This is a genomic window from Streptomyces sp. NPDC046881 (assembly GCF_040645015.1).
Taxonomy (GTDB): domain Bacteria; phylum Actinomycetota; class Actinomycetes; order Streptomycetales; family Streptomycetaceae; genus Streptomyces.
In genome coordinates this window covers 1-47,027 of the sequence record NZ_JBEYXJ010000068.1, presented here as the reverse complement: position 1 = coordinate 47,027, position 47,027 = coordinate 1, and the positions used below count along the sequence as shown (strand labels likewise).

Annotated in this window: 45 protein-coding genes and 1 tRNA gene; 25 read left to right on the top strand and 21 right to left on the bottom strand. The window is 71.4% G+C overall.

Going from position 1 to position 47,027, the window contains the following annotated elements; genetic code table 11:
• Positions 1-378: 378 nt before the first annotated feature.
• Complete coding sequence (locus ABZ923_RS27410; protein ID WP_361476472.1) at positions 379-873, top strand: DUF3145 domain-containing protein; 495 nt, start codon at positions 379-381, stop codon at positions 871-873.
• Positions 874-1,002: 129 nt separating this feature from the next.
• Here the strand turns inward: ABZ923_RS27410 and fabF are convergent, their stop codons facing one another.
• From fabF to fasR, 5 genes are all read right to left on the bottom strand, one after another.
• Positions 1,003-2,265 carry a beta-ketoacyl-ACP synthase II gene (fabF, locus tag ABZ923_RS27405; protein WP_361476470.1) on the bottom strand — a complete coding sequence of 421 codons (1,263 nt, stop codon included), beginning with the start codon at positions 2,263-2,265 and terminating at the stop codon, positions 1,003-1,005.
• Positions 2,266-2,372: 107 nt separating this feature from the next.
• Complete coding sequence (locus ABZ923_RS27400; protein ID WP_030341284.1) at positions 2,373-2,621, bottom strand: acyl carrier protein; 249 nt, start codon at positions 2,619-2,621, stop codon at positions 2,373-2,375.
• Positions 2,622-2,702: 81 nt separating this feature from the next.
• On the bottom strand, positions 2,703-3,734 hold the full coding sequence (locus ABZ923_RS27395; protein ID WP_361476468.1) for a ketoacyl-ACP synthase III: 1,032 nt from the start codon (positions 3,732-3,734) through the stop codon (positions 2,703-2,705).
• A 10-nt stretch (positions 3,735-3,744) separates the two neighbouring features.
• Positions 3,745-4,671: an ACP S-malonyltransferase gene (locus ABZ923_RS27390; RefSeq protein ID WP_361476466.1), complete on the bottom strand. Its 927-nt coding sequence runs from the start codon at positions 4,669-4,671 to the stop codon at positions 3,745-3,747.
• A gap of 89 nt (positions 4,672-4,760) precedes the next feature.
• The gene (gene fasR, locus ABZ923_RS27385) at positions 4,761-5,966 is read right to left on the bottom strand and encodes a fatty acid biosynthesis transcriptional regulator FasR (protein ID WP_361476464.1); all 1,206 of its coding nucleotides are present in this window, start codon (positions 5,964-5,966) and stop codon (positions 4,761-4,763) included.
• A gap of 177 nt (positions 5,967-6,143) precedes the next feature.
• Here fasR and ABZ923_RS27380 point away from each other — a divergent pair, with 177 nt between their 5' ends.
• Positions 6,144-6,797, top strand: a complete 654-nt coding sequence (locus ABZ923_RS27380; RefSeq protein WP_361476480.1) for a pirin family protein — start codon at positions 6,144-6,146, stop codon at positions 6,795-6,797.
• On the opposite strand, the gene ABZ923_RS27375 is transcribed toward ABZ923_RS27380, so the two are convergent.
• Both ABZ923_RS27375 and ABZ923_RS27370 read right to left on the bottom strand, forming a co-directional pair.
• A complete protein-coding gene (locus ABZ923_RS27375) occupies positions 6,794-7,615 on the bottom strand; it encodes a serine hydrolase domain-containing protein (RefSeq protein WP_361476463.1) in 822 nt (273 codons plus the stop codon). The genes ABZ923_RS27380 and ABZ923_RS27375 overlap by 4 nt on opposite strands.
• Positions 7,616-7,634: 19 nt before the next feature.
• Positions 7,635-8,111: a GNAT family N-acetyltransferase gene (locus ABZ923_RS27370; protein ID WP_361476461.1), complete on the bottom strand. Its 477-nt coding sequence runs from the start codon at positions 8,109-8,111 to the stop codon at positions 7,635-7,637.
• Positions 8,112-8,207: 96 nt separating this feature from the next.
• Between ABZ923_RS27370 and ABZ923_RS27365 the strand changes: the two genes are divergently transcribed.
• Positions 8,208-8,663 carry a MerR family transcriptional regulator gene (locus ABZ923_RS27365; protein ID WP_361476459.1) on the top strand — a complete coding sequence of 152 codons (456 nt, stop codon included), beginning with the start codon at positions 8,208-8,210 and terminating at the stop codon, positions 8,661-8,663.
• Here the strand turns inward: ABZ923_RS27365 and ABZ923_RS27360 are convergent, their stop codons facing one another.
• From ABZ923_RS27360 to ABZ923_RS27350, 3 genes are all read right to left on the bottom strand, one after another.
• Complete coding sequence (locus ABZ923_RS27360) at positions 8,664-9,512, bottom strand: DUF4429 domain-containing protein (RefSeq protein WP_361476457.1); 849 nt, start codon at positions 9,510-9,512, stop codon at positions 8,664-8,666.
• A 66-nt stretch (positions 9,513-9,578) separates the two neighbouring features.
• Positions 9,579-10,796, bottom strand: a complete 1,218-nt coding sequence (locus tag ABZ923_RS27355) for an alpha/beta hydrolase (RefSeq protein WP_361476455.1) — start codon at positions 10,794-10,796, stop codon at positions 9,579-9,581.
• Positions 10,797-10,921: 125 nt separating this feature from the next.
• Positions 10,922-11,548, bottom strand: a complete 627-nt coding sequence (locus ABZ923_RS27350; protein WP_361476453.1) for a TetR family transcriptional regulator — start codon at positions 11,546-11,548, stop codon at positions 10,922-10,924.
• 123 nt (positions 11,549-11,671) lie between these two features.
• On the opposite strand from ABZ923_RS27350, the gene ABZ923_RS27345 reads away from it, so the two are divergent.
• Together ABZ923_RS27345 and ABZ923_RS27340 are read left to right on the top strand one after the other, a co-directional pair.
• A complete protein-coding gene (locus tag ABZ923_RS27345) occupies positions 11,672-13,267 on the top strand; it encodes an MFS transporter (protein ID WP_361476451.1) in 1,596 nt (531 codons plus the stop codon).
• A gap of 215 nt (positions 13,268-13,482) precedes the next feature.
• Positions 13,483-13,788: a small hydrophobic protein gene (locus ABZ923_RS27340; RefSeq protein ID WP_361476450.1), complete on the top strand. Its 306-nt coding sequence runs from the start codon at positions 13,483-13,485 to the stop codon at positions 13,786-13,788.
• On the opposite strand, the gene ABZ923_RS27335 is transcribed toward ABZ923_RS27340, so the two are convergent.
• Entirely contained in the window at positions 13,742-14,599 is an 858-nt protein-coding gene (locus tag ABZ923_RS27335) for a potassium channel family protein (RefSeq protein ID WP_361476448.1), read from the bottom strand. The two genes, ABZ923_RS27340 and ABZ923_RS27335, sit on opposite strands and share 47 nt — an antisense overlap.
• 122 nt (positions 14,600-14,721) lie before the next feature.
• A complete protein-coding gene (gene aceE / locus ABZ923_RS27330; protein WP_361476446.1) occupies positions 14,722-17,469 on the bottom strand; it encodes a pyruvate dehydrogenase (acetyl-transferring), homodimeric type in 2,748 nt (915 codons plus the stop codon).
• A gap of 391 nt (positions 17,470-17,860) precedes the next feature.
• Between aceE and ABZ923_RS27325 the strand changes: the two genes are divergently transcribed.
• The 6 genes from ABZ923_RS27325 (at position 17,861) to ABZ923_RS27300 (ending at position 22,333) form a co-directional block, all read left to right on the top strand.
• Positions 17,861-18,298, top strand: a complete 438-nt coding sequence (locus ABZ923_RS27325; RefSeq protein ID WP_165951532.1) for a DUF3052 domain-containing protein — start codon at positions 17,861-17,863, stop codon at positions 18,296-18,298.
• A gap of 128 nt (positions 18,299-18,426) precedes the next feature.
• A complete protein-coding gene (locus ABZ923_RS27320; RefSeq protein WP_361476443.1) occupies positions 18,427-18,885 on the top strand; it encodes a peroxiredoxin in 459 nt (152 codons plus the stop codon).
• Positions 18,886-19,024: 139 nt separating this feature from the next.
• The gene (locus ABZ923_RS27315; protein WP_030341260.1) at positions 19,025-19,600 is read left to right on the top strand and encodes a calcium homeostasis/redox stress adaptation protein; all 576 of its coding nucleotides are present in this window, start codon (positions 19,025-19,027) and stop codon (positions 19,598-19,600) included.
• Between the two features lie 109 nt (positions 19,601-19,709).
• Positions 19,710-20,288, top strand: a complete 579-nt coding sequence (locus ABZ923_RS27310) for a TerD family protein (RefSeq protein ID WP_361476441.1) — start codon at positions 19,710-19,712, stop codon at positions 20,286-20,288.
• Positions 20,289-20,364: 76 nt separating this feature from the next.
• Positions 20,365-21,507 (top strand): DUF475 domain-containing protein, encoded by a 1,143-nt coding sequence (locus ABZ923_RS27305; RefSeq protein WP_361476439.1) that lies wholly within the window; start codon positions 20,365-20,367, stop codon positions 21,505-21,507.
• 88 nt (positions 21,508-21,595) lie between these two features.
• Positions 21,596-22,333, top strand: coding sequence for a Tellurium resistance (locus ABZ923_RS27300; protein WP_361476437.1), 738 nt, complete (start codon positions 21,596-21,598; stop codon positions 22,331-22,333).
• A 27-nt stretch (positions 22,334-22,360) separates the two neighbouring features.
• Here the strand turns inward: ABZ923_RS27300 and ABZ923_RS27295 are convergent, their stop codons facing one another.
• Positions 22,361-23,110, bottom strand: coding sequence for a TerD family protein (locus ABZ923_RS27295; protein WP_361476435.1), 750 nt, complete (start codon positions 23,108-23,110; stop codon positions 22,361-22,363).
• 174 nt (positions 23,111-23,284) lie between these two features.
• Here ABZ923_RS27295 and ABZ923_RS27290 point away from each other — a divergent pair, with 174 nt between their 5' ends.
• From ABZ923_RS27290 to ABZ923_RS27280, 3 genes are read left to right on the top strand one after another with little or no spacing between them, the layout of a single operon-like run.
• Positions 23,285-24,451 carry an HpcH/HpaI aldolase/citrate lyase family protein gene (locus ABZ923_RS27290; RefSeq protein WP_361476433.1) on the top strand — a complete coding sequence of 389 codons (1,167 nt, stop codon included), beginning with the start codon at positions 23,285-23,287 and terminating at the stop codon, positions 24,449-24,451.
• Between the two features lie 27 nt (positions 24,452-24,478).
• Positions 24,479-26,944 carry a phosphoribosyltransferase gene (locus ABZ923_RS27285; RefSeq protein WP_361476431.1) on the top strand — a complete coding sequence of 822 codons (2,466 nt, stop codon included), beginning with the start codon at positions 24,479-24,481 and terminating at the stop codon, positions 26,942-26,944.
• Positions 26,944-27,807, top strand: a complete 864-nt coding sequence (locus ABZ923_RS27280; protein ID WP_361476429.1) for an HAD family hydrolase — start codon at positions 26,944-26,946, stop codon at positions 27,805-27,807. The genes ABZ923_RS27285 and ABZ923_RS27280 overlap by 1 nt, the downstream gene beginning before the upstream one ends.
• A 96-nt stretch (positions 27,808-27,903) precedes the next feature.
• Here ABZ923_RS27280 and ABZ923_RS27275 read toward each other — a convergent pair whose 3' ends face one another.
• Entirely contained in the window at positions 27,904-28,125 is a 222-nt protein-coding gene (locus ABZ923_RS27275; protein WP_361476427.1) for a zinc ribbon domain-containing protein, read from the bottom strand.
• 294 nt (positions 28,126-28,419) lie between these two features.
• Between ABZ923_RS27275 and ABZ923_RS27270 the strand changes: the two genes are divergently transcribed.
• The 3 genes from ABZ923_RS27270 (at position 28,420) to ABZ923_RS27260 (ending at position 33,142) form a co-directional block, all read left to right on the top strand.
• The gene (locus ABZ923_RS27270; protein WP_361476478.1) at positions 28,420-30,516 is read left to right on the top strand and encodes a transglycosylase domain-containing protein; all 2,097 of its coding nucleotides are present in this window, start codon (positions 28,420-28,422) and stop codon (positions 30,514-30,516) included.
• A 42-nt stretch (positions 30,517-30,558) separates the two neighbouring features.
• Complete coding sequence (locus tag ABZ923_RS27265) at positions 30,559-31,851, top strand: hypothetical protein (RefSeq protein WP_361476425.1); 1,293 nt, start codon at positions 30,559-30,561, stop codon at positions 31,849-31,851.
• 187 nt (positions 31,852-32,038) lie between these two features.
• Positions 32,039-33,142, top strand: coding sequence for an amidase domain-containing protein (locus ABZ923_RS27260; protein ID WP_361476476.1), 1,104 nt, complete (start codon positions 32,039-32,041; stop codon positions 33,140-33,142).
• Here the strand turns inward: ABZ923_RS27260 and ABZ923_RS27255 are convergent.
• Both ABZ923_RS27255 and ABZ923_RS27250 read right to left on the bottom strand, forming a co-directional pair.
• Positions 33,130-33,741: a DUF4383 domain-containing protein gene (locus tag ABZ923_RS27255; protein WP_361476423.1), complete on the bottom strand. Its 612-nt coding sequence runs from the start codon at positions 33,739-33,741 to the stop codon at positions 33,130-33,132. The two genes, ABZ923_RS27260 and ABZ923_RS27255, sit on opposite strands and share 13 nt — an antisense overlap.
• A 98-nt stretch (positions 33,742-33,839) precedes the next feature.
• On the bottom strand, positions 33,840-35,234 hold the full coding sequence (locus ABZ923_RS27250; protein ID WP_361476421.1) for a hypothetical protein: 1,395 nt from the start codon (positions 35,232-35,234) through the stop codon (positions 33,840-33,842).
• Positions 35,235-35,454: 220 nt separating this feature from the next.
• Between ABZ923_RS27250 and ABZ923_RS27245 the strand changes: the two genes are divergently transcribed.
• Positions 35,455-35,526: transfer RNA gene (locus ABZ923_RS27245), tRNA-Val, on the top strand.
• Between the two features lie 45 nt (positions 35,527-35,571).
• Here the strand turns inward: ABZ923_RS27245 and ABZ923_RS27240 are convergent.
• Positions 35,572-35,910 (bottom strand): hypothetical protein, encoded by a 339-nt coding sequence (locus ABZ923_RS27240; RefSeq protein ID WP_361476419.1) that lies wholly within the window; start codon positions 35,908-35,910, stop codon positions 35,572-35,574.
• 63 nt (positions 35,911-35,973) lie between these two features.
• Positions 35,974-36,882: a 2-dehydropantoate 2-reductase gene (locus ABZ923_RS27235; protein ID WP_361476417.1), complete on the bottom strand. Its 909-nt coding sequence runs from the start codon at positions 36,880-36,882 to the stop codon at positions 35,974-35,976.
• A gap of 93 nt (positions 36,883-36,975) precedes the next feature.
• Between ABZ923_RS27235 and ABZ923_RS27230 the strand changes: the two genes are divergently transcribed.
• From ABZ923_RS27230 to ABZ923_RS27220, 3 genes are all read left to right on the top strand, one after another.
• On the top strand, positions 36,976-37,206 hold the full coding sequence (locus tag ABZ923_RS27230; RefSeq protein WP_361476415.1) for a DUF2277 domain-containing protein: 231 nt from the start codon (positions 36,976-36,978) through the stop codon (positions 37,204-37,206).
• A gap of 452 nt (positions 37,207-37,658) precedes the next feature.
• Positions 37,659-38,114, top strand: coding sequence for a DoxX family protein (locus tag ABZ923_RS27225; RefSeq protein WP_361476413.1), 456 nt, complete (start codon positions 37,659-37,661; stop codon positions 38,112-38,114).
• Positions 38,115-38,242: 128 nt separating this feature from the next.
• On the top strand, positions 38,243-38,854 hold the full coding sequence (locus ABZ923_RS27220; protein ID WP_361476411.1) for a VTT domain-containing protein: 612 nt from the start codon (positions 38,243-38,245) through the stop codon (positions 38,852-38,854).
• Between the two features lie 592 nt (positions 38,855-39,446).
• On the opposite strand, the gene ABZ923_RS27215 is transcribed toward ABZ923_RS27220, so the two are convergent.
• Positions 39,447-40,091: an HNH endonuclease family protein gene (locus tag ABZ923_RS27215; RefSeq protein WP_361476409.1), complete on the bottom strand. Its 645-nt coding sequence runs from the start codon at positions 40,089-40,091 to the stop codon at positions 39,447-39,449.
• Between the two features lie 383 nt (positions 40,092-40,474).
• Between ABZ923_RS27215 and ABZ923_RS27210 the strand changes: the two genes are divergently transcribed.
• Together ABZ923_RS27210 and ABZ923_RS27205 are read left to right on the top strand one after the other, a co-directional pair.
• A complete protein-coding gene (locus ABZ923_RS27210; protein WP_361476407.1) occupies positions 40,475-41,056 on the top strand; it encodes a TMEM165/GDT1 family protein in 582 nt (193 codons plus the stop codon).
• A 158-nt stretch (positions 41,057-41,214) separates the two neighbouring features.
• The gene (locus ABZ923_RS27205; protein WP_361476405.1) at positions 41,215-41,883 is read left to right on the top strand and encodes an HAD family hydrolase; all 669 of its coding nucleotides are present in this window, start codon (positions 41,215-41,217) and stop codon (positions 41,881-41,883) included.
• Between the two features lie 197 nt (positions 41,884-42,080).
• Here the strand turns inward: ABZ923_RS27205 and ABZ923_RS27200 are convergent, their stop codons facing one another.
• Positions 42,081-42,947: a peptidoglycan-binding domain-containing protein gene (locus ABZ923_RS27200; protein ID WP_361476403.1), complete on the bottom strand. Its 867-nt coding sequence runs from the start codon at positions 42,945-42,947 to the stop codon at positions 42,081-42,083.
• Between the two features lie 131 nt (positions 42,948-43,078).
• On the opposite strand from ABZ923_RS27200, the gene ABZ923_RS27195 reads away from it, so the two are divergent.
• The gene (locus ABZ923_RS27195; RefSeq protein ID WP_361476474.1) at positions 43,079-45,118 is read left to right on the top strand and encodes an MDR family MFS transporter; all 2,040 of its coding nucleotides are present in this window, start codon (positions 43,079-43,081) and stop codon (positions 45,116-45,118) included.
• Here the strand turns inward: ABZ923_RS27195 and ABZ923_RS27190 are convergent.
• Entirely contained in the window at positions 45,111-45,620 is a 510-nt protein-coding gene (locus ABZ923_RS27190) for a GNAT family N-acetyltransferase (protein WP_361476401.1), read from the bottom strand. The genes ABZ923_RS27195 and ABZ923_RS27190 overlap by 8 nt on opposite strands.
• 111 nt (positions 45,621-45,731) lie before the next feature.
• On the opposite strand from ABZ923_RS27190, the gene ABZ923_RS27185 reads away from it, so the two are divergent.
• Positions 45,732-46,412 (top strand): hypothetical protein, encoded by a 681-nt coding sequence (locus tag ABZ923_RS27185; RefSeq protein WP_361476399.1) that lies wholly within the window; start codon positions 45,732-45,734, stop codon positions 46,410-46,412.
• Positions 46,413-47,027 lie beyond the last annotated feature (615 nt).

The window sequence follows — 47,027 nt, the reverse complement described above, 5'->3', positions numbered from 1 at the left end:
GGGCGGCTTGGTGCGCTTCGGGGCCGGCACGTGCCCCGCGCCCCGGCACAGCCGGCGGCGCCCAGCACCACGGCCGCCACGACGGCGAGGCCGGCCCGCACACGGTGGGTTCGCTTCCGCATCCCTGCTGTTCCCCTCGCTCGACGGTCGGCACTTCCCTCCCATAACAACGTGCCGGGGTTCCCGGCCCCGCCTCCGGGAACGGCGCACCCCCGTACAAGCGTCCCCCTGGGTGAATGGCGGCGGTTTCCTGGCACCGGGACCGACGGTACGTCACACTCCTTGCGCCGCCGCAGGGTAGCCTCGCCATCAACGCGGCCGTCGCGCCACTGCCGCCCAGCCAGTCCGCAAGATGTCCCGCTCTGCCCGGAGGTTCCGGTGACGACACGTGGAGTTCTGTACGTGCACTCCGCGCCGCGCGCGCTGTGCCCGCACGTCGAGTGGGCCGTCGCGGGGGTGCTCGGCACGCGCGTCAACCTCGACTGGATCCGGCAGCCCGCGGCCCCGGGCACCTGGCGCTCGGAGTTCTCCTGGCAGGGCGAGGCCGGCACGGCCTCCAAACTCGCCTCCGCGCTGCGCGGCTGGCACCTGCTGCGCTTCGAGGTCACCGCCGAGCCCTGCCCCACCGCCGAGGGCGAGCGCTACAGCTGCACCCCCGACCTCGGCATCTTCCACGCCGTCACCGGCATCCACGGTGACATCCTGATCCCCGAGGACCGCCTGCGCGCGGCCCTGCTGCGCAGCCAGCGCGGGGAGACGGATCTGGAAGCGGAGCTGTCCAAGCTCCTCGGAAAGCCGTGGGACGACGAGCTCGAACCCTTCAGGTACGCGGGCGAGGGCGCACCGGTGCGTTGGCTGCACCAGGTGGTGTAGCCGGCCCGAGGGGCGCGGGAACCGCGCGACCGGCCACGACGCAGCCGCAACCGGCGACGAACCCGCACCGCATACGGCGAACGGCCCGGCCTCCACCACGGGAGGCCGGGCCGTTCGACGTCACGGGACTCAGATCGTCCGGAACGCCAGCACCACGTTGTGCCCGCCGAAGCCGAACGAGTCGTTCAGCGCGGCGATACGGCCCTCGGGGAGAGCCCGCGCCTCACCGACGACGACGTCCGCGTTGACCTCGGGGTCGAGGTTCTCCACGTTGATCGTCGGCGGCGCCGTACGGTTCACCAGCGCCAGGATCGACGCGACGGTCTCCACACCACCGGCACCGCCCAGCAGGTGACCGGTCATCGACTTCGTCGCGGAGATCGCCATGTGGTCGACGTCGTCGCCGAACACCTTGCGCAGCGCCTTGATCTCGGCGACGTCACCCTGCGGCGTGGACGTGGCGTGCGCGTTCACGTGCACGACCTCGGCCGGCTTCAGGTCGGTGTTGTCCAGCAGGTTCTGCAGCGCGTGCGCGATGCCGTTGCCGGACGGCTCGGGCTGCGTGATGTGGTGGGCGTCGGCGGAGATGCCCTGACCGACCGCCTCCACGTAGATCCGGGCGCCGCGGGCCTTCGCGTGCTCCTCGGACTCCAGGACGATCACACCGGCGCCCTCGCCGAGCACGAAACCGTCCCGGCCGGCGTCGTAGGGACGCGAGGCGCCCTGCGGGTCGTCGTTGTTCTTGGACATCGCCATCATGTTGCCGAACGCGGCGATCGGCAGCGGGTGGATGGCGGCCTCGGTGCCACCGGCCACGACCACGTCCGCACGCCCGGTGCGGATCATCTCGATCGCGTACCCGATGGCCTCCGCGCCCGAGGCGCAGGCCGAGACCGGGGTGTGCACACCGGCGCGCGCACCCAGCTCGATCCCGACGTTGGCCGCCGGGGAGTTGGGCATCAGCATCGGCACGGTGTGCGGGGAGACGCGGCGGACGCCCTTCTCCCGCAGCACGTCGTACTGGTCCAGCAGGGTCGTCACGCCGCCGATGCCGGAGGCGATGACGGCACCGAGACGGTCGGGGTTCACGGACGCGTCCTCACCGGCCTTGGCGGTGAAACCGGCGTCCTTCCAGGCCTCCTGAGCGGCGATCAGCGCGAACTGCGCGGACCGGTCCAGCTTGCGGGCCTGCGGGCGGGGGATGATCTCGCCCGGCTCGACGGCGATCTGCGCGGCGATACGGACCGGCAGCTGGGCCGCCCACTCCTGCTCCAGGGGGCCGACGCCGGACGTGCCGGCGAGGAGGGCCTCCCAGGTCGAGGCTGCGTCGCCACCCAGCGGTGTGGTTGCGCCGATACCGGTGACGACCACGGTGCGATTGGTCGGGCTCACGGGAATTCTTTCTCCAACGGATACGGGAGGACTACCCCCGCGTCAGCGGGGATTACGGCGCCACCGCCGGGTGGCGGGGCCTTGCAGCCTGTGGCCTAGGGGGTGGCTCAGGCCTGGTGCTTGAGGATGTAGTCGGTCGCGTCGCCGACGGTCTTGAGGTTCTTGACGTCCTCGTCCGGGATCTTCACGTCGAAGCGCTCCTCGGCGGCGACGACGACCTCGACCATGGACAGCGAGTCGACGTCCAGGTCGTCGGTGAAGGACTTGTCCAGCTGGACGTCCTCAACCGGGATGCCGGCGATCTCGTTCACGATTTCGGCGAGACCGGCGACGATCTCTTCCTGAGTGGCGGCCATGTCAGGCGCTCCTTCTTAGATATTCCAGACGGTTTGTGGCAGTTGTCCCCCTGCCGGACCGCATGATCCGGCACGGAGTGCCTAGGGGAGGGTAACGACCGTGGCGGCGTAGACGAGACCCGCCCCGAATCCGATGACGAGCGCGGTGTCGCCGCTCTTCGCCTCCCCGGTCGCCAGGAGCCGCTCCATCGCGAGCGGGATCGAGGCGGCCGAGGTGTTGCCGGTGGTGCGGATGTCACGGGCGACCGTGACGTGCTCCGGCAGCTTCAGTGTCTTCACCATCGAGTCGATGATCCGCACATTGGCCTGGTGCGGGATGAAGACGTCCAGGTCGTCCGCGGTGATTCCGGCCGCGTCCAGCGCCTGCTGGGCGACCTTCGCCATCTCGAACACGGCCCAGCGGAACACCGCCTGGCCCTCCTGCGTGATCGCAGGGAACTTGATGTTGCCCTGGCTGTCCACGGGCAGCTGGGAGACGTCGCCGATGGCGAACCGGTCCCAGGAGACGGTCTGCTTGATGGTCTCGGACTTGTCGCCCTCCGAGCCCCACACGGTCGGGCCGATCGCCGGCTCGTTCGAGGGGCCGACCACGACCGCGCCGGCGCCGTCACCGAACAGGAACGCGGTCGCCCGGTCCTCCAGGTCGGTCAGGTCGCTCAGCCGCTCCACGCCGATCACGAGCACGTGCTCGGCGGAACCTTCCACCACCATGCCCTTGGCGAGCGTCAGGCCGTAGCCGAAGCCCGCGCAGCCGGCCGAGATGTCGAAGGCGGCGGCCTTGTCCGTGCCCAGCTTGTCGGCGATCTCCGTGGCGACGGCCGGGGTCTGGCTGAAGTGCGAGACGGTCGAGACGACCACCGCGCCGATCTGCTCGGCGTCGATGCCGGCGTCCGCGATCGCCTTCCCGGAGGCCTCGATCGCCATCGCGGCCACGGTCTCCTCGGGACCGGCCCAGTGCCGGGTCTCGATACCGGAACGCGAGCGGATCCACTCGTCGGAGGAGTCGATCTTCTCCAGGATCACCTCGTTGGGCACCACCCGGGTCGGCCGGTAGCCGCCGACGCCGAGGATGCGCGCATACGGGGCGCCCTTGCTGGGCTTGATCTTCGCCATGTACGGCTCCTTAGGCGCCGGTGTGCTCTGCGAGGAGAGCGCGGGCCGCGTCGAGGTCGTCGGGGGTCTTCAGCGCCAGCGTCTTCACGCCGGGCAGGGCGCGCTTGGCCAGGCCGGTCAGCGTGCCACCCGGGCACACCTCGACGAGCGCGGTGACGCCCAGCTCCTTGAACGTCTCCATGCACAGGTCCCAGCGCACCGGGTTGGCGACCTGGCCGACCAGCCGCTGGAGCACCTCGGCTCCGGACGCGACGGTCCGGCCGTCCTTGTTGGAGACGTAGGGCACCTTCGGGTCGGCCGGCGACAGCTTCGCCGCGGCCTCGGCCAGGGTGTCCACCGCGGGCGCCATGTGGCCGGTGTGGAAGGCGCCGGCCACCTTCAGCGCGACGACCTTGCGGACGCCCTCGGGCTTGTCCTCGGCCAGCGCGGCCAGCTGCTCCAGCGTGCCGGCGGCGACGATCTGGCCCGCGCCGTTGATGTTCGCCGGGGTCAGGCCCAGCTTCTCCAGGTGCGGGAGGGTCACCTCGGGGTCCCCGCCGAGCAGCGCCGCCATGCCGGTCTCGGTGACCGCGGCGGCGTCGGCCATCGCCAGACCCCGGGTGCGGACGAGACCGAGGGCGGCCGTGTCGTCCAGGACACCCGCGAAGGCGGCGGCGGTGATCTCACCCACACTGTGACCCGCGACCGCGCCGGGAGCGATCTCGGACATGTCACCGAGTGCCGCGGCGGACAGGATGCCGGCGGCCACGAGCAGCGGCTGGGCCACCGCGGTGTCACGGATGGCGTCGGCATCGGCCTGGGTGCCGTAGTGGACGAGGTCCAGTCCGATGGCGTCCGACCAGGCGGCGACGCGGTCCGCGGCACCGGGCAGTTCGAGCCAGGGGGTCAGGAAGCCGGGCGTCTGAGCGCCCTGGCCGGGAGCGACGAGTACGAGCACTCTCACACTCTCTCTTGGGGACGGGCACGGCCGCCCGTGAGGACAGGGACGAAGAACACGAAGGGCTTTTGTGGGCCTCCGACAAAACCCTATGTCTGGGGTTCACCATCGGCCAGACGCCCCAGGATGAGCGCGATCCGTAGTGTGAACGCGGATCGTACATCCGAGGGCGACCATCCGGTGACATCAGTCACACGTCGGAGCCGGTAGCGCACGGTGTTCGGGTGAACGAAGAGCATCCTCGCCGCGCCTTCCAGGCTGCTCGCCTGCTCCAGGTAGACACTCAGGGTTTCCAGGAGCGCGGAGCCGGCCTCCTCCAGCGGTCTGTAGATCTCCTCCACCAGCTGCTCGCGGGCGCTCGGATCACCCGCGATCGCCCGCTCCGGCAGCAGATCGTCCGCGAGCACCGGCCGCGGCGCGTCCTGCCAGGCGGAACAGGCCTTCAGCCCCGCGGCGGCGGCCTGCGCGGACCGGGTGGCGGCGAGCAGATCGGGTACGACCGGACCCGCGACCACCGGTCCGGCGGCGTACGGGCCGATCAGCGACTTCGCGACGGCGAGCGGGTTGGGGCTGCCGCCGGCGATGACCACCAGCCGGTCCCCGAGCACCCCCGTGAGCACCTGCAGCTTGGCGTGGCGCGCGGCCCGCCGGATCGCCTCGACCGTCAGCTCGCTGTCCCCGTCGGGCGCGGTCCCGAGCACCACGCACACGTGCTCGGGGGAGTTCCAGCCCAGCGCGGCGGCCCGGCTGACCGCGCCCTCGTCCGCCTCTCCGCTCAGCACGGCGTTCACCACCAGGGACTCCAGGCGCGCGTCCCAGGCACCGCGTGCCTCGGCGGCCTGGGCGTACACCTGGGCGGTGGCGAAGGCGATCTCCCGGGCGTACACCAGCAGCGCCTCGCGCAGCACGCTCTCGTCACCGGGCGCGGCCACCTCGTCGATGGCGCTCTCCATGACCTCGATGGTGGTCCGCACCATCTCCACGGTCTGCCGCAGCGTGATGGCCCGGGTCAGCTCACGCGGCGCGGTCCCGAAGACGTCCGTGGAGATCGCCTGGGGCGCGTCCGGGCGCCGGAACCACTCGGTGAAGGCCGCGATGCCCGCCTGGGCGACGAGACCGATCCAGGAACGGTTCTCCGGGGGCATGGCCCGGTACCACGGCAGGGACTCGTCCATGCGCGCGATCGCCTGCGCGGCGAGACGCCCCGAGGACTTCTCCAGTCGCCTCAGTGTCGCGGCGTGCGGGTGGACGTCGTGGGCTGCGGGGTCACCGTTGTGGGATTCGGGTTCGGGCACGGGGACAAGACTGCCTTATCGGGCCGGACCCGTGCGCCGCCGGGTCTGTGCTTGACGGCTCGGTCGCCTCCGGGGGGCGCCTCCCTCGCGGCCGGCGCGTGGGGACAGTGGGCGTTGGTGGGCCCTTGCCCGCTTCTTCGGATCCTGTGTGCCGGGCGGGCTACCGTGGTGGCCGTGATGGACGTTCGGCGCGCCGGTGAGCGCTACCGCGGAGGGGATCCGGAGGCCGGGATCGAGACCCGGCACGCCTTCTCCTTCGGCCCGCACTACGACCCGGACAATCTCCGCTTCGGCGCGGTGATCGCCTGTAACGAGGAGCGGCTCGCCCCCGGCTCCGGTTTCGACGAACACCCGCACAGCCACACCGAGATCGTCACGTGGGTGGTCGAGGGCGAGCTGACCCACCGCGATTCCACGGGCCACGAGACCCGGGTCCGGCCCGGGGACGTGCAGCACCTGAGCGCGGCGGCGGGCGTGCGGCACGTGGAACGCAACGACGGGGACGTGCCGCTGACCTTCGTCCAGATGTGGTTGACGCCACGCGAGCCCGGCGGCGACCCCTCGTACGACCTCGTCCCGGGCATCGCCGACTCCACGCCGTACGCGGTGCCGGCGGCCGGCGCGATGCTCCACGTACGGCGCCTGGACCCCGGTGAGCGGACGGCGATCCCGGACGCGGCGTACGTGTACGTGCACGTCGTGCGGGGCGGGGTCCGGCTGGCGGGGGAGGAGCTGCACCCCGGGGACGCGGCGCGGATCACCGGGGCGCAGGGCCTGGAGGCGGTGGCGGCGGCCCCGGCGGAGCTGCTGCTGTGGGAGATGGCCGCCTAGCCGCGCAGTTCCGCGAGTACCGCGTCCGTGAGGACCGGCCACGCCTCGACCGCCCAGGGCCCGAACGCCCGGTCCGTAAGGGCGACGCCCGCCACGCCGGCATCGGGGTCGATCCACAGGAACGTACCGGACTGCCCGAAATGCCCGAACGTCCGGGGCGACGACGAACTCCCCGTCCAGTGCGGGGACTTCCCGTCGCGGATCTCGAAGCCCAGCCCCCAGTCGTTCGGGTTCTGGTGCCCGTACCCCGGCAGCACCCCCTTCGTCCCCGGGTACTGCACCGTCATCGCCGCCGCCACCGTCCGCGCGTCCAGCAGCCGCGGCGCCTGCACCTCGCCCGCGAACCGCAGCAGGTCCGCCACCGTCGACACCCCGTCCTTCGCCGGCGACCCCTCCAGCGACGTCGACGCCATGCCCAGCGGCTCCAGCACCCCCTGCCGCAGGTACTCCGCGAACGGAATGTCCGTCGCCTTGGCGATGTGGTCCCCGAGCTGCTCGAACCCGGCGTTCGAGTACAGCCGCCGCTCGCCGGGCGCGGCCGTCACCCGGTGCTCGTCGAAGGCCAGCCCGGAGGTGTGCGCGAGCAGGTGCCGCACCGTCGACCCGGGCGGGCCGGCCGGCTCGTCCAGCTCGATCGCCCCCTCCTCGTACGCGACGAGCGCCGCGTAGGCCGCCAGCGGCTTGGTGACGGAGGCCAGCGGAAAGCGGTGCCCGACGGGACCGTGCGTCCCGAGGACGGTCCCGTCGGCTCGTACGACACCCGCCGCGGCGGTGGGGACGGGCCAGTTCTCGATCAGCGCCAGGCTCTGCAACGACATGCGTCCGAGCCTATGCGGCTCACAACAGCAGCCGCATCGACGGGTCCGGATCCCGCGTGAAGCCGAGGGAGGCGTACAGCGGCTCGGCCTCCGGCGAGGCGTTGAGCAGCACGTGACCGGCACCCCGCGCGCGGAACCAGGCCAGCAGCTCCTCCATGCACGCGCGCGCGTGGCCGCGCCGGCGGGCGTCCGGGGCGGTCGCCACGCTGAAGACGTGCCCGACCCGCCCGTGCGGATTCCCGGCCTTGCCGATGCGGTACTCCACCGTCCCCGCCGCCAGCGCGGCCAGCACCCCCGGCCGGCCGGGGTGCTCCACGACGAACGCGGCGAAGTCGCCGTCCTCCTCCGCGAGCCGCCCCCGCAGCGTCGGCAGCGACTCGGCGTGCCACTCGGTCGGCCCGGCACCCCCCGTGCTCCACAAGGAATCGATCATCACCTGGCGCAGTCGCAGCACTTCGGCGGCGTCCCCGGGTCCGGCCCGGCGTGCAAGACTCATGGCCGCACGCTAGACGGCCGCCCCGGGCCGCGTCGTGCCGATTTCTTACCGAAGCCGCTTGCTTGGAGTGCACTCCAAGGCCATAGCGTTGGGGCCATGACGGTGATGCAGACCACGCAGACAGCCACCGAGCACGCCACCCCCACCGACATCTGCGCCGCCCCGCCGCGGCGCCATCCCCGCCCCGACGGCCAGGACCGCTACACGATCAGCGAGGTCGTCGCGTTCACCGGTCTGACCGCGCACACCCTGCGCTGGTACGAGCGGATCGGGCTGATGCCGCACATCGACCGCTCGCACACCGGCCAGCGCCGCTACAGCAACCGCGACCTGGACTGGCTGGACTTCGTCACCAAGCTCCGGCTGACCGGCATGCCGGTGGCCGACATGGTCCGGTACGCGGAACTGGTCAGGGAGGGCGACCACACCTTCGCCGAGCGCCGCCAGCTGCTGGAGTCGACCCGCACGGACGTCCTGGCCCGGATCGCGGAGCTCCACGACACCCTCGGCGTCCTGGACCGGAAGATCAGCTTCTACGCGCGCGAGCAGTAGCTACAGCTCGGCCAGCAGCTCGGCCTTCTTCGACGAGAACTCGTCGTCGGTGACCAGGCCCGCCTGGTGCAGCTCCCCGAGATGCCGGATCCGCTCGGCGATGTCCGCGGGGTCGCGCCGGGACACGGCCGGTGCCACCGGCACCGGCCCGCGCGTGCGCACCGCCGCAAGGACCGCGGCGGCGAACGGCAGCGACTCGTGCACCGGCCCGTACCCCAGGCCGAAGACCACCGACGCCGGATCCTGGTCCGGCTGCGCGGACCGCGCCGAGCCCGGGTCGCGGGGCACCAGCCGCAGATGCCCCTCGAAGATCTCCGGCGACCGCCACTCCACCCCGCTCAGCTCGGTCACCGGAAAGCTCTGGTCGCCGGCCTTCCACTTCGCCGAGGACGCCCCGGTCCAGGACCAGCGGAACTGCACGGTCGTCCCGTCGAAGGACGCCTTCCCGTCGTACGCCTTGAACTGCAGCGGCGCCTCGGGTGCCGCCACCAGGTGCCGCTCGGCGGGCCCGGACTCGGTCAGCAGCCCCTTCAGCTCGTCCGCGTAGTACTCGGCGAGGGTCTCCCGCTCGGCCGGCAGCACCAGCCGGTAGGGGTCGGCGCCCTCCTTGAGCTGGCCGTCGGCCGCCTCCATCAGCGGATCGGCGCCGGGACGCGGCTCCAGCCGCAGGACGACCGTGCCGCGCCTGCCCGGGGTGAGGGTCACCCCCTGGACCGCCGACAGCGGAATCCGGCGCTCACCGAGCGCCTGGAACAGCTTCGGTGTTCGAATCCCCCGTTCGTAACGGATGAGCACGGAGTCGGACTCGAACTCCCAGACGGCATGAAAACCCGCCAGTACGTCACCCATGCGGCTCATCGTATGCGGCACGTGCTCCTCCGTCGCCACCCGCGCAGACCGCACTTCCTGCTGTTTCTACGCGCGTCCGGCCGTCGTCGCGCCGGACAGACCGGACCGGCACGCATCGTTCTCCCGCGCGCACGTCACCGCGTCGTACGCGCCCACGCCGATGTCGGCGAGGTTGCGCAGGCTGTCCGTGCCGGGCTGGAAGTAACCGCTGTGGCCCTGGGCGTCCCGGGCCGACAGCACCCGCGCCCCGAACGCCGAGGACACCGGGTCGGCGCCGTGGCCGAGGCCGCCCAGCTCCAGGTACGGGACGTCCTGCACCCAGTCGCTGGCGTCCCGCATGGCCCACACCCGGGCCGTGGTGCCCAGGCGGGAGGCCCGGGTGACGCGCATGCCGGGGCTCGCGGCCACGGCTATGTCGGCGACCCGGCGGGGCATGCCGTGCGCGGCGACCCCGCAGACCACCGAGCCGTAGCTGTGACAGAACATCGACACCGGGGCCCGGCCGGGCAGGGCGCGCAGCAGCGCGTTCAGCCGTAGGGCGCCCTCCGCGGCGCGCAGACCGGTGGCCGCGTCCACCCCGAGCCCGTCGGGGGAGGTGTAGTCGGCCCAGGCGATCACCGCCGTGCGGGTCGTGGGGTCGGCCGCGCGCTCGGCCGCGTACAGGGCCTCGGCCATGCCGACCGGAGCGCTGTACTTGCGGTACGTCCGCTGGAAGGTGAGCAGATCGGTGTCGACCCCGGGGACGACGACCGAGATCCGCTCGGCGCGGTCGAGATCGCCGAACACCTCGGCGACCCGGCCCGAGCCCTCGGGGTCGAAGGCCAGGATGTGCCGGTCCGGGTCCAGCAGGGACTCGTAGCGCTCCATCCGGTCGGCCGCGTCCTGCTGGCCCGCCGAGCTGAGCCGGCTGTCGTGCATGCGCCGGTGCTCGACCTTGCGGGCCTGGTCCAGCGCGATGCGGTTGGCCCGGTAGCGCAGGGAGGCGGGGGCGCCGTTCATGTTGCCGACCGCGAGCGGGTAGCGGTGGGCGAGGCGGTCGCGCTCGTGCGGGGTGAGCGAGCCGAAGAAGCGGGCGAGGCGTGCCGGGGCGGCCTCGGGGTCGGGCAGGTGGAGGCCGTGGATGCTGCCGTGCTCCCACCGGGTGAGCGAGGCCTGCAGCGCTGTCGACTCCCGGTGACTGCGCAGGGCGGTCCAGCCGGTGGTCGCGAGCATCACGAACACGACGGCCAGCGCCAGCAGTGCGCGCCAGACGTTCAATTGCGGGGAGGTGTCGAAGGAAGTCACTGGGAGGACACACTAGGAGAACGAGAGGGTCTCGCGGTAACCGAGTGACAGGGATCACGTTTCGTCGGTTACCGAACACCGCGCCGGTGAGCCGCCGTTGATCTCCCCGCGATCCGCCGGTGGTCTCAGGCGGTGCGCCAGTGTCCCGTGAGCGCCGAACCCACCTGATCGAGGTACGACGCGGTGAGCGTGCGGATGGAGTCCAGGCCGAAGTCCTCGCTGGTGCACCACTGCCGTTCGCTGACCCGGATCACCCCGCCGAAGACGGCCACCGCCAGCCGGGGCCGCGGGTCGGTGTCGACGTCGACGCCCTCCCGCTCGGCCAGCACGCGCGCGATGGTCTCCTCCGTCGCCGCCGACCGGCGCAGATGGACGGCGAGCAGCGCGGGCGTGGACTCGATCGTCCGGTACATGCGCAGGTACAGCTCGACCGGCACCACCGACTCGACGGTCTCCCGGATCGTCTCCCAGCCCTCCAGGAACGCCTGCCGCAGCGCCTTCATCGGCGCCTCGTGCGGCGGACGCGCGCGTACGGCCGCCACGAACGCCGCCTCCGTCATCTTCTGCACCGCGAAGGCCACGTCCTCCTTGCCCGCGAAGTAGCGGAAGAAGGTGCGCTGCGAGACGTCGACGGCCTCGGCGATCTCGTCGATGGTGGTCTGCTCGTACCCCTGGCTGGTGAACAGTTCGAGAGCGGCCCGCAACAGCGATTCCCGCGTACGCCGCTTCTTGCGCTCCCGCAGCGTCTCCATGGCCTCTCTCCCCTGTGTGCGTCCGTCCTGACCGGCCCCTGAAGCCTATGCGCCGATGTCGTGTCAGTAACCGACTTGTGGATCTGTTTGTCAACTGTCAGTGACTGTCACTAGCCTGAGTTCATGACTAGTCAGACCACCGTCGACGCACCCGCGTCGGGGCCCCAGCGCCCGGCCGCCGGCCTGCGCGGCCATCCGTGGCTCACCCTCATCACCGTCGCCGTAGGGGTCATGATGGCGGCCCTCGACGGCACCATCGTGGCCATCGCCAACCCGGCCATCCGCGACGACCTGAACGCGTCCTTCGCCGACGTGCAATGGGTCTCGAACGCCTACTTCCTCGCCCTCGCGGTCACCCTGATCACCGCGGGCAAGCTCGGTGACCGCTTCGGCCACCGGCAGACCTTCCTCATCGGCGTGACCGGCTTCGCCGCCGCCTCCGGCGCCATCGGGCTGTCCGGCAGCATCACCGCGGTCATCGTCTTCCGGGTCTTCCAGGGCCTGTTCGGCGCGCTGCTGATGCCGGCCGCGCTCGGCGTGCTGCGGGCCACCTTCCCGGCCGAGAAGCTGAACATGGCCATCGGCGTGTGGGGCATGGTGATCGGCGCGTCCACCGCGGGCGGCCCGATCCTCGGCGGTGTCCTCGTCGAACACGTCAACTGGCAGTCGGTGTTCTTCATCAACGTGCCGGTCGGTGTCCTCGCGGTGCTCCTCGGCACGCTGATCCTGCTCGACCACCGCGCCGAGAACGCCCCGCGCTCCTTCGACCTGCTCGGCATCGCCCTGCTGTCCGGCGCGATGTTCTGCCTGGTCTGGGCGCTCATCAAGGCCCCGACCTGGGGCTGGGGCGACGGCAAGACGTGGCTGTTCATCGCCGCGTCCGCAGTGCTCTTCGCCGTCTTCTCCTTCTGGGAGACGAAGGTCGCCGAACCGCTGATCCCGCTGGGCCTGTTCCGCTCGGTGCCGCTGTCGGCGGGCGTCGTACTGATGATGCTGATGGCCATCGCCTTCATGGGCGGCCTGTTCTTCGTGACGTTCTACCTGCAGAACGTCCACGGGATGAGCCCCGTCAAGGCCGGCGCGCACCTGCTGCCGCTCACCGGCATGATGATCATCGGCTCACCGCTCGCCGGCTCGGCGATCACCAAGCTCGGCCCGCGCGTCCCGCTGGCTTTCGGCATGGCCGTGACCGCGGTCGCGCTGTACGGCATGTCGACGCTGGAGAGCGACACCGGCAGCGGTGTCATGTCCCTCTGGTTCGCCCTGCTCGGCCTCGGCCTCGCGCCGGTCATGGTCGGCGCCACCGAGGTCATCGTCGGCAACGCGCCCCTGGAGCTGTCCGGTGTGGCGGGCGGTCTCCAGCAGGCGGCCATGCAGATCGGCAGCAGCCTCGGTACGGCGGTGCTCGGTGCCGTGATGGCCTCCAGGGTCGACAGCGAACTGCCGGGCAACTGGGCCGACGCGGGGCTGCCGAAGCTGACCCCCGGCCAGCTGGACAAGGTCTCCGAGGCGGTCCAGGTCGGCGTGGCCCCGGTGGCGAAGGGCATGCCGGAGCCGGTCGCCGCCAAGATCACGGCGGTCGCCCACGACACCTTCCTCTCCGGCATGAGCCTGGCGTCCCTGGTCGCGGCCGGGGTGGCGGTGGCCGCCATCTTCGTCGCGCTGCTCACCAAGCGGGGCACGAACGCGGAGGCGGGCGCGGGCGTCGGCCACGTCTGAGCGGAGTTCCCCTATCAGGGTGACTCCGCTAAAGATCCCTCGCCCTCGGCACGCGCCGCAGGTCACAGTGGGTCAAGTCCTCCGCAGGGCATGGGGGGACGGACGGGCCGCGGCGCGCGCTGCTGGAGGGGGGCAGCGCGCGCAGGTCTGTCCCGGCGGAACCGGGGTACCCGCAGTCCGAAGCCGAACTGTCCGCCAACCTCAGGGAGTTGATGATGGCAGGCTTCGGGCACGGAACGCGCGGGTACCCCCGGTCACGTGGCCGGACGTGGCAACGGACAGGGCCGGACCGCGCGACACTCGCGATCATCGGCGCGATCTGCGCGGTGGCCGGCTTCTTCGCGCTGGGCATCGTGCTGGGTCCGGTGGCGATGTTCTGCGGTTGGCAGGCCATGGGCCGCAAATGGTCGAACGACCGCAACGTCCCGGCCCTGGTGGCCCTGATCCTGGGTGCGATCGACACGTTGCTGGCCATCATCGCCCTGGCGGGCGCGGCGACCTGGGGCCACGGTCTCCTGTAGCCGACAGCCCCTCCCCGTCGAGCGGGGGGTGCGCTCGCGGCTGCGGCTGCGCGGTCGCTGATCGCACGGCCGCCGGCCCCTCCTCGGGGTGCCCGGCCAGGCGAGCCACCTCCGCCCGGAGCAGCCGTACCTCCTCGGTCAGCGAGGTGATCGCCTCCGTCTGGCGCCGCTCCTCCACGTCGTCCTTCTCGAAGCGCGAGATGAACCACGCGGCGATGTTCGCGGTGACCACACCGAGCAGCGCGATCCCGGACAGCATCAGCCCGACCGCGATCATCCGCCCGAGTCCGGTGGTCGGCGCGTGATCCCCGTACCCCACGGTCGTCATCGTCGTGAACGACCACCACACCGCGTCACCCAGCGTCCGGATGTTCCCGTGCGGCGACTCCCGCTCCACGGACAGCACCGCGAGCGACCCGAACATCAGCAGACCGATCACGGCCCCGACGACATAGGTGGTCAGCCGGATCTGCGGAGCCATCCGCGCCCGCCGGCCGACCAGCATCAGCGTGGACACCAGCCGCAGCAGCCGCAGCGGTTGCAGCAGCGGCAGGACCACCGCGCACAGGTCGAGCCAGTGCCGGCGTACGAAGTCCTTCCGGTGCGGGGTGAGGGCCAGCCGTACCAGGTAGTCGACGGCGAACGCCCCCCACACCACCCACTCCACCGCGGTGCAGACGGCCGTCAGGGAGTGACCGGCGGAGTCGTCCACGATCGGCACCGCATACGCGACGGCGAACGCCACCGCGAGCGCCAACAACGGCCGCTGGGTGTGCCGCTCCCACCGCACCTGCGCCGAGCTCTGGTCCATGAGCGCAATCGTAAAGAAACCGTAAGGACAGCGCCCGTAAGGGGCGCGGGGAACTGCGCGACCAACCCTCCCCGACCCGCAGATCCCCACGACCCTTTGTCGGCCGAAGCCCAGCGCAGCGGCTACGCGTCGCCGCCCGCCACCCCCGGATCCGCCGCCGTGACGTCCAGCAGCCGGTACCGGTCGATGGCCTGCTTCAGCGCCGACCGGTCGACCTTGCCCTCGCGGGCCAGTTCGGTCAGCACCGCGACGACGATCGACTCGGCGTCGATGTGGAAGAAGCGGCGCGCGGCGCCCCGGGTGTCGGCGAAGCCGAAGCCGTCGGCGCCGAGCGACTGGTACGTCCCGGGCACCCAGCGCGCGATCTGGTCCGGAACCGATCGCATCCAGTCGGACACGGCCACGAACGGACCCTCGGCGCCGCTCAGCTTCCGCGTCACGTACGGCACCCGCTGCTCCTCCTCCGGATGCAGCAGGTTGTGCTCCTCGCACTCCACGGCCTCGCGGCGCAGCTCGTTCCAGGAGGTCGCGGACCACACGTCCGCCCTGACGTTCCACTCCTCGGCGAGGATCCGCTGGGCCTCGAGGGCCCACGGGACCGCCACGCCCGACGCCATGATCTGCGCCGGGACCGAGCCGCCCGTGCCCTCGCTCAGCTTGTGGACGCCCTTGACGATGCCCTCGACGTCCACGTTCGTCGGCTCGGCCGGGTGCTGGATGGGCTCGTTGTAGACGGTCAGGTAGTAGAAGACGTCCTCGCCGTGCGGGTGCTCGGGGGAGCTGCCGTACATCCGGCGCAGACCGTCCTGCACGATGTGCGCGATCTCGTACGCGTACGCCGGGTCGTAGGCCACGCACGCCGGGTTGGTGGAGGCCAGCAGCTGGGAGTGGCCGTCCGCGTGCTGCAGACCCTCACCGGTCAGCGTCGTACGACCCGCGGTCGCACCCAGGACGAAACCGCGCGCCAGCTGGTCGGCCATCTGCCAGAACTGGTCGCCGGTGCGCTGGAAACCGAACATCGAGTAGAAGACGTACACCGGGATCAGCGGCTCGCCGTGCGTGGCGTACGCCGAGCCCGCGGCGATCAGCGAGGCCGTGCAGCCCGCCTCGGAGATGCCGTCGTGCAGCATCTGGCCGGTCGGCGACTCCTTGTAGGCCAGCAGCAGCTCGCGGTCGACCGACTCGTACTGCTGGCCGAGCGGGTTGTAGATCTTCGCACTCGGGAAGAAGGAGTCCATGCCGAACGTGCGGTACTCGTCCGGCGCGATCAGCACGAATCGCTTGCCGATCTCCTTGTCCCGCATGAGGTCCTTGAGGAGGCGCACAAAGGCCATGGTCGTCGCGATGGACTGCTGGCCCGTGCCCTTCTTCACGGTCGCGTACGCCTTGTCGTCCGGCAGGGCGAGCGGCTGGGAGCGGACCACGCGCGTGGGCACGTAACCGCCGAGGCCCTTGCGGCGGTCGTGCATGTACTGGATCTCCTCCGAGTCCCGGCCCGGGTGGTAGTACGGCGGCGCGCCGGACTCCAGCTCCTTGTCGGAGATCGGCAGGTGCAGCCGGTCGCGGAAGCGCTTGAGGTCGTCGACCGTCAGCTTCTTCATCTGGTGCGTGGCGTTGCGGCCCTCGAAGTTCGGGCCCAGCGTCCAGCCCTTGATCGTCTTGGCCAGGATGACCGTCGGCTGGCCCTTGTGCTCCTTGGCCGCCTTGAAGGCCGCGTAGATCTTGCGGTGGTCGTGGCCGCCGCGGCCCAGGTGCAGGATCTGGTCGTCGGTCATGTTCTCGACCATGGCGCGCAGCCGGTGGTCGTCGCCGAAGAAGTGCCGGCGGATGTAGTCGCCGGTCTCGGTGGCGTACGTCTGGAACTGCCCGTCCGGCGTGATGTTCATCTTGTTGACCAGGATGCCGTCCCGGTCCTGCGCGAGCAGCGGGTCCCAGGTGCGGTCCCAGATCAGCTTGATCACGTTCCAGCCGGCGCCCCGGAAGATCGACTCCAGCTCCTGGATGATCTTGCCGTTGCCGCGCACCGGCCCGTCGAGGCGCTGCAGGTTGCAGTTGACCACGAAGGTCAGGTTGTCCAGGCCCTCCCGGGCCGCGATGGACAGCTGGCCGAGCGACTCCGGTTCGTCCATCTCGCCGTCGCCGAGGAACGCCCACACGTGCGACCTGGAGGTGTCCGCGATCCCGCGCGCCTCCATGTAGCGGTTCATCCGCGCCTGGTAGATCGCGCCGAGCGGGCCGAGGCCCATGGAGACCGTCGGGAACTCCCAGAAGTCCGGCATCGAGCGCGGGTGCGGGTAGCTGGACAGGCCGTTCGGGTACTTCGACTTCTCCTGGCGGAAGCCGTCCAGCTGCTCCTCGGTGAGCCGGTCGAGCAGGTACGCGCGCGCGTAGATGCCAGGGGAGGCGTGGCCCTGGAAGAAGACCTGGTCGCCGCCGTCGCCCTCGTCCTTGCCGCGGAAGAAGTGGTTGAAGCCGACGTCGTAGAGCGAGGCGGAGGAGGCGAAGGTGGCGATGTGGCCGCCGACGCCGATGCCCGGGCGCTGGGCACGCGAGACCATCACGGCCGCGTTCCAGCGGGTCGCGTTCAGGATCCTGCGCTCGATCTCCTCGTTGCCCGGGAAGAACGGCTCGCTCTTGGTGGGGATCGTGTTGACGTAGTCCGTGCTGCGCATCTCGGGCACGGCCACGCGCTTCTCGCGGGCGCGCTCGATGAGGCGCAGCATGAGGTAGCGGGCCCGCTCCCGCCCGCGCTCGTCGACGGCGGCGTCCAGGGAGTCGAGCCACTCCTGGGTTTCCTCGGGATCGAAGTCAGGAACCTGACTCGGAAGGCCGCCAATGATGATCGGATTGCGATCGGATCCGGAAGCCACGCTGTTCCTTACCTGTCAGAGGGCCAGTTTCTGCCTGCCTACACCGTCCCCATCGTGTACCTCGGGAAGGCGTACGTCATCCGCACTGTCGTCTGCATCGGTCAAAACGCAACGATACGCCCGGGGTGTGACGTGCTTGGCAAAGTTGTTCGAGCGACGTAACACTGGATGATTCCGAACGGCATAATCCGGGCACATCGGTGTGATGTGGGTTCCGCGGAAACGGGATACGGTGCCAGAAGTTGCGGCGACACGGCCGGGATCGTCACCGTTTCGACGGTCCCGACGGCCGGGTACTTGCGCGATCCGCCCCGCCCGTGTGGACTACGGCCAATGCTTCGCGCACGCGCGTGGCTGAGATACTCACCAAGAAATGATCAGGAGGCAACCCGTGAGCGCGACCGCGGACCACGCGGAGGAGCGGACGAACCCTGCCGCCAGGCTGGGGTTCCAGCCCGGGCAGGTGGTCCAGGAGATCGGCTACGACGACGACGTCGATCAGGAGCTCCGCGAGGCCATCGAGGAAACCATCGCAGGCGACCTCATGGACGAGGACTACGACGACGTGGCCGACGCCGTTGTGCTGTGGTTCCGTGACGACGACGGCGACCTGACGGATGCGCTGGTGGATGCCACCACGTACATCGAAGAGGGCGGTGCCATCCTGCTCCTCACGCCGAAGACCGGCCGTTCGGGGTACGTGGAGCCGAGCGACATCCAGGACGCCGCCACCACGGCCGGCCTGACCGCCTCGAAGAGCGTCAGCGTCGGCAAGGACTGGAGCGGCAGCCGGCTGGCGACGCCGAAGGCGGCCAAGTCCAAGAGGTGACCGTCCTCGTCCGCCGGACGGGCCGAGCAGGCTCGGCCCGTCCGTGAGGCCCCGGTGCCCGCTGCGTAGGGTGGACCCGAGCGTCCGCACGCTCCCACCCGAACAGCCCACCGAAGGGATGCACGACGATGGCGATCCAGGTCGGCGACAAGGCGCCGGACTTCGAGCTGAAGGACAACCACGGCCGGACCGTGAGGCTCTCCGACTTCCGCGGCGAGAAGAACGTGGTCCTGCTCTTCTACCCCTTCGCCTTCACCGGCGTGTGCACCGGCGAGCTGTGCGAGCTGCGCGACAACCTGCCGAAGTTCGCCGACCGCGACACCCAGCTGCTCGCCGTCTCCAACGACTCCATCCACACCCTGCGCGTCTTCGCCGAGCAGGAGGGTCTGGAATACCCCCTGCTGAGCGATTTCTGGCCGCACGGCAACGTCTCGCGCGCGTACGGCGTCTTCGACGAGGACAAGGGCTGCGCCGTCCGGGGCACCTTCATCATCGACAGGGAGGGTGTCGTGCGGTGGACCGTGGTCAACGGCCTGCCGGACGCCCGCGACCTGAACGACTACGTGAAGGCGCTCGACACCCTGTGAGCCGCCCGCGGGCCGACACCTGTGAATCTTCGGCTCCAGGGTCTGCGGAGGGCGGGAACCCGTCACTAGGATCGGCACGTTGATCCCATATCCGAAGCACGACGGGGCTCCCCGCCCCTGAACACCACATGGAGGACCCGTGGGAGTCAGCCTCAGCAAGGGCGGCAACGTATCGCTGACGAAGGAGGCCCCGGGCCTGACCGCCGTCATCGTCGGCCTGGGGTGGGACGTGCGCACGACGACCGGCACGGACTTCGACCTCGACGCGAGCGCGCTGCTGCTGAACAACTCCGGCAAGGTCGCGAGCGACCAGCACTTCGTCTTCTTCAACAACCTCAAGAGCCCCGACGGCTCGGTCGAGCACACCGGTGACAACATCACCGGTGAGGGCGAGGGCGACGACGAGCAGATCAAGATCGACCTGGCCGGTGTCCCGGCCGACATTGAGAAGATCGTCTTCCCGGTGTCGATCTACGACGCCGAGAACCGCCAGCAGTCCTTCGGCCAGGTCCGCAACGCCTTCATCCGCGTCGTGAACCAGGCCGGCGGGCAGGAGATCGCCCGCTACGACCTGAGCGAGGACGCCTCCACCGAGACGGCCATGGTCTTCGGCGAGCTGTACCGGCACGGCGCGGAGTGGAAGTTCCGGGCCATCGGCCAGGGCTACGCCTCCGGTCTGCGTGGCATCGCACAGGACTTCGGCGTCAACGTCTGATCCCGTCGAAGTCACGACGACACCTGCACCATCCGGCGCCGCACCGTTTACGGGCGGCGCCGGACGCGCAGGACAACCAGACAGGCACCACCAGGGGAGGACCAGCATCATGGGCGTCACACTCGCCAAGGGGGGCAATGTCTCCCTCTCCAAGGCCGCACCGAACCTCACCAACGTCCTGATCGGGCTCGGCTGGGACGCCCGGTCCACCACCGGCGCCCCCTTCGACCTGGACGCCAGCGCCCTGCTGTGCGACGCCGGGAACCGGGTGCTGGGCGACGAGTGGTTCGTGTTCTACAACCAGCTCACCAGCCCCGACGGCTCCGTGGAGCACACCGGTGACAACCTCACCGGTGAGGGCGAGGGTGACGACGAGTCGATCCTGGTCGACCTCGCCAAGGTGCCCCCGCAGTGCGAGAAGATCATCTTCCCGGTGTCCATCCATATGGCGGACGAGCGCGGCCAGACCTTCGGCCAGGTCTCCAACGCCTTCATCCGCGTGGTCAACCAGGCCGACGGCCAGGAACTGGCGCGCTACGACCTGAGCGAGGACGCCTCCACCGAGACCGCGATGATCTTCGGCGAGCTGTACCGGTATCAGGGCGAGTGGAAGTTCCGGGCAGTGGGGCAGGGGTACGCGTCGGGCCTCCGGGGCATCGCTCTAGACTTCGGAGTCAACGTTTCGTAAAACTCGGTACGACTCCGGGGAGATCCTCCCCCAGACTTCGTCTGGGAGGTGCCCCCAACAGACGATGGGGTAGCCAGTGCTTCTCAAAACCTTCGGCTGGTCGTTCGCGGTCACCGCGCTCGGCCTGGTCGCGGCGGCGTTCTACGGGGGGTGGACCGCCTTCGGCATCGTGGCGATCCTCGCCATCCTGGAGATCTCGCTGTCCTTCGACAACGCGGTCGTCAACGCCGGGATCCTGAAGAAGATGAACGCCTTCTGGCAGAAGATCTTCCTCACGGTCGGCGTTCTCATCGCCGTCTTCGGCATGCGGCTGGTCTTCCCCGTCGTCATCGTCGCGATCAGCGCCAAGATGGGCCCGATCGAGGCCGTCGACCTGGCGCTCAACAACAAGGACCGCTACCAGGAGCTGGTCACCGACGCCCACCCGGCGATCGCCGCCTTCGGTGGCATGTTCCTGCTGATGATCTTCCTCGACTTCATCTTCGAGGACCGGGACATCCAGTGGCTGCGCTGGATCGAGCGGCCCCTGGCCAAGCTCGGCAAGGTCGACATGCTGTCGGTCTGCATCGCCCTGATCGTCCTGCTGATCACGTCCTTCACCTTCGCCACCCACGCCCACCAGCACGGCGGCGCCCACGTGGACAAGGCGCAGACGGTCCTGATCGCCGGGATCGCCGGCCTGATCACCTACATGGTCGTCGGCGGCCTCTCCGGCTACTTCGAGGACAAGCTGGAGGAAGAGGAGGAGCGCGAGCACGAGGAGGAGGAAGAGGCCGCCCGCAGCGGCAAGCAGAAGCCCGCGATCGTGCTGGCCGGCCAGGCCGCGTTCTTCATGTTCCTCTACCTGGAGGTCCTGGACGCGTCCTTCTCCTTCGACGGCGTCATCGGCGCCTTCGCCATCACCAACGACATCGTCCTGATGGCCCTCGGCCTCGGCATCGGCGCGATGTACGTCCGGTCGCTCACGGTCTACCTGGTCCGCCAGGGCACCCTCGACGACTACGTCTACCTGGAGCACGGCGCCCACTACGCCATCGGCGCCCTCGCCGTGATCCTCATGGTCACCATCCAGCACGAGATCAACGAGGTCGTCACCGGTCTCGTCGGTGTCGTCCTGATCGCCTGGTCCTTCTTCTCCTCCGTCCGCCGCAACCGCGCTCTGGCCGCGGCGGGGGAGGAGGGCACCGACGAGAAGGCCGAGGTCTCCTCCGGGGTGTGACGGCCCGGACGGTGAGGAACGCTTCGAACGGGGCGGCCGGCACGGTCGGCCGCCCCGTCGGCGTCACAACGGGTACCTGGGGGCGGGAATGGGATTCTTCGACGGACTGCTGGGCGGGCGCGCCGCCGACTTCGACTCGGGCAACGCGTCGACCAACGCCATCGAACTGACCAGGCGGCACCAGACGGTGTCCCTCACCAGGCAGGAGGCGGCCACCGGCCACCTGCGCGTGAACCTCTCCTGGCGGATGCGGACCTCCGACTTCGACGCGAGCCAGCGCACCAGCCTGTTCCGGCACCCCTTCAAGGCCCTCAAGCCGCCGGAGGTCCTCGGCCACGGGCAGAGCATGGTCAACGTCGACCTCGACCTGGGCTGCCTGTACGAGCTGACCGACGGCACCAAGGGGGTCGTACAGCCCCTCGGCGGCTATCTCGGCGACGTCAACGCACCGCCGTACATCAAACTCAGCGGAGACGACCGGTTCGGTTCGGCGTCCGGCGAGACGATGTACGTCAATCTCGACCACCGCGACGCCCTGAAGCGGCTGCTGGTCTTCGTCTACATCTACGACCAGACCCCCGCCTTCGACCGTACCCACGCCGTCGTCACCCTCTACCCCAGCAACGGCCCCCGCATCGAGATAGGCCTCGACGAACGCCACCCGCAGGCCCGCTCCTGCGCCGTCGTCATGATCGAGAACGTCAAGGGGGAACTGATCGTCCGCCGCGAGGTCAAGTTCGTCTACGGCTTCCAGGGCGAACTCGACCGTCTCTACGGCTGGGGCCTGCAGTGGGGCCGGGGCTACAAGACGAAGGCGGACCGGTGAAACGCCCCGTGCGGGGCGCTCGGTGCCCTACCGCCCGATGAACTGCGGACCCTGCGGCGGCAGCCGGAAGTACGCGTCCCCCGCCACGGCCACCGGCGCCTGCATCGGCTGCGGGTAGCCGTACGCGGGCGGCTGCGCCGGCACCGAAGCCGTCGGCGGCTCCGGAGGCGTCGGCAGCTCGGGAGGCAACGGCTGGGACGACGTCGGGTCGGCCGGGGGCTCCTCCGCCGCCTCCGACTCGTCCACCGAGATACCGAAGTCCGTGGCGAGCCCCTTCAGCCCGTTCGAGTAGCCCTCGCCCAGCGCCCGGAACTTCCAGCCCTCCCCGCGCCGGTACAGCTCACCGCAGATCAGCGCCGTCTCCGCGCCGGTCTCCGGCTTGATCTCGAACCGGGCCAGCGGCTCCCCGCCGGCGACCGCGGCGTCGTACAGCAGGATGCACAGCGCCGGCACCTGGTCGAAGGCGACCCCGTCCGCGGAGGCGACCAGCAGGATCCGGCCGACCCCCGGCTCCACGGCGGAGAGGTCTGTCTGGATGGTGTCGGTCAGGCCCTCGGCGACCCGCTTCTTGCCGAGCCGCCACACCTTCCCGGAGGGATGCCGGGGCTGGTTGTAGAAGACGAAGTCCTCGTCGGAGCGCACACGGCCGTCGGGGCCCAGCAGCAGCGCCGACACGTCCACGTCCGGGACGCCCTGCCCGGGCGTCCAGCGCAGCACGGCGCGCACCGTGGTGGCCTCCAGCGGGACGTTCGACCCCTTCAGCATCGCGTGCGTCATGCGGTCATCCTGCCCTCTCGGTCCTGGTCACGACAATGCGGGGGGTTGGCGGCGACACGGGTGGGTTACCGGAAATTCATGCGCGCAGGGAACTTCGGACATGGATCCCTACGTACTATTACCGGCCACCCTTTACCGAATCCAGAGGATCGGCTCGCGCTCCGAGGGAGTCCTATGCGTCATTTCGGGCACATCGCCCCCGAGGTGCGGCAGCGCCTCTTCCATCAGGAGCCGTGCGCGTTCACCGCCGACTCCCCGGCCCGGCTGCTCTCCGCGGCCCTGGGCGCCACGCTGTACAGCCCGGCCACCCGGCCGCGGCTCGCCGACGACATCGTCAAGCAGGCGGGCAACGGCGTGGTCTCGATGGTGCTGTGCCTGGAGGACTCGATCGACGACGCGGACGTCGGGGCCGGCGAGGACAACCTCGTCCGGCAGTTCGCCGATCTCGCCGCCCGGCCCGGGGCGGAGCCGCCCCTGCTGTTCATCCGGGTCCGCACCCCCGAGCAGATACCGGACCTGGTCCGCCGCCTCGGCCCGCCCGTGCGCCTGCTGTCCGGGTTCGTGCTGCCCAAGTTCACCGAGGAACGCGGCATCCCCTTCCTGGAGGCCCTCACCACCGCCGAGAAGGCCTGCGGCCGGCGACTTTTCGCCATGCCCGTCCTGGAGTCCCCCGAGCTGCTCTACCGCGAGTCGCGGGTGGAGACCCTGGAGGGCATCTTCCGCGCGGTCGACAAGTACCGCGACCGGGTGCTGGCCCTCCGCCTCGGCGTCACCGACTTCTGCTCCTCCTACGGCCTGCGCCGCGCCCCCGACATGACGGCGTACGACGTCCAGATCGTCGCCTCCGTGATCGCCGACGTCGTGAACATGCTCGGCCGTGCCGACGGCACCGGCTTCACCGTCACCGGCCCGGTCTGGGAGTACTTCCGCGTACCCGAGCGCATGTTCAAGCCGCAGCTCCGGCAGAGCCCCTTCCTCCAGATGCAGGCCGTCGAGCTGCGCGAGAGGCTGATCGAACACGCCATGGACGGACTGCTCCGGGAGATCTCCCTCGACCAGGCCAACGGTCTGCTCGGCAAGACCTGCATCCACCCCTCCCACGTCCTGCCCGTGCACGCGCTCTCAGTGGTCAGCCACGAGGAGTTCAGCGACGCCCAGGACATCCTGCGGCCGGAACGCGGCGGCGGGGGTGTACTCCGGTCGGCCTACACGAACAAGATGAACGAAGTGAAACCGCACCGCGCCTGGGCGGAGCGGACCCTCCTGCGCGCCGAGGTGTTCGGCGTCGCCAACGAGGACGTCGGCTTCGTGGAACTGCTCGCCGCCGGCATACCCGGCTGAACCTTTCGCCACCTCTCCAAGGAACGCATGAACAACGCAGTGAACGACGGGGTCTGGTCCGGCAGCTGGGTCGCCGAGCGACTCGGGGTCGGGCTCGTGGGGGACGACGCGCTGCCGGCGCTGCTCGGGCTCGCCCTGCGGCGCAACCCCAAGCGGGCCCACCTGCTGGTCTCCAACGTCCTCGGCAAGCACGTGCCGCAGTCGCCGGCCGTGGTCTACGACCACGGGTTCCGGCTGGGCCGGCGGGTCGCCGAGCTGCTCGGCGGGGCAGAGGCGGGGACCGCCGTCGTCCTCGGGTACGCGGAGACCGCGACGGGGCTGGGGCACGCCGTTGCCGACGGTCTCGGTGCGGTGCCGTATCTGCACTCCACGCGCCGGCCTGTCCCCGGCATCGCCCCGGCGGGCGGCTTCGAGGAGTCGCACTCCCACGCGACGTCGCATCTGCTGCTGCCGGAGGACCCGGGGCTGCTGGCCGGGGACGGGCCGCTGGTGCTGGTGGACGACGAGTTCTCCACCGGTAACACCGTGGTGAACACCATCCGCGACCTGCACGAGCGGTACCCGCGCGAGCGGTACGTGGTGGTGGCGCTGGTCGACATGCGGTCGGCCGAGGACTCCGCGCGGCTGGAGCGGTTCGCGCAGGAGATCGGGGCGCGGGTGGATCTCGTCGCCGCCGCGTCCGGGACCGTGCGGTTGCCGGAGGGCGTGCTGGAGAAGGGCCGGGAACTGGTGGCTCACCACGAGTCCGCCGGGTCCGGGCCGGGCGAGGCGGCCCGCGCCCCCGAGGGGGCCCGTCGGCCGGGCCGCGTCGCAAGGGTCGACCTGCGCTGGCCGGCCAGTCTGCCCGACGGCGGCCGGCACGGCTTCACCCCCGCCCACCGGGCCCGGCTCCAGGCGGCGCTGCCCGCCATGGCCGGGCGCGTCCGCGAGGCCCTGCCCGCCGGCGCCCGGCGGGTGCTGGTGCTCGGCTTCGAGGAGCTGATGTACGCCCCGCTGCGGCTCGCCCGTGAGCTGGAGCAGGGGGTGGACGCCGAGGTGCGGTTCTCCACCACCACCCGCTCGCCGGTCCTCGCGGTGGACGACCCCGGGTACGCGATCCGCACCCGTCTGGTCTTCCCCGCCCACGACGACCCGGCCGACGGTCCCGGCGAGCGATACGCGTACAACGTGGCCGGCGCCGGCTTCGACGCCGTCGTCGCCGTGGTCGACTCCGTCGCCGACACCCCCGCCCTGCACGCTCCCGACGGCCTGCTCGCCCGCCTCGCCGCGCACGTCCCGCACGTCCTGCTCGCGGTCGTACCGTCGTACGTCCCGCATGCTCCCGAAAGGCCGCTCATGCTGCCCGAGCCCCTCCGTGGCCCCGCATTCTCCTCGTACGCGCCGCAGGAGGTCGGCTGGCTGCTCCAGGACCTGTCCGACGTGACCCTGGAGGCGCCGACCGAGGAGCGGGAGGAGGCCATCCAGAGCGGCGGCGCGCACTACGCCGAGTCGCTGCCGGTGGAGTACCAGCCCAGCGAGCAGTACCAGGAGCTGTTCCAAGCGGCGCTGGACGCGTCGGCCGCCCGGCTCGCGCACGCCGTCGGTGTCGTCACCGAGACCGTCGTCACCGAGCGGTCGCCCCGCCCCGTGCTGGTCTCCCTGGCCCGGGCGGGCACCCCGGTCGGGATCCTGATGCGCCGCTGGGCGCAGTTCCGGCACGGCCTGGAACTCCCGCACTACGCCGTGTCGATCGTGCGCGGCCGGGGCATCGACGCCAACGCGCTGCGCTGGCTCGCCGCCCACCACGACCCCCGGGACGTCGTCTTCGTCGACGGCTGGACCGGCAAGGGCGCGATCACCCGGGAACTCGCCGCGGCCGTCGAGGAGTTCGAGGCCGCCGAGGGAGTCACCGGGTTCGACCCGGAGATCGCCGTCCTGGCCGACCCCGGCTCCTGCGTGCGCACCTACGGCACCCGCGAGGACTTCCTCATCCCCTCCGCCTGCCTCAACTCGACCGTCTCCGGCCTGATCTCGCGCACGGTCCTGCGCGCCGACCTGGTCGGCCCGCACGACTTCCACGGCGCCAAGTTCTACCGCGAACTCGCGGGCGCGGACGTCTCGGTGGCCTTCCTCGACGCCGTCGCCGCACGCTTCCCCGAGGTGGCCGACGGCGTGGACGGCGCGGTGAAGGAGCTGCTGGCCGCGGACCGCACCCCGACCTGGGCGGGCTGGCGGGCCGTTGAGCGGATCAGCGAGGAGTACGGCATCCACGACGTCAACCTGGTCAAGCCGGGCGTCGGCGAGACCACCCGGGTGCTGCTGCGCCGGGTGCCGTGGAAGATCCTGGCGCGGGCCGGGGCGGGCGCCGACCTGGACCATGTACGGCTGCTCGCCGAGCAGCGCGGGGTGCCGGTCGAGGAGGTCGGCGACCTGCCGTACACCTGTGTCGGCCTGATCCACCCGCAGTACACGCGGGGCGCGACGGGCGCCGACGGCAAGGCGGTGAACGTCTGATGCCGGTGCTGGTGGCGAGCGACCTCGACCGTACGCTGATCTACTCCTCGGCGGCCCTCGCGCTGACCATGCCCGACGCACGGGCGCCCCGGCTGCTGTGCGTGGAGGTGCACGAGGCCAAGCCGCTCTCGTACATGACCGAGACCGCGGCCCAGCTGCTGACCGACCTCGGGGACGCGGCCGTGTTCGTGCCGACGACGACCCGGACGCGCAAGCAGTACCAGCGCATCAACCTGCCGGGTCCGCCGCCGGCGTACGCGATCTGCGCCAACGGCGGGCACCTGCTGGTCGACGGGGTCACCGACGCCGGCTGGCACGCGCGCGTGCAGGCGCGGCTCGCCGACGAGTGCGCGCCGCTGGCGGAGGTCAGCGAGCACCTGCTGCGCTCCGCCGACCCGGTGTGGGTGCGCAAGCACCGGATCGCCGAGGACCTGTTCGCCTACCTGGTGGTGGAGCGCGAGCTGCTGCCCGGGGACTGGGTGAAGGAGCTGGCGGTGTGGGCGGAGAACCGCGGCTGGACGGTGTCCCTCCAGGGCCGCAAGATCTACGCCGTACCGAAGCCGCTCACCAAGAGCGCGGCCGTCCGCGAGGTCGCCCGGCGCACCGGCGCGGAGCTGACCCTGGCCGCCGGTGACTCCCTGCTCGACGCCGACCTGCTGCTCGCCGCCGACCGCGGCTGGCGCCCCGCCCACGGCGAACTGGCCGACAGCGGCTGGTCCGCGCCGGGCATCGCCGCGCTGCCGGAGCGCGGGGTGCTGGCGGGAGAGCGGATCGTGCGGGAGTTCCTGGAGGCGGCGCGGGGGGAGCGGGCGCGGGGGTCGACGACCGTGGGGCGACGGGCGTCGGCCGACGGCTGTGGGTGAACACCCGCACGCCGGCACCCGTAGATCAACACGTGCAGACCCCGCTCCGTGCAGACCGGTCCCGTGCGGACCGGCCCCGTGCAGATCCGGCCCCGTTCAGCCGCAGCAGCCTCCGCCGCAGCACCCGCCGCCCCCGCCCTGGGGTGCGGACGCCGGGGCGGAGCCGCGCGACACGCCGCCCACGGCCACCGTCGACAGGAGCTTCACCGTGTCGTCGTGGCCCGCGGGGCAGCTCGCCGGGGCGGCGGACTCCGCCATCGGACGGTTCAGTTCGAACGTGTCGCCGCAGGTCCGGCAGCGGTACTCGTAGCGAGGCATGGCCCCAGGTTAACCGTCAAGACCCCGCCGGCGGCATCTCAATGTTTCATGAGTGTTGCTTTCTATCCGGCATATGTGCGGGGGATTCGAAAACCTTACTGATAATTTGTGAACGCCGTTGCGAGGATGCTCAGCTCACCCGCGCGAGCAAGACCTAGTGCGGAGGGAGACGCAGGCGTGACCGATGCGTCGCAGGGGGAGGACGGCCCCATGGGGGGTGGCCGTGGCGAGAAGCCGTTGGGCGCTGACGAGACCCTGCATCTGAGAGTCGACGCCCTCAGGGCGGACGAGACCATGCAGCTGCGCGTGCCCCCGCCGCCGGAGCCGTCCGCGCCGGGTGGCGGCCGGGCCGAGCGCCGGCGTACCGCGCGCTCGGCCGAGCGGGAGCGCAGTGCCGCCATGGCCGCGGCCGGCCGGCTGCTCGCGCCGCTGGCTCCGTACTGGGGCCGGATAGCCCCGTACGCGCGCCGCCTGAAACCCGTCTACCCGCGGCCCGGCCGCACCGGCTGGCGCCGCTGGATGCCCTCCTGGCGCCAGTGGATCGGCGCCACCCTGACCTCGTTCGGCCTGCTGAGCGCGTTCCTCGTCACCGCGTACGCCATGACGGACATACCGGACAACCTCAACTCGTACGCCACCCAGCAGGACAACGTCTACTTCTGGTCCGACGGCACGCCCATGGCCCGGACCGGCTGGGTGCAGCGCCAGGCGATGCCGCTGAAGGACATACCCGAGGACGTCCGCTGGGCGGTGCTCGCGGCCGAGAACGAGAGCTTCTACTCGGACCCGGGCATATCCGCCAAGGGCATCACCCGCGCGGTGTTCCGCACGCTCGGCCAGGGAGACACCGAGGGCGGATCGACCATCACGCAGCAATACGTCAAAAACGTCTACCTGACGCAGAACCAGACGATCAGCCGCAAATTCACCGAGGCGATGATCGCCCTCAAGCTCGACAACAAGATGAGCAAGGACCAGATCCTCGAGGGCTATCTCAACACCAGCTGGTTCGGCCGCGGCAGCTACGGCATCCAGCGCGCCGCCCAGGCGTACTACGGCAAGGACGTCGGCAAGCTCAACGCCTCCGAGGCGGCCATGCTCGCCGGACTGCTCAAGGGCGCCGGCCTGTACGACCCCACGCTCAGCAAGGCCAACCACGCGCGGGCCGCCGAGCGCTGGACCTGGATCCTCGACCGCATGGTCAAGATCGGCAAGCTGTCGCCGCAGGAACGGGCCAAGTACACCGAGTTCCCCGAACCGCTCAAGAGCAACCCGCTGTACAACACCGGCGCGCAGAGCGACTACCTCGTCGAACTCGCCTCGCAGTACGCCAAGAAGTCCGGACACCTGACGGACAAGCAGTTCGACCTCGGCGGCTACCAGATCTACACCACCTTCGACCGCAAGCGGGAGAAGGCGCTCACCGACGCCGTCACCAAGGCCCGCAAGCAGGCCCGGCGGGACAACCCGGCGGCGGCCCGGGACGGCCACTACGGCGCCGCCTCGGTCACCCCGGACGGCCGGATCCTCGCCGTCTACGGCGGCCCCGACCACCGCAAGCAGGGCTACAACGAGTCCAACGCGACCACCGTCCCGGCCGGCACCGCGTTCACACCCTTCGTCTACGCCGCCGGACTCGAACACGGTGTGCACAAGACCCGCGGCGGGCCCGCCACCCCCGTCACCCCGGACAGCGTCTACGACGGCGACGACGGCGTGCCCGTCACCACGCCCGAGGGCCCCTACTGGGACCGCAGCGGCAAGAAGGTCTCCGCCCACAACGACGGCGGCAGGTCGTACGGGCAGATCACCCTGCGCGAGGCGCTCGCGAAGTCGGTGAACACGCCGTTCATGCAGCTCGGCATGGACACCGGCCTGGAGAAGGTGCGCCAGACCGCCGAGGCGTCCGGACTGCTGCCCTCCAGCTTCGGCCCCCAGGTGCCCGCCCTGTCCATGGGCAACTCCACGCCCAGCGCGATCCGGATGGCCAGCGGCTACGCCACCTTCGCCGCCGGCGGCACCCACACCGAGCCGTACTCGGTGCGCCGGATCACCCGCAACGGCTCCCCGGTCCCGCTGGCCACCCCGCGCCCCAAGCGCGCGATCGGCGAGAAGGTGGCCGAGGAGGTCACCGAGGCGCTGACCGACTCCTTCCGCACCGCCCATCCCGAGGCGGCCGGCCGGACGGGGGTGTCCGGGAAGGCCGGCACCACCGAGAAGGACACCGCCGCCTGGTACGTCGGCACGGCCGACTCCGTGTCCACCGCGATCGTCGTCTACCGGATCGACCTGGCCAAGTCCCTGGAGCCCCTGCCGCTCGAGGGCCTGGCCGGCACATCCGCCCACAGCGTCCCGTATGCCCTCTGGTCGGCAGCGACGGGCCTCGGCTGAGCCGGGCCCGTGCACCCTCCCCTTCCGCAGAATGAGCCGCGCATGCCCCGCAAGATGTCGTCCTCGGGCCGCCGTCGAGCCGCCCGCCGCACTGCACCCCGTGCCACCCGGCCGCAGATCCTGACGCTGGCCGCGCTCCTCGTCGTGGCCTCGCTGGTGGCCGGGTTCCTGGCGCTGTCCGGCACGGACAGCAGCGGCACCCCGGCCGCCGTCGCGGGCAAGAAGCCCACCACCGCCCCGAAGGCCAGCCCGACCCCGGAGTGGGACGGCAAGACCAAGGTCCTCGGCGACGGCTCCACCTCCTACACCGGCCCGCAGAAGGGACAGCTGAAACCGGTACCCCTCAAGCCCGGCGAGAAACCGCCCCAGTTCGTCGTCTTCTCCTGGGACGGCGCCCTGGAGGGCAGCGACCACCTGTTCTCCCACTACCGGGAGCTGGCCGAGCAGTACAACGCCCACATGACCTTCTTCCTCACCGGCATCTACCTGCTGCCCAAGAACAAGAAGGCGCTGTACCACGGCCCCATGCACTCCCCGGGCGACGCCGCGATCGACTACGCCACCGACGACCACATCCGCACCACCGTGGAACAGCTGGGCAAGGCGTACGAGGACGGCAACGAGATCGGCACCCACTTCAACGGCCACTTCTGCGGAGCCAAGGGCGGCGGCGACTGGAGCGTGAAGGAGTGGAAGAGCGAGATCGACCAGTTCTACTCCTTCGTCGAGCGCTGGAAGACGAACACCGGCTTCAAGGACCTCCCGCCGCTGCCCTTCGACTTCAAGAAGGAGGTCGCCGGCGGCCGGGCGCCCTGCCTGGAGGGCCAGCCGAACCTGCTGAAGGCCATCAAGAGCTACGGCTGGCGCTACGACGCCAGTTCCCCGGGCGACTTCCAGATATGGCCCTCGAAGAAGAACGGCATATGGGACTTCCCGCTCCAGATGCTGCCGTACGAGAGCGGCAAGTACCAGGGCCTGTCCATGGACTTCAACTTCCTCTACAACCAGTCCGAAGGCGAGACCCAGGGCGACCCGGCCAAGTTCCCGCAGTGGGAACAGCAGACCGTCGACTCCTACATGGCCGGCTTCAACCGCGTCTACTACGGCAGCCGCGCCCCGCTGTTCATCGGCAACCACTTCGAGGACTGGAACGGCGGCATCTACATGAAGTCCATCGACCAGGTGGTCAGGAACGTCTGCACCAAGAAGGGCGTCAAGTGCGTCTCCTTCAAGGAACTGGCCGACTGGCTCGACGCCCAGAAGCCGCAGACCCTGGCCGCCCTGCGCACCCTCGACCCCGCCCAGTCGCCCGACTGGTCCGCCGTCGTCAAGTAACAAGTACGCGCCGGACGTTCCACTTGTGCAACCCCCTTCACATCCGCCGCACCAGCCGTGGCAAGATGCCCCTCGCCCGGTAGGTGTACCGGCGTAGAGGGGAACATCATTGAAATCTAGAAGACTGAGCCGTGGACGGCGCCGTACCGCCATAGTGACCGCCGCGGCCGCCTCCGTGGTCGCGGGCGTGGCCCTGGTGCCCAACTGGAGCGCGGGCGCGGCCGTGACCGACGACCCGACGGTGGACGCGGCCACCAAGGCGACCTTCCAGCGGCTGGCCGACGCGGTCTTCACCGACCGCACCCAGGCCCTCGTGGACGGCGCCGGCAAGGCCGACACCCGGCACGCGTCCGGCTTCTCCGGATCCGTGCGCCTGTCCGGCGGACAGACCCGCGAGGAGAGGTCCGCACTGGACACGCTGCGCGACCGCCGCAGCAAGCTCGCCCGGCTGGGCGAGACGTACCGCGCCGGCAGCACCAAGGTCACGCTCGACGCCACCGAGGTGAAGGGCCGGCGCGCCAAGGTCGCCGTCACCGAGACCACCACGCTGGCCTACGACAAGGCGCCCGCCAAGGGCCCCAAGTCCACCGGCTTCCAGGCCCACCACGAGCTGACCTTCCAGGCCGACCGCCACGGCACCTGGCAGCTCACCGGCATCCGGGACACCGACGACGGCTACCTCGCGGTGAACCAGGTCGCCAAGCCCGCCGTCACCTCGGTGAAGACCACCGGCGAGGACGACGGCCCGCCCTCGGCGACCCGCTCCGCCACCACCTGGCCCGCGCCGGCCAACGCGAAGAACTTCTCCGCGACCGGCTACGACTACAAGGCCATGGTCACGTACGCCCAGCAGTACTGGAACAACTACAACCCCGCCTACCCCGACTTCAACGGGCACGGCGCCGGCGGCGACTGCACCAACTTCGTCAGCCAGGCCCTGAAGGCGGGCGGCTGGAAGCACGTACCCGGTTACACGTACGACTTCCACAAGTGGTTCGGGAACTCCGACATCCAGTCGGACTCGTTCGTCGGCGTCAACGAGTTCTCCTGGTTCGCCCTGTCCTCGAAGCGGGCCACCAGCCTCGCCAACGTCTACCAGCTGGACCTCGGCGACGTGCTGCAGATGGACTTCAACCGGGACGGGTCCAAGGACCACACGATGATCGTCACCTACCGGGACCGCCGGGGCGTGCCGTACGTGAGCTACCACTCGACCAACACCTACAACAGGTCGGTGGCCAGCCTCGTCGCCTCGTACCCGACCGCGGCCTTCTACGCCTACAGGACCTGACCCGGTCCCGGCTGACGCGGACCCCGCCGCTCCGGCACCTCCCGCTGTTCCTGCCGCACCGGCCCCTCCGGCCGCGCGCGCTGCTCCTGCGGGGAGGTCTCGGGGTGGCGGGCCCGCCAGTACGGATTGTCGTGCGGCAGGGCATGACCCACCCGGCCGTACATGCCGAAAGTCATCAGCAACAGGCCCACGATGAAGCTGAAGAACACGTTCTGGAGCTTGAACGCCAGGAAGTTGCTGTCCGTGTCCAGCAGGCCGAGGAACAGGAAGCCGTTCAGCAGGAACAGCACGCCGAGGACCATGTTCAGGGTCGACGCGACGTTCCCGCCGATCACCATGCCCGCCAGCAGCACCGCGCCGATACAGATCGACAGCACACTCAGCGCGCCGTTGCTGTTCAGCCCGGCGACCGTGTCACCGCCGATGCTGAAGAAGCCGATGTGGTTGACCAGGCCCAGAATGCCGAAGACGACCAGGAACGCGCCGATCAGGCCCGCACCGATCCGGTAGACCAGGTTCAGCCGGTGGTCCACCGGCAGATGGTCGTCCAGCCGGATCCGCGACCGGTCGTTCCTCGAGTGCACTGCGTGTGTGGCCATGTCCGCCTCCCTCGGGCGCTAGCGGAGGCCATCCGTCCTCTTAATATCCGCTGCCCCGCACCACCCGGCAACACGCACGTCAGTGCCCGCCGCCACGGTCAGTGTCCGCCGCCGCGCTCCTCCCGGATCTGCGCCACCACCCGCGCCACGGCCCGCCGCACCCCGTCCGTCTCCGTCAGGAAACGCCAGTAGTCCGGGTGCCGCCCCTCCAGCGTGCCGATCGCCCGCTCCAGCCGGGCCACCGCCTCGTCCAGCGGCCGCGCATGCCGCGGATCAGGAGTCGTACGCCCCGTCATGGCCAGCCGCTGGGCGTCCCGGATCGCGAACCGGGTCCGCTCGATCTCCGCCTGCGGATCCTTCTGCACCGCGTTCAACCGGCCCAGCCGGTCACCGGCGGCCGACACCGCCTCGTCGGTCGCGTTCAACAAAGCCCGCGCCGTCGACAGCAGCGACGTCGCGTCCGCCCACCGCTGGGCCTCCCGCGCCGCCTGCGCCTCGCCGAGCCGCAGCTCGGCCTGCCGCACGTTCTCCGCGGCCTGCGCGGGCACCTGCTGCAGATCCTGCCAGCACGCGGCGGCGAACCGGCGGCGCAGCTCGCTCAGCACCGGCTCCACCTGCCCCGCCCGCGTGGTCAGCGCCTCGGCCCGGGTCCGCAGACTCACCAGCCGGTGATCGATCTCGGCCGCCCGCTCCGGCAGCCGCTCGGCCTCCGCCCGGATCGCCCCGGCCTCCCGCTGCACCCGCTCGGCCCGCTCCAGCGTCGCCTGCACCCCGTGCCGCCCGGCACCCTGGTTCAGCCTGGTCAGCTCCGGCGCCAGCGCCGCCAGCCGCGCGGCCAGCTCATCGGCCCTCAGCCTCTTCTCCCGTACGGCGTCCAGGGCGTTGCTCGCGGCCAGCAACGACTGCCGGGCCCGCTCCACCGCCGGCGCCAGCCGGGCCAGCTGCGTCTCCGCCTTGCCCAGCAGCGGCCCCAGCGAGTCACCGAACCGGTCCAGCTCCTGCCGGACCCGCACCAACTCGTCCCTGGCCCCGCTCAGCTCCGCCCGCGCCCGCGCGGCGACGCCGGCCTCCAGGTCGTCCCGGTCCAGGTCATGGGCGTCGACGGCCTGGATGTACCGCCGGCTGGCCTCGTCGATCCGGCGGCCGAGCGCCTCGAAGTCGGAGACGGCACGCCGGGCGGCCGGGGAGTCGTCCACCGCCGCGATGGTCTCGACGGAGATCCGCAGGTCCCGCTGCGCGGTGTCGAGTTCGTAGAACGCCGTCGCCGCCGCGTCCTTCGCGGCCTGCGCATCCGCCCGCTGACTCTCCGCCCGCCCACCGAACCAGCGCCGCGTCCCACCACTGGCGAACGCCGCGGGCAACGCGAGTGCGACCAGCACGGGCAGCCCCATCAGCACCACCGCATCCCGCAGCGCCCCCGGCCCACGCCGCTCCCGCACGACGGACGACGACGGGTACGGCTGTATCGCTGGCGTGCCCGGTGTCGCCGTCACATCCCTCTCCCGTGCCGTGGTTCGCGCTGGGTGGTGCCATTCTCCCACCCGTGGAAGACGAACACACGGGCCGGTCAGTTCGCTGTACGCACCGTGACTTTCCGCCCGCGGACACCGGTGACCTCGGTCCCTGCGGTCTCGGGCGCTCTCCCGTTTGCCGCGCAGCCGTCCGGGCAAGGTAGGCTGTCGACCTGCCCCGAGTGCGTAGCTCTGGGGCAGCGGGTGCGTAGCTCAGGGGTAGAGCGCCTGCCTTACAAGCAGGATGTCGGCGGTTCGAAACCGTCCGCGCCCACCGGGTCGGCCCCTCGGAGATTGTTCCGAGGGGCTTTTCCGTGTTCTAGTCCTGCGCCGGCTGTTCGTGGGCGTGTTTCAGGCGGGTGCGGGCCTCCACGCGGTCCGCTGCCGCCAGCTCGGCCCAGAAGCGGTGGGTGCTGACGAAGACCGCGAGTTCGTGTTCTCGGCGCCGCAGCTTCTCCACCTCGGCCTGTTCGTCCTCCGTCCAGCCCGGTGACGCGGGCCGCTCCACCTTGCGCCAGCCGGTGTCGTCGCTGAATCCGTCCATCGGCTCGACCGACCAGGGCAGCCGCTTGAGCAGGGCCGACAGCTCGGCCCGGACCTGATGCAGCTCCTCCTGACCGGCGAGGAGGTCACTGGGGAATTCATAGGTCGTAGCCACGCCGCAATGGTACGCCTGTTCGATTTTCGATGGCGAGGCCGTACGGCGGCTTCGGGCACGGGTTCAGTCGAACGAGTGGCCGCCCGCCCCCAGTTCCCGCACCAGCCGCTCCGTCACCGGCACCGCCACCCCGTGCCGCTCGGCCGCGCGCAGCAACGCCCCGCCGATCGCGTCGAGTTCGAGCGGGCGGCCAGCCTCGGCGTCCCGCTGCATGGAGGACTTGGTGGCGGGCGGGAAGGAGTCGTAGCGGGCCAGGGCCTGGGCCGGGTCCGCGGGGCCGCCGCAGGCGCGGCTGACGGCCGCGGTCTCGGTGACCAGGGCCTCCAGCTCGTCCCGGTGCCGGGTGCGGGCCGTGCCGAGCGGGACGCCGTACCGGGTGGTGAGCAGGGCGAATGGGGCGAGGAAGGCCATCTTGGCCCACAGGGCCGCCGTCTCGTCGTCGGCCACGCGCGCGGTCGTGCCGGAGGCGGTGAGGTGGCCGGCCAGCGTGTCGAGGCGGGCGCGGGGTACGGCGTCCCCGGCCAGGTCGATCTCGGTGAACGGGCTGCCGTGTTCGATCACGCCCGGGGCGATCCGGGTGGACTCGACACGGATCACGGCCGGGGCGACCCGGTCGGGACGGTAGCGGGCACGCAGGGTGCCGGGGTGTTCGACGCCGTTCAGGAGCGGGACGAGCAGCGCGTCGCCGAGGGCGGCGGGCGGGACCCGGGTGAGGGCGGCGTCGAGCGCGGTGTGTTTCACGGTGACCAGGCAGGCGTCCACCGGTTCGCGCAGTGCGGTGTCCGCCTCGACGGGCGCCGTGAAGTCGCCGAACTGCCTGCTGCGGACCGTGATGCCGGTGCGGCGCAGCGTGTCGGCGGTGCTCTCGCCGGCCAGGCAGATCACGCGGTGGCCGGAGCGGGACAGCAGGGCGGCGAGCAGGCCGCCGGTGCCGCCGGGGCCGAGGACGGCCACGGTGAGCGGGTGTGTCATGGGGTTGTTCCCTTCGCTGGTCGGCCCCGGCTGTCGGTGGCCGCCTCGGCGGTGATCATCGCAGGGAGCGGGCGGGTGCGCGAGACTGGGCGCATGTGCCGGAGCATCAAGACGCTGCGCCCGCCCGTCCTGCCCGATGAGGCCACGGGCGAGGAGATCCACGCGGCCGCGTTGCAGTACGTACGCAAGGTCTCGGGCTTCCGTGCCCCCGCCGCCCACAACCGCGAGGTCTTCGACCGGGCGGTGGCCGCGGTGGCCGAGGCCACGGCGGAACTGCTCGGGGGGCTGGAAGTGCGGGGGCGGTCGGTCGGAGGGGTGGAGTAGCGGCGTCTCCCGGGGGCCGCGGGGTCGTGTCCGCGGCGTACCGGTGTGACGGTCGACTCCGCCCCGATCGCGAGGGTGTGAGCCCTTTCGTCGCGCGCGCCCCGCTCGGTCGCCCGTGCGGCCACTGTCATGGGGGTGCGGCTCCTCGGGTTCGATCTGCGGTGTGCGGCCGACGAGTTGCCCGTCGGGCTGCCGGTCCGGACGGCGGGTGCCGTCCGCACATCCCGTCAACAGGCCCTGTATCTCAGGTATTTCGTCTTCAGTGCGCCCACGGAGGGGGTGCACCGGGCGGGCGTGCCAGGCGTCCGGCCGTCGGCCGTGTCAGATGTTGAACTTGCAAGCATTGATTAGGTTCGCCTAACCTGGGTCTCCCATTCGGTACCGCCGCCCCCACGACCGGCCTGCTCAGTCCCCGGCCGGCCCGACCGACACCGAAGAGGAGAAATCCCCTCATGTCCGCACGTCTCAACTCCGCTCAGCCCTACGTGCTCGGGCTCTTCCGCATCGTCCTCGGCCTGCTCTTCGCCGTGCACGGCGCCGCCTCCCTGTTCGGCGTCCTCGGCGGCGCCGCGGGCGGCAACGGCGGCACGATCGCGGCCGGCACCTGGCCCGGCTGGTACGCGGCCGTGATCCAGCTCGTCGCCGGCGGCCTGGTGCTGCTCGGCCTCGGCACCCGCGGGGCCGCGCTGGTCGCCTCCGGTTCGATGGCGTACGCCTACTTCGACGTCCACCAGCAGGCGGCCCTGTGGCCCATCCAGAACGGCGGCGAGCTGTCCGTGCTGTTCTGCTGGGGCTTCTTCCTGCTGGTCTTCACCGGCTCCGGCGCCTTCGGCGTGGACCGGCTCCTCGGCCGGCGCACCGCGGCGGACGGCAAGCCCGCGGCAAAGCGGCGCCCGCTGGCGGCCTGACCTGCGGTACACGGGGGCGGGGCGCCGTGTGAACCCTCTGTGATCGCCCCGCAAACCCCCCGCGAACCTCCTGTCACACCCCCCGCGTACGCTGTATGGCTGTCAACGGGGGAGTGACAGGAGTCGTGGTGTTGGAAAGCGTGGGGTCGCTGGCGGCCGGACCGTGGATCTATGCCGTGGTGGCCCTGTCGGTGCTGCTCGACGTGTTCCTGCCGGTGCTCCCGAGCGGTGTCCTCGTCATCACCGCCGCCACGGCGGCGGCGGGCTCCGGCGCAGCGGCGGGCCAGGTCCCGCACGAGGTGCCGGACATCCTGGCCCTGATCCTGTCCGCGGCGACCGCCTCCGTCCTCGGCGACCTGGTCGCCTACCGGCTGGCCTGGCGCGGCGGGGAGCGCCTGGACCGGGCGATAGCCCGCTCCCGGCGCCTGACCAGCGCGCAGGAACGTCTCGGTGAGGCCCTCGCCCGGGGCGGCGGTGCGCTGGTCGTCCTGGCCCGCTTCGCCCCGGCCGGCCGCTCGATCGTCTCCTTCTGCGCGGGCGCCGCCCACCGCCGCGCCCGCGACTTCCTGCCCTGGTCGGCCCTGGCCGGCCTGTCCTGGGCCGGCTACAGCGTCGCCCTCGGCTACTACGGCGCCCAGTGGCTCGGCGCCACCTGGCTCTCCACGGCCATCTCCCTGGCCGCCCTCTTCGGCGCCGGAGCGGCGGCAGGCTTCCTGGTCCGCCGCCGCCCGGCTTCCTGAACCGCCTGCGCTCCACGACCCCGCCGCGGGCGTGCGGTGCGCTGGGGCGCAGGGCTGTGCTCGGTTTGCGACCCTGCCGCGGGCGCGCGATGGGCTGTTGCCGGGCGTGGGGTGCGCTGGGGGTGTCGGCCTTGGCGGATTCCCGGGGCGCGGGGCTGTGCTCGGTTTGCGACCCTGCTGCGGGCGCGCGATGGGCTGTTCCCGGGCGTGGGGTGCGCTGGGGGTGTCGGCCTTGGCGGATTCCCGGGGCGCGGGGCTGTGTTCGGTCTGCGGCATCGCCGCGGGCGCGTGATCGGCTGTTCCCGGGCGTGGGGTGCGCTGGGGGTGCCGGCCGCGGCAGCTCCCTGGAGCTGGGGCTGTGCCCGTTCCGCGACCCCGCCGCAGGGACGCGATCAGCTGTCCGCGGGCGTGCGGCGCGCTGTAGGTGCCGGCCGCGACGGCCCCGCAGGGGCGTGGGGCTGTGTTCGGTCTGCGGCCCCGCCGCGGGGGCGAGGCCGGCCACAGCGGCCCCGCACCCCAGCGGGCGGTCGAACCCCAGCAGGCGGCCGAACCCCTACAGGCGGCCGAACCCCTGCCGCGCGACCGCGAAGCCTCAGCAGCTCGCCAGGTAGTTCGTCAGCGCGCTCTTCTCGGCCGAGTCGACCGACAGGTTGTAGTAGTACTTCACCTGCACCCACGCCCGCACGTACGTGCACCGGTACGCCGTCCGCGACGGCACCCACGTCGCCGGGTCCTGGTCGCCCTTGGCCTGGTTGACGTTGTCGGTCACGGCGATCAGCTGCGGCCGGGTGAGGTCGTTGGCGAGCGCCTGCCGCTGCGCGGTGGTCCACTTGCTCGCCCCGGAGTCCCAGGCCTCGGCCAGCGGCACGAGGTGGTCGATGTCGAGGTCGGCCGCGGCGGTCCAGGTGGCGCCGTCGTACGGGGAGTACCAGCTTCCGCTGGTCGCGGCGCAGGAGGAGTCGGTCACGACGTTCGTACCGTCCCGCTTGAGGACCGTCTCGCGGGTGTTGCAGGCACCGCTGATGGTGATCCAGTGCGGGAAGAGGTCCCGGCTGTACCCGGTGCGGTTCTCGGTGGCCACGGTGAGCTGGGCGAGGTAGCTGCGGGCGGTGGCGGCGCTGACCGGCGTGGGGAGGGCGGCGGAGGCGCTCGGGGAGTTGAACAGGCTGACGGAGGCGATGAGGCCGGTGAGGGCCGCGAGTATGCTCGTCCGTCGACGCGCGTAGAATCTGGACATGCGTGAACTCCCTTGTGGGGTCGGGGCGTTGGAGCACGGGCGAGGGAATGCTCGCGGTGCCGCGTTGCCGGGGGGTGAGCGCTCGGTTAGAAGTTAGTGACGTGCGCATGTCACGACAAGGTTGACGGCGGAACTTTCACATCCCGTACGATGGGGAGCGCAGAAGGGGAGTAGCTCTTCGCCGGACCGTCGACATACTGCTCAGCGAGCCTGAGCCGGCGCCCGGAGGCGGACCGCGTTCCAGCGCGGCCCGCCAGCGAGACCTTCGGCAAGCAGTGCACGCCCGTGCCCCCCGGCGCGGGCGCCGAGTGCGCTGCCGTGCCGAGGTGTCATCGCGTGACGTACCGCACTCTCGGTGGGGCAGCCCGACCGATTGAGGGACCTTGATCAGCATCACCGTGACGGCGCTCGTCTTCGGCGTCGTCTTCCTCGCCGAACTGCCGGACAAGACCGCGCTCGCCGGCCTCGTCCTCGGCACCCGCTACCGCGCCTCGTACGTCTTCGCGGGCGTCGCCGCCGCCTTCCTGCTGCACGTCGTGCTCGCCGTCGCGGCCGGCAGCGTGCTCACCCTGCTCCCGCAGCAGATCGTGCACGCCCTCACCGGCGTCCTCTTCCTCGGCGGTGCCGCGATGCTGCTGCTGAAGAAGGACGAGGACGACGAGGAGATCAAGAAGCCGGCCGACCAGTCCTTCTGGAAGGTCGCCGGGACCGGCTTCATGCTCATCCTGGTCGCCGAGTTCGGCGATCTCACCCAGATCATGACCGCCAACCTGGCCGCCCGCTACGACGACCCGATCTCCGTCGGTCTCGGCGCGGTGCTGGGCCTGTGGGCCGTCGCCGGGCTCGGCATCGTCGGCGGAAAGGCCCTGATGAAGCGGGTGCCGCTGCGGCTGATCACGCAGATCGCGGCGCTGCTCATGCTGGCGCTCGGCGTGTGGAGCCTGTGGGAGGCCGTGAGCGGCTGAGCTGAACGCCGGGTGAACGCTCGCCGGGGGTGGTGGCGGGAGCCCGGCAGGTTTTGTACCGTGGAGGAACAAAGTGGCTCCCGCCCGTTTTCCCTGACCGGCGGGCGGGGCCGCCTTGTCCCTCCCCGCACAGGGCCTGTTTCCGTCTGGAGCTGCCGATGCCGGCCACCGCCACGCCCACCGTCCTCACCGCCCGCGCCCTCCTGCTCGACATGGACGGCACCCTCGTCAACTCGGACGCCGTGGTCGAGCGCATCTGGCGGCGCTGGGCCGCGCGGCACGGACTGGACGGCGACGAGGTGATGCAGGTCGTGCACGGGCGTCAGGGTCACGCCTCCATGGCCGTCCTGCTGCCCGACCGGCCCGTGGAGGAGAACCTCGCCGACAACGCCCGCATGCTCGCCGAGGAGACCGCCGACACCGACGGCGTCGTCCGGATCCCCGGCGCCGACGTCTTCCTCGCCGCGCTGCACGGGGTTCCGCACGCGCTGGTGACCTCCGCCGACGTCGCCCTGTCCACCGCCCGTATGAACGCCGCCGGGCTGCCGCTGCCGCCCGTGCGGATCACCGCAGAGTCGGTCGGCGCGAGCAAGCCGGACCCCGAGGGTTTCCTCAAGGGCGCCGCCGAGCTGGGCGTCGACCCGGCGGACTGTGTCGTCTTCGAGGACTCCGGGGCGGGGATCGCGGCGGGACGCTCCGCCGGGATGACCGTGGTGGGGGTCGGGCCGCGAGCGGTCTCCCACGGGCCGGACGTGGCGGTGCGGGACCTCACGCAGGTCGCGGTCGAGGCACTGCCGGACGGCACGGTGCGCCTGCGCCTGGGCTGAGCCGGGACGCGCCGGCCGTTCGGGTGCGCCTGCGCCTGGGCTGAGCCGGGACGCCGGCCGTTCGGGTGCGCCTGCGCCTGGGCTGAGCCGGGACGCGCCGGCCGTTCGGGTGCGGCTGCGTCAGAACGGCTCGCGCGGTTCCCCGTGCCCCTGAGGCGGGTCCGGCGGCCGGCGCTGCCGGGTGCCCGCGTCCCGGTTCACGGTTCCGTTGTCTCCGCCTCCAGGCTCCTCCGTGTCGCCGCCCCGTACTCGCCCGGCGTGTCGCCCAGAATCCCCCGGGCGAGCTGGTAGTTGCGTACCGCGTCCTCCACGGGACGGGTGAAGACGCCGTCGATCCGGTCGCCGTAGAGGTTCAGTTCGCGTAGGCGCTGCTGGAGTTCGGTGACCTCGGGGCCGGTGTCGCCGCGCCGGAGGACCGGTGCCATGGCGGGCGTGGTGATCGGGGTGGGGGACGCCGTCGTGGGGGACGGGGTCGGCGAGGGCGTCCGAGAGGGCGTGGGGGAGGGGGACGGTGACGCCGAGGTGGGGGTCGGTGTAGGTGTCGGTGTAGCGGAGGGTGCCGTGGTGCGGGGGGCCGGTGGGGGCACGGGGGTGTGCGTCGGCGTGGGCGGCCGGGTCGAGGCCGTCGGGATGCGTTCCCTGATCTCCTGAGCGCCTCGGTCGTGGGCCGGTGCGTGGTACGAGAGCAGGGCGAACGCGGTGGCCGCGACGATCGTCGTGCCCGCGCCCCCGGCGGCCAGCAGCAGGGTGCGGCGGGAGCGGCGCCCGGGCGGGGCGGGCTCGGGGGCGACGGCGGGAAGCGGCTGCGTGGGGGTGTCCGGCGGGGCGGGGTGGGGCGGCTGCCCGGCCTGGGGCGCGGCCGGCGGGGCGGGCGGTGCCGCGTCCGGGACCTCCACGTACGGACGTATGCGCAGCGGGTCGAAGTCCTCCGCCGCCGCTGCCTCGGCCGTGCGTGCCTCGCGCAGTGCCTCGGCGGCCCGCTCGGTGCAGTCGCACGACGGCGTGTGGTCCGCCCCCCTCGGAGCCCCGCACTCCGGGCACCTGGTGCCCTGTTCTCCCGTCACGCCTGATTCCCCTCCCCTCGGGAACTTCAGAGAGTATGCGGATCACCTCCGCCTCCGCAGGACTCGACAGGCCATAAGTGGTGACACCCACCACGATGGAAGAGGTGCACCCCGAGCCCCGGGAGGTCTCCATGGCCCTGGACACGCATGGCACGGTGAAGGACGTGAGCAGCGGCGAACACGTCCCGGGCAGTGTGCTGGTGCCGATCGGCGCCCTGCTGCTCGGGCTCCTGCTCGCCGCCCTCGACCAGACCATCGTGTCGACCGCGCTGCCGACGATCGTGAGCGACCTCGGCGGCCTGGAGCACCTCTCCTGGGTCGTCACCGCCTATCTGCTGGCCTCGACCGCCGCGACCCCGCTGTGGGGCAAGCTCGGCGACCAGTACGGCCGCAAGCGGCTGTTCCAGACGGCCATCGTGATCTTCCTGATCGGCTCGGCGCTGTGCGGCATGGCGCAGAACATGCCGCAGCTCATCGCCTTCCGGGCGCTGCAGGGCCTGGGCGGCGGCGGGCTGATGGTGCTGTCCATGGCGATCGTCGGCGACCTCGTGCCGCCCCGCGAACGCGGCCGCTACCAGGGCCTGTTCGGGGCCGTGTTCGGCGCGACCAGCGTCCTCGGACCGCTGCTCGGCGGGCTGTTCACCGAGCACCTCAGCTGGCGCTGGGTCTTCTACGTCAACCTGCCCGTCGGCGTGGTCGCGCTCGCCGTGATCGCCGTCGCCCTGCGCATCCCACGCCGCACCGCCCACCACGTCATCGACTACCTGGGCACGTTCCTGATCGCCTCCGTCGCCACCTGCCTGGTGCTCGTCGCCTCGCTCGGCGGTACGACCTGGGCGTGGGACTCGGCGCAGATCATCGGGCTCGCCGTGCTGGGCGTGCTGCTGGCCGTGGCGTTCGTCGCCGTCGAGCGGCGTGCCGCGGAGCCCGTGCTGCCCCTGAAACTCTTCGGCATCCGCACCTTCAGCCTCGCCGCCGTCATCAGCTTCATCGTCGGCTTCGCCATGTTCGGCGCGATGACCTACCTGCCGACCTTCCTCCAGGTCGTGCACGGCATCTCCCCGACCCTGTCCGGCGTGCACATGCTGCCCATGGTGGTCGGCCTGCTGCTGTCCTCCACGGTCTCCGGGCAGATCGTCAGCCGCACCGGCCGCTGGAAGGTCTTCCCCGTGGCCGGCACCGCCGTCACCACCCTCGGCCTGCTGCTCCTGCACCGGCTCGACGAGCACAGCCCGACCGCCGAGATGAGCGCCTACTTCTTCGTGTTCGGCCTCGGTCTCGGCCTGGTCATGCAGGTCCTGGTGCTCATCGTGCAGAACGCCGTCTCCTACGAGGATCTCGGCGTCGCCACCTCCGGCGCCACCTTCTTCCGGTCCATCGGCGCCTCCTTCGGCGTGGCCATCTTCGGCACGGTCTTCGCGAGCCGTCTCGGTGACAAACTCACCGACGCCTTCCGGGGCGTGCGCCTGCCGGCCGGCGCGAGCACCGACGCGCTGAAGGCCGACCCGCGGGGCATCGCCGCCCTGCCGCCCGCGCTGCGCCCGGCGGCCCTGCACGCCTACGCGTCCGCCATCACCGACGTCTTCCTCTACGCCGCCCCCGTCGCCCTCCTCGGCTTCGTGCTGGCCTGGTTCCTGAAGGAGGACCGGCTGCGCGGCTCGGTGACCGCACCCGACGTCTCCGAGACCATCCCGCCCAACCCGGTCGAGCGCTCCTCCTACGACGAGGTGTGCCGCTCCCTGTCCGTGCTCGGCACCCGGGAGGGCCGCCGCGAGATCTACCTGAAGATCACCCGGCGGGCCGGGTACGACCTGCTGCCCGCCGCCAGCTGGATGCTGCTGCGCATGCGCCGCTACGGCTCCGTGGAACCGGCGGTGCTGGCCGAGCGCAGCCCGGTCCCGCTCCAGGCGGTCATGGCCGCCGCCCGCCAGGTCGAGGAACGGCGGCTCGCCGAACGCCAGGGCCTGGACCTCGCCCTGACCGACACCGGCCGCGAGGTCGCCGAACGGCTCGCCACGGCCCGTGAGGAGTCCCTGGCCGAACTGCTCGGCGACTGGTGGCAGCCCGGCCGCGAGACCGACCTGACCCGGCTGGTCCGCGACCTCACCGGCGAACTCTGCGGCGCCGAGAGCGAACGCCCGCACAACGGCACGGTGACGAAGGTCAGTTGACGGCCCGCACGGGCACCAGCTCCTTGCGGAACCAGTGTTCGGCGTACGGGTCGGTGTTGTGCGGGCCGGTCTCGGTGTAGCCGAGCCGGGCGTACAGGGCGCGGGCCTCGACCAGGTCGCTGCGGGTGTCCAGCACGATCCGCCGCGCACCCAGAGCCCGCGCGGCCTCTTCGGCGGCGGCCACCAGCAGCGGGGCCCCGCCCCGGCCGCGCTGCTCCGGCAGCACGAACACCCGGGTCAGCTCGGCGGTGTCCGGGTCCAGCAGCCGTACGCCCGCCGAGCCGGCCGGCGTGCCGTCGTACCGTCCGAGGAGCAACTGACCGCCCGGCGGGGCGAGATCGGTGCCCGGCCGTGCGGCGATCTCCCGCTCCAGTTCGGCCGGGTCGGTGCGGTGCCCCTCGTGCAGCAGGTACCAGCGGTCGCTGACCTCCGTGTAGTACGCCCGCCACAGGGCGGCGGCGGCCGGGGAGTCGTACGACTCCGGAGCGATCGTCCATGTCATGTCCGCCATTGTCCGGAGCCGCCCTGGCCCCCGCGAACCGTTTGTGGGCCTGCTTCCGGGTCACCCGAAGGGAGAACCGGCCAGCGGGGCCGGCCCGAGCGGAAGGCAACCATGTCCACAGGCCTGATCATTCTGTTGATCGTGATCGCAGCGGTCGTGGTCGTCGGTGCGGCCACCCTGGTCGTGCGCAGCCGCGGCAGGCACGGCGGGAGCAGCCTGAAGCGGCGCTTCGGGCCCGAGTACGAGCGGGCCGTGGCCCTGCACGACGGGGACACCAAGGCTGCGGAACGAGAGCTTGCCGAGCGCGTCGAACGCCATGGTGACCTGCGGGAGCGGCCGCTGGACGGCGCCGAGCGGCAGCGGTACGCGGACCGCTGGACCGCCGTGCAGGAACACTTCGTGGAATCGCCCCGGGAGGCGGTGGCCGAGGCCGACCGGCTGCTCGCGGAACTCGCCGCGGTGCGGGGCTATCCGGACGGCGGCCGGTACGAGGAGCAGCTCGCCGCGCTGTCCGTGCACCACCCCGAGCACGTCGACGGCTACCGGCAGGTGCACCGGGCGGCCCGCCCGGGCGTCGGCGGCGGGGCGGACGAGTCCGGCGCGGGGACCGAGGAACTGCGGTCGGCGCTGCTCGGTGCGCGCGCGCTCTTCGACGAGCTGACCAGCACCGAGCCCGGCCGGCACCGGGCCCCGGCCGGTGCGGAGCGTCCGGCGCCGGCCGCCGCGACCCACTCCCACGCCCGCTCCCACACGCCGTGGGCTCCGCACCGGAGCCGACCGAAGGAGAGCTGAACGCCATGACGGACAGGACGAGCGGCCCCGGCGGCGACCGGCACCGCACCGAACGCTTCACCCGTCCCGCGGGGGACGAGTGGACGCCGGAGCAGGAGTCGCCGGACAGGGACGAGTGGTCCCCGGGCGACGCGTATCCGGCCCACCGCACCCCGAGAAAACCCCGCCCGGACGAACACCTCCCCGGCGAACCGAGCACGAGCCCGAACACACCCCGCACCTCGCCCGAGGCCTCGACCACCCGGCTCACGGACGAGAGCGCGGGTGGCCGGATGGCCGATGACAGCGCGGGTGGCCGGCCGGCGGGCGAGAGTGCGGGCGGACAAGTTGCCGGCGGGGGATCGGCCGACCGGCTCGCGGGCGAGACAACGGGCGGCCGGCTCGCGGACGAGACCACGGGAGACCGGCTTCCGGGCGAGAGCTCGGGCGGTCGGACGGCAGGCGAGACCGCGGGCGGGCCGGCGTCGGGTGGGGACGTGCGTGGGCGGTCTTCGAAGGCCGGCGCGGTCGGGCGGGAAGGCCTGAGCGAACTCGAAGCCCCCAGGCGACTCTGCAACGACTGTCGGCGGCTGCACGGTGCACAGCCCCATCCGCGCCGCACCTGTGAAGGAGACC

What these genes read in the sequence shown, in the direction of transcription:
- ABZ923_RS27400 (WP_030341284.1), bottom strand. Translation starts at nt 2,621, where the DNA reads ATGGCCGCCACTCAGGAAGAGATCGTCGCCGGTCTCGCCGAAATCGTG.
- ABZ923_RS27395 (WP_361476468.1), bottom strand. Translation starts at nt 3,734, where the DNA reads ATGGCGAAGATCAAGCCCAGCAAGGGCGCCCCGTATGCGCGCATCCTC.
- ABZ923_RS27380 (WP_361476480.1), top strand. Translation starts at nt 6,144, where the DNA reads ATGGACGTTCGGCGCGCCGGTGAGCGCTACCGCGGAGGGGATCCGGAG.
- ABZ923_RS27375 (WP_361476463.1), bottom strand. Translation starts at nt 7,615, where the DNA reads ATGTCGTTGCAGAGCCTGGCGCTGATCGAGAACTGGCCCGTCCCCACC.
- ABZ923_RS27370 (WP_361476461.1), bottom strand. Translation starts at nt 8,111, where the DNA reads ATGAGTCTTGCACGCCGGGCCGGACCCGGGGACGCCGCCGAAGTGCTG.
- ABZ923_RS27365 (WP_361476459.1), top strand. Translation starts at nt 8,208, where the DNA reads ATGACGGTGATGCAGACCACGCAGACAGCCACCGAGCACGCCACCCCC.
- ABZ923_RS27360 (WP_361476457.1), bottom strand. Translation starts at nt 9,512, where the DNA reads ATGGGTGACGTACTGGCGGGTTTTCATGCCGTCTGGGAGTTCGAGTCC.
- ABZ923_RS27350 (WP_361476453.1), bottom strand. Translation starts at nt 11,548, where the DNA reads ATGGAGACGCTGCGGGAGCGCAAGAAGCGGCGTACGCGGGAATCGCTG.
- ABZ923_RS27345 (WP_361476451.1), top strand. Translation starts at nt 11,672, where the DNA reads ATGACTAGTCAGACCACCGTCGACGCACCCGCGTCGGGGCCCCAGCGC.
- ABZ923_RS27340 (WP_361476450.1), top strand. Translation starts at nt 13,483, where the DNA reads ATGGCAGGCTTCGGGCACGGAACGCGCGGGTACCCCCGGTCACGTGGC.
- ABZ923_RS27335 (WP_361476448.1), bottom strand. Translation starts at nt 14,599, where the DNA reads ATGGACCAGAGCTCGGCGCAGGTGCGGTGGGAGCGGCACACCCAGCGG.
- ABZ923_RS27320 (WP_361476443.1), top strand. Translation starts at nt 18,427, where the DNA reads ATGGCGATCCAGGTCGGCGACAAGGCGCCGGACTTCGAGCTGAAGGAC.
- ABZ923_RS27310 (WP_361476441.1), top strand. Translation starts at nt 19,710, where the DNA reads ATGGGCGTCACACTCGCCAAGGGGGGCAATGTCTCCCTCTCCAAGGCC.
- ABZ923_RS27300 (WP_361476437.1), top strand. Translation starts at nt 21,596, where the DNA reads ATGGGATTCTTCGACGGACTGCTGGGCGGGCGCGCCGCCGACTTCGAC.
- ABZ923_RS27295 (WP_361476435.1), bottom strand. Translation starts at nt 23,110, where the DNA reads ATGACGCACGCGATGCTGAAGGGGTCGAACGTCCCGCTGGAGGCCACC.
- ABZ923_RS27290 (WP_361476433.1), top strand. Translation starts at nt 23,285, where the DNA reads ATGCGTCATTTCGGGCACATCGCCCCCGAGGTGCGGCAGCGCCTCTTC.
- ABZ923_RS27285 (WP_361476431.1), top strand. Translation starts at nt 24,479, where the DNA reads ATGAACAACGCAGTGAACGACGGGGTCTGGTCCGGCAGCTGGGTCGCC.
- ABZ923_RS27280 (WP_361476429.1), top strand. Translation starts at nt 26,944, where the DNA reads ATGCCGGTGCTGGTGGCGAGCGACCTCGACCGTACGCTGATCTACTCC.
- ABZ923_RS27275 (WP_361476427.1), bottom strand. Translation starts at nt 28,125, where the DNA reads ATGCCTCGCTACGAGTACCGCTGCCGGACCTGCGGCGACACGTTCGAA.
- ABZ923_RS27270 (WP_361476478.1), top strand. Translation starts at nt 28,420, where the DNA reads ATGCAGCTGCGCGTGCCCCCGCCGCCGGAGCCGTCCGCGCCGGGTGGC.
- ABZ923_RS27265 (WP_361476425.1), top strand. Translation starts at nt 30,559, where the DNA reads ATGCCCCGCAAGATGTCGTCCTCGGGCCGCCGTCGAGCCGCCCGCCGC.
- ABZ923_RS27255 (WP_361476423.1), bottom strand. Translation starts at nt 33,741, where the DNA reads ATGGCCACACACGCAGTGCACTCGAGGAACGACCGGTCGCGGATCCGG.
- ABZ923_RS27235 (WP_361476417.1), bottom strand. Translation starts at nt 36,882, where the DNA reads ATGACACACCCGCTCACCGTGGCCGTCCTCGGCCCCGGCGGCACCGGC.
- ABZ923_RS27230 (WP_361476415.1), top strand. Translation starts at nt 36,976, where the DNA reads ATGTGCCGGAGCATCAAGACGCTGCGCCCGCCCGTCCTGCCCGATGAG.
- ABZ923_RS27225 (WP_361476413.1), top strand. Translation starts at nt 37,659, where the DNA reads ATGTCCGCACGTCTCAACTCCGCTCAGCCCTACGTGCTCGGGCTCTTC.
- ABZ923_RS27215 (WP_361476409.1), bottom strand. Translation starts at nt 40,091, where the DNA reads ATGTCCAGATTCTACGCGCGTCGACGGACGAGCATACTCGCGGCCCTC.
- ABZ923_RS27205 (WP_361476405.1), top strand. Translation starts at nt 41,215, where the DNA reads ATGCCGGCCACCGCCACGCCCACCGTCCTCACCGCCCGCGCCCTCCTG.
- ABZ923_RS27195 (WP_361476474.1), top strand. Translation starts at nt 43,079, where the DNA reads ATGGCCCTGGACACGCATGGCACGGTGAAGGACGTGAGCAGCGGCGAA.
- ABZ923_RS27190 (WP_361476401.1), bottom strand. Translation starts at nt 45,620, where the DNA reads ATGACATGGACGATCGCTCCGGAGTCGTACGACTCCCCGGCCGCCGCC.
- ABZ923_RS27185 (WP_361476399.1), top strand. Translation starts at nt 45,732, where the DNA reads ATGTCCACAGGCCTGATCATTCTGTTGATCGTGATCGCAGCGGTCGTG.